Origin of the sequence: Streptomyces sp. NPDC059567 (genome assembly GCF_042735655.1) — a bacterium.
Taxonomy (GTDB): Bacteria; Actinomycetota; Actinomycetes; order Streptomycetales; family Streptomycetaceae; genus Streptomyces.
The window spans coordinates 209,017-251,219 of record NZ_JBHWBS010000002.1 but is presented as its reverse complement, the minus strand read 5'-3'; the positions used below and the strand labels follow the sequence as shown (position 1 = coordinate 251,219).

General features: G+C 73.0%; 27 protein-coding genes. 20 read left to right on the top strand and 7 right to left on the bottom strand.

Annotated elements, in window-relative coordinates; all coding sequences use genetic code 11:
* Positions 1-228: 228 nt before the first annotated feature.
* The 11 genes from ACFVZW_RS02450 (at position 229) to ACFVZW_RS02400 (ending at position 21,318) form a co-directional block, all read left to right on the top strand.
* Positions 229-2,619, top strand: a complete 2,391-nt coding sequence (locus tag ACFVZW_RS02450) for a hypothetical protein (protein WP_384515518.1) — start codon at positions 229-231, stop codon at positions 2,617-2,619.
* Positions 2,616-3,878: a hypothetical protein gene (locus ACFVZW_RS02445; RefSeq protein WP_384515516.1), complete on the top strand. Its 1,263-nt coding sequence runs from the start codon at positions 2,616-2,618 to the stop codon at positions 3,876-3,878. Before ACFVZW_RS02450 ends, ACFVZW_RS02445 begins: the two co-directional genes overlap by 4 nt.
* Positions 3,875-4,450: a Pycsar system effector family protein gene (locus ACFVZW_RS02440; RefSeq protein ID WP_384515513.1), complete on the top strand. Its 576-nt coding sequence runs from the start codon at positions 3,875-3,877 to the stop codon at positions 4,448-4,450. Before ACFVZW_RS02445 ends, ACFVZW_RS02440 begins: the two co-directional genes overlap by 4 nt.
* A gap of 6 nt (positions 4,451-4,456) precedes the next feature.
* Positions 4,457-6,880 (top strand): VWA domain-containing protein, encoded by a 2,424-nt coding sequence (locus ACFVZW_RS02435; RefSeq protein ID WP_384515510.1) that lies wholly within the window; start codon positions 4,457-4,459, stop codon positions 6,878-6,880.
* Between the two features lie 39 nt (positions 6,881-6,919).
* The gene (locus ACFVZW_RS02430) at positions 6,920-10,327 is read left to right on the top strand and encodes a tubulin-like doman-containing protein (protein ID WP_384515507.1); all 3,408 of its coding nucleotides are present in this window, start codon (positions 6,920-6,922) and stop codon (positions 10,325-10,327) included.
* The gene (locus ACFVZW_RS02425; protein WP_384515505.1) at positions 10,324-12,738 is read left to right on the top strand and encodes a hypothetical protein; all 2,415 of its coding nucleotides are present in this window, start codon (positions 10,324-10,326) and stop codon (positions 12,736-12,738) included. The genes ACFVZW_RS02430 and ACFVZW_RS02425 overlap by 4 nt, the downstream gene beginning before the upstream one ends.
* On the top strand, positions 12,735-14,900 hold the full coding sequence (locus ACFVZW_RS02420; protein WP_384515502.1) for a hypothetical protein: 2,166 nt from the start codon (positions 12,735-12,737) through the stop codon (positions 14,898-14,900). The genes ACFVZW_RS02425 and ACFVZW_RS02420 overlap by 4 nt, the downstream gene beginning before the upstream one ends.
* Positions 14,900-17,086, top strand: a complete 2,187-nt coding sequence (locus ACFVZW_RS02415; protein ID WP_384515500.1) for a hypothetical protein — start codon at positions 14,900-14,902, stop codon at positions 17,084-17,086. Before ACFVZW_RS02420 ends, ACFVZW_RS02415 begins: the two co-directional genes overlap by 1 nt.
* A 59-nt stretch (positions 17,087-17,145) precedes the next feature.
* The gene (locus ACFVZW_RS02410) at positions 17,146-18,378 is read left to right on the top strand and encodes an arginine deiminase (RefSeq protein ID WP_384515497.1); all 1,233 of its coding nucleotides are present in this window, start codon (positions 17,146-17,148) and stop codon (positions 18,376-18,378) included.
* 285 nt (positions 18,379-18,663) lie between these two features.
* A complete protein-coding gene (gene argF / locus ACFVZW_RS02405; protein ID WP_384515494.1) occupies positions 18,664-19,674 on the top strand; it encodes an ornithine carbamoyltransferase in 1,011 nt (336 codons plus the stop codon).
* 144 nt (positions 19,675-19,818) lie between these two features.
* Positions 19,819-21,318 (top strand): amino acid permease, encoded by a 1,500-nt coding sequence (locus tag ACFVZW_RS02400; protein ID WP_384515491.1) that lies wholly within the window; start codon positions 19,819-19,821, stop codon positions 21,316-21,318.
* Here the strand turns inward: ACFVZW_RS02400 and ACFVZW_RS02395 are convergent.
* Positions 21,278-21,715, bottom strand: coding sequence for an ATP-binding protein (locus ACFVZW_RS02395; protein ID WP_384515488.1), 438 nt, complete (start codon positions 21,713-21,715; stop codon positions 21,278-21,280). The two genes, ACFVZW_RS02400 and ACFVZW_RS02395, sit on opposite strands and share 41 nt — an antisense overlap.
* Positions 21,716-21,955: 240 nt before the next feature.
* Here ACFVZW_RS02395 and ACFVZW_RS02390 point away from each other — a divergent pair, with 240 nt between their 5' ends.
* A complete protein-coding gene (locus tag ACFVZW_RS02390) occupies positions 21,956-22,783 on the top strand; it encodes an enoyl-CoA hydratase family protein (RefSeq protein WP_384515485.1) in 828 nt (275 codons plus the stop codon).
* A gap of 188 nt (positions 22,784-22,971) precedes the next feature.
* Positions 22,972-25,341: a bifunctional salicylyl-CoA 5-hydroxylase/oxidoreductase gene (locus tag ACFVZW_RS02385; protein WP_384515591.1), complete on the top strand. Its 2,370-nt coding sequence runs from the start codon at positions 22,972-22,974 to the stop codon at positions 25,339-25,341.
* A gap of 42 nt (positions 25,342-25,383) precedes the next feature.
* Here the strand turns inward: ACFVZW_RS02385 and ACFVZW_RS02380 are convergent, their stop codons facing one another.
* Together ACFVZW_RS02380 and ACFVZW_RS02375 are read right to left on the bottom strand one after the other, a co-directional pair.
* Positions 25,384-26,226, bottom strand: coding sequence for a PaaX family transcriptional regulator C-terminal domain-containing protein (locus ACFVZW_RS02380; protein ID WP_384515482.1), 843 nt, complete (start codon positions 26,224-26,226; stop codon positions 25,384-25,386).
* A gap of 9 nt (positions 26,227-26,235) precedes the next feature.
* Positions 26,236-27,879, bottom strand: a complete 1,644-nt coding sequence (locus ACFVZW_RS02375; protein WP_384515479.1) for an AMP-binding protein — start codon at positions 27,877-27,879, stop codon at positions 26,236-26,238.
* Between the two features lie 119 nt (positions 27,880-27,998).
* Between ACFVZW_RS02375 and ACFVZW_RS02370 the strand changes: the two genes are divergently transcribed.
* The 4 genes from ACFVZW_RS02370 (at position 27,999) to ACFVZW_RS02355 (ending at position 32,173) form a co-directional block, all read left to right on the top strand.
* On the top strand, positions 27,999-29,264 hold the full coding sequence (locus ACFVZW_RS02370; RefSeq protein ID WP_384515476.1) for an acyl-CoA dehydrogenase family protein: 1,266 nt from the start codon (positions 27,999-28,001) through the stop codon (positions 29,262-29,264).
* Positions 29,261-29,659 carry a RidA family protein gene (locus tag ACFVZW_RS02365; RefSeq protein ID WP_383558457.1) on the top strand — a complete coding sequence of 133 codons (399 nt, stop codon included), beginning with the start codon at positions 29,261-29,263 and terminating at the stop codon, positions 29,657-29,659. Before ACFVZW_RS02370 ends, ACFVZW_RS02365 begins: the two co-directional genes overlap by 4 nt.
* 20 nt (positions 29,660-29,679) lie before the next feature.
* Positions 29,680-30,525, top strand: a complete 846-nt coding sequence (locus ACFVZW_RS02360) for an alpha/beta fold hydrolase (protein ID WP_384515473.1) — start codon at positions 29,680-29,682, stop codon at positions 30,523-30,525.
* Positions 30,526-30,619: 94 nt separating this feature from the next.
* On the top strand, positions 30,620-32,173 hold the full coding sequence (locus ACFVZW_RS02355; RefSeq protein ID WP_384515470.1) for an MFS transporter: 1,554 nt from the start codon (positions 30,620-30,622) through the stop codon (positions 32,171-32,173).
* Between the two features lie 52 nt (positions 32,174-32,225).
* Here ACFVZW_RS02355 and ACFVZW_RS02350 read toward each other — a convergent pair whose 3' ends face one another.
* The 3 genes from ACFVZW_RS02350 to ACFVZW_RS02340 all read right to left on the bottom strand — a co-directional run bounded on the left by ACFVZW_RS02350 (position 32,226) and on the right by ACFVZW_RS02340 (position 36,112).
* Positions 32,226-33,755: a helix-turn-helix domain-containing protein gene (locus ACFVZW_RS02350; protein WP_383551436.1), complete on the bottom strand. Its 1,530-nt coding sequence runs from the start codon at positions 33,753-33,755 to the stop codon at positions 32,226-32,228.
* 50 nt (positions 33,756-33,805) lie between these two features.
* Positions 33,806-34,162, bottom strand: coding sequence for a VOC family protein (locus ACFVZW_RS02345; RefSeq protein WP_384515467.1), 357 nt, complete (start codon positions 34,160-34,162; stop codon positions 33,806-33,808).
* Positions 34,163-34,234: 72 nt separating this feature from the next.
* On the bottom strand, positions 34,235-36,112 hold the full coding sequence (locus tag ACFVZW_RS02340; protein WP_384515464.1) for an amidohydrolase: 1,878 nt from the start codon (positions 36,110-36,112) through the stop codon (positions 34,235-34,237).
* Positions 36,113-36,205: 93 nt separating this feature from the next.
* On the opposite strand from ACFVZW_RS02340, the gene ACFVZW_RS02335 reads away from it, so the two are divergent.
* Complete coding sequence (locus ACFVZW_RS02335) at positions 36,206-37,204, top strand: LacI family DNA-binding transcriptional regulator (RefSeq protein WP_384515462.1); 999 nt, start codon at positions 36,206-36,208, stop codon at positions 37,202-37,204.
* A 19-nt stretch (positions 37,205-37,223) separates the two neighbouring features.
* Here the strand turns inward: ACFVZW_RS02335 and ACFVZW_RS02330 are convergent, their stop codons facing one another.
* Positions 37,224-38,195 (bottom strand): cupin domain-containing protein, encoded by a 972-nt coding sequence (locus tag ACFVZW_RS02330; protein ID WP_384515459.1) that lies wholly within the window; start codon positions 38,193-38,195, stop codon positions 37,224-37,226.
* Between the two features lie 81 nt (positions 38,196-38,276).
* Here ACFVZW_RS02330 and ACFVZW_RS02325 point away from each other — a divergent pair, with 81 nt between their 5' ends.
* Positions 38,277-39,143, top strand: coding sequence for an NAD(P)H-binding protein (locus tag ACFVZW_RS02325; protein ID WP_384515456.1), 867 nt, complete (start codon positions 38,277-38,279; stop codon positions 39,141-39,143).
* Between the two features lie 219 nt (positions 39,144-39,362).
* Positions 39,363-42,086 (top strand): aconitate hydratase AcnA, encoded by a 2,724-nt coding sequence (gene acnA, locus ACFVZW_RS02320; RefSeq protein WP_384515454.1) that lies wholly within the window; start codon positions 39,363-39,365, stop codon positions 42,084-42,086.
* Positions 42,087-42,203 lie beyond the last annotated feature (117 nt).

The following is a 42,203-nucleotide window of genomic DNA, read 5'->3' as shown; positions in this document are numbered from 1 at the left end:
ACCCCCCCCCACACCCTACCCCCGCCGCCCGCCTTGGGGCGCCCGGGCGGGGGGGGGGGGCGGGGGCCGCGCCCCCCCCCGGGGGGGGGGGCGCGGGGGGGGGCCCCCCCCCCCCCCCACCGACACCCCCACGCGGGGCGACAGCTACCAGGCCGGTCGTGACCTCGTGGTGATCAAGGACAACACGATCCACGGCGGAATCACCGGGATCCGGCACGGGGAGGGCGCATGAGCGACGAGGACGGCGCCGCGGGCCGGGACGAGCCCAGGGACGACGGCCCCTCCGCCGGTGGCGACTCCTCGGGCGCCGGCGGCGACCGGGCGGGAGGCGATCGGCACGGCGGCGACCGACACGGCGGCGACCGAGCGGGCGCCGACCGGCCCGGCGCCGACCGGACCGATGCCGCGGGTGAACAGCAGCCCGAGGCCAACCCCTTCGACCGGGCCGGCCGCAGCCCCGTCGACGGCGTGGGCGGCACCGGCGGCGCCGGCACCGCACGCGCCGCCCTGCGCACGCTCGCACCGCGACCCTCCGGCCGCACCTACGACATCGGCCGCGACGGCCAGATCTACGAGGGCAACCAGTTCATCACCCAGTACTGGTCGAGCCCGGGCACGCGCTCGGACATCGTGCAGGGCCGGGTGCCCGAGGAGACCCTCCAGCGCCTGGACGACATCTACTGCGAGGTCCCCGGCTACGTACGGATGAAGGAACTCCTGCGGGAGAGCCGCCTCCTGGTCCTGTGCGGCGAGACCGGCAGCGGCCGCAAGGCCACCGCCCTCGCCCTCCTCTCCGAACTCACCGACCACAAGGTCGCCCGCCTCGACCCCCGCCACCGCGTCGACGAGATCGAGACCGACGTCCTGGAGCGGGCCTGCGGCCACCTCCTGGAGCTGCCGTCCGACGACGCCCGCCTCGATCACGAGCCGCAGCGCGGCCGGGACGAGCCCCGTGACCGGAGCCGCCGCTCCCGCATCCGCCTCTCCGAACTGCACCTCGACCGGTTCAGCCGGCAACTGCGCGAACAGGACGCGTACGGCGTCGTCCTCGTCGAGAGCGGCGACCTCGCCGACCGGCTGATGCGCGGACGGTACGGGATGTACTGCCCGCCCCCGCCCTCCGACGAGGTCCTCTACCGCCATCTGCGTCAGCTGCTGCGTGGCGAACCCGCGGGCGCCCTGGACTCCGCGCGCGACCTCGCCCGACGGCCCGAGGTGACCAAGGCCCTGGGCCTCGACGCGCTGCGCCCGCGCGAGGCCGCCCGGCTCGCCGACCACCTGGCCCGGCGGCAGAAGGAGGAGCTCACCGACGAGGAACTCCTGGAGGACTGCTCGGCGTTCGTACGGGCCCAGGCACGCGCATGGTTCGCCGGCGCGGACCGCCCCGGTACCCTGCCCGAGGCGCAGCCCGCCCTCGACGCCACCGCGTTCCGTATCGCCGTCGCCGTCTTCAACGGCTCCGCCTACAGCATCGCGGCCGAGGCCGCCGAACTCCTCTCGTGGGAGTTCAGCTCCACCCTCGACCCCGAGCACCCGCCGGGCCGGCGCCTCTTCGGCACCCACGCCGACGGCCGTCCGGTCCTCGCCCGCTCCGTCCTCGAGGACGGCGAGCTCGATCTCGGCCCCGCCAAGGTTCCCGTGCGGGCGATCCGCTTCCAGGGCGACGCGCTGGCCACCGCCGTCCTCGGCGAGATCTGGCACGGCTACCACAATGTGCGCGGCCCGGTCTCCCGCTGGCTCCGCTCGCTGTGCGACGACCCGCGCCCGGAGGTGTGGGTCCGCGCCTCCATCGCCGCCGGGGTGCTCTGCTCCTGGGACTGGATCCACGGGTTCGGCGAACTGATCGCCCCGATGGCGGTCACGGACGGTGCCGTACCGCGGATGGCCGCCGCCACGGCACTCGCCGAGGCCGCCCGGGACCCCCGTGTCCGGCCGGCCGTCGTCGCCGTCCTGAAGGAGTGGGCCGACGACGACGAACTGCGCGACGTGGTCCTGCTCGCCCACGGCTATGTGCTGGCGGCGGGCACCGTGGGCGGTTCGCTCGACGGGCTGGCGCGGGTGGTGCGCGGGCGCGAGGCGACCGACGTGGACGTCCTGTCCGCGGCGGCGTTCAGCGTCGCGAGGCTCCTCGCCTCGGGGGAGCCGGAGACGGTGACCCGGCGGATGACCGAGTGGCTCGCGGACGGGCGCCTCAATCTCGCCAACCTGGTCCTCGTCACCATGGTCGACACCCTGACGTTCCGGACCACCCATCTGTGGGGCCTGCGCGACGTGCCCGAACTCGAACCGCACGCCGCCCGGCCGCTGCTCGTCGCCCTGCTCGCCACCCGCCCCGAACTCACGCCGGAGCTGGGCGCCCTGCTGCGCCACACGCTCAACACCGCGCGCTCCGGCGAGGTGGCCCTCGACGGTCTGGGCAGCCTGCTGCGCCGGGCCGCCAAGGACGAGGAGGCGCTCGGTCACGTCTGCCGGCTCCTGCCGCTGCTCGGTGTGAGCCGCCGGGACCGGGACCGGCTGCGGGGGTTGCTGAAGGAGCTGGTCGGCGACCGGGACCGGCCCATGGACAAAGGCGCGGCGGGCCGGATGTGGGACGCCGTCGCGGAAGGAGCGACGCGATGAACGAGCCGCAGAACCAGGGCGGCCCCTCCGACGAGCGCCGGGGGCAGGAACAGGGACGACAGGAACAGGACCCGCGCGGCAACGGGGCCAGAGGCCCGCTGCTCCGCGAGCGCAAGCCCCCGTACAAGCGCGACAGCGGCCAGATCGCCGCCGTCCTGCTCTACCGCAACGGTGGCCACCGGGTCGCGTGGCCCGACCGCAACGAGGACACCGACAAGCCCCTGCTCGGCTTCCCTTACACCGTCTTCGAGGTCCAACTCGGGCGCAATGTCACCGAGTTCGAACTCACGCTGCCCGCCTCCGGCGACGGGGTCTTCTTCAAGGCCGCCGCCCGGGTCCAGTGGGAGGTCGCCGACCCGCACCTCGTCGTCACCCAACAGGTCTGGGACGTCGCCGAGTTGCTGCGCGACGACCTCCTCGACGGGCTGCGCGCGGTCTCCCGCAGGTTCCGGCTCACCGACGCCCAGCGCGCCGACGAGGCCGTACGGGACGAGCTCGGCTCCGGACGGTTCAGCCTCGGCGCGGACCTCGGGCTGCGGACCCGCGTGCTCGTCTTCATCGACCTGGACGACGCCATCAAGGAGGCGATCGGCAAGCGCGACATGGTCTCCGTGACCATGCAGGTGGACGAGCGCGAGATGGAGCAGCAGCGCCTCAAGGACATGGCCGAGCGGCGGCTGGTAGCCGAGCGCGCCCGCGACCTCGAAGAGCTCTTCCGGCGCGGCGACCTCGCGCAGATCGCCCACCACATGGCGATGAACCCCGACAAGCAGTGGGACATCAGGCGCGAGCTCCAGCACGAGAAGCGGGAGGGCCAGGCCGACTTCCTCGCGGTGTTCAACCGGCTCCTCGACACCGGGGTCCTGGAGCGGCACGACATCGGGGAACCGATGTACCAGGTACTGGAGTTCCTGCGGGAGAGCACCGGAACCGTACTCGGCGGAGTCGCCGGGCACGTCCTCAACCCGCCCGGTTCCGGCCGGGGGCGGGCCGCCCTGGACCGCGGGCGCCCCGAACCGGTCCAGCCGCCGTGGGACGCCGACGCCGACGGGGACACCGACGCCGGTGGGGACGAAGCGCCCTGGGACGAGCGCCGGGAAACGGGCCGGGCGCGGAGCGACGACCGGGACGAGGGGGACAGGCCGGTGTACGAGCCGACCCGCGTCCAGTCCTCCTCCGAGCGCGACCGCGACGACAACCGAGGGCGGCCGTCCCGCTCCCGGCCCAGCTCCGACTTCGACGACTGGGACGCCGAATGACCACGCCCGCGCCCGTCCCGCCCCCGGCGCCCCGCGACCCCACGTCCCCGACGGCGCCGCCCGCAGCCCCCGACCCCGTACCTCCGACGTCCCTTCCGGCTCCCGACCCCGAAGACCTCCGCTTCATGGCCGACCGGCTCCTCGTCACGGTCCGCGAGGACATCGGCCGGGCCGACACCAAGGCGGCGATCCTGCTCTCCGGCGCCCTCGCCTTCCTCGCGGTGGTCTTCTCCCGGGACAACGGCCCGCTGCCCGGCTCCGGCGCGGGTCTCGCCCTGCTCGTCATGGCCGGGACGCTGTGGACGGCCGGGGTCCTGATGCTCGTCTCGGTGGTCCTGCCGCGCACCCGCATAGGGGCCGACCGCACCCTCCTGCGCGAACTGACGGCGGGGGCGCCCCCGGACGCGCTGCGCGACCGGCTCACGGCGTCCGGCGAGGACGCCACCGGCTGGCTCCTCGAACAGGCGAGCGTGCACGGTGTCGTGCTCGCCGCGAAATACCGGTGGCTGCGCCTGGGCGTCTGCTCCCTCGTGCTCGGCGCGCTGCCGGCCCTCTTCAGCGAACTGTGGTGAGAGACAATGCAGTGGAGAAACACCGGGGGCGTCCTGCTCCTCGCCGGGGCGCTGCTCGCGCTCTCCGGCCCGGCGGGCCAGACCGGCGCCGACGCGGCGACCCCGCGGACCCCCGCCTCCCCGACCGCCCCGCCGACGGACGACGGCCCCGACCCGATCGACTTCGCCGTCGTCGTCGACCAGTCCGCGAGCCTCGCCGACAAGGACCTGGCACTCGAGACCGAAGCGGCCGCGCTGCTCAGCCAGGGTGAGATATCCGAGCGTTCGCGGGCCACCGTCATCGGCTTCGGCAGCTCCGAGAAGGCCGGCCAGTCCCCGGTACGGGAGGTCTGCCCGCTCACCGTCGCCGACGCGGCCGGCCGCCAGCACCTCAGCGACTGCGTCCCGCGGCTGACCCGGCGCGACGCGGCGAGCATGGGACCCGGCACCGACTTCCCCGCCGCGATCCGCCAGGCCGTCTCCCGGCTCACCGAGGACGGCAGGAAGGACACGCCCAAGGTCGTCTTCCTGCTCACCGACGGCAAGCTCGACGTGAGCGACAGCCCGGAGTACGGCACCGACAAGGCCAACCGGCAGGCGAACGGCGAGAAGCGGCTCGCCGAGGAACTCGCCCGCGCCCGGGCGGCGTCCGTCCAGATCTGGCCGCTCGGCTTCGGCGGCGAGATCGACCGCGCCGCGCTCACCGCCATGGCCGAGGGCGGCCACCGCGGCAGCTGCGCCGACCTGCCCGAGGCCACTCCGAAGATGCGCGTGGTCGACACCGCCGCGAAGATCGACAAGGCGCTCCAGGAGACCTTCGCGGCCGCCCGCTGCGCGCGGATCGCGCACGGCACCGTCGGCAAGCCGCCCGCCGACCTGTCCGTCACCATCCCGCCCATCGCCACCGACGGCTCGCTCACGGTCGGCAAGCACGACCCCAAGGTACGGGTGACCTACTACGACCCGAGCGGGCGCAAGGTGCCCACCCAGGGCGAGTTCGACGGCTCCACCTTCGAGGTCAGCGGACAGGACGGTCCGGTCGAGGCGCTGCGCGTCAAGAACCCGATGCCCGGCCGCTGGCGCGTCCACATCGAGGCCCCGGAGGGCCACCGGGACCGCGAGGTCGCCGTCCGGGCGATCTGGCAGGGCCGGCTGCGCTCCGAGGTCACGCTCGACCCCGCCTCGCCGCGCGCCGGCCAGGAAGCCGTCGTCGAGGTACGGATGCAAACCCGGCGCGGGGTCGTCATCACCGACCCCAAGCTGCTGGAAGGCGTCAAGGTCTCCGCCGTACTGACCGGCGCCGGCTTCACGCCCGTCACCGTCCGCCTCACCGACGACGGCCGCGCCCCCGATCGCAGGGCCGGCGACGTCCGGTTCTCGGGCCGGATCACCGTCCCCGCCACCGCCACCGGCGACCTGACGCTCGTCACGGACATGGCGGCGCCCGGCGTCACCTCCGACCGCCGCCCGCTCAACACCACTCGGTCGGAGGGCACCCCCGTCGTCACCGCCGGGCTCGCCGTCGACCGGGTGACCGTGCACCCCGGAGACACCGTGCGGGGCACCCTCGACATCACCAACAACGACAGCGGCCCGCACACCCTGCGCCTCGCCCTGAAGGACCAGACGGCCGGCTCCGACCTGAAGGTGTCCCCGGCCACGGTCACCGCCGAAGCGGGCCGGAAGACCCGGTTCGACTTCACCGTCACCGTGGGGAAGAGCACCCCCGTCGGCGAACTCGGCGGCCTGGTCGAGGTCCTTGACACCGGTGACGCCGGGCCGCCCCTCGACACCGCCTTCCTCGACGTAAGCGTCGAGGCGCCCCCCACCTGGTGGGACCGGTGGTGGTGGGCGGTGATCGGCGGGGCGGCGGCCGTCCTGCTCGCCGGCGCCGTCGCGGGCATCCGGCTGGTCGCCCGCAGCCGCCGCAAGGACCTGACCGGGGTCCGGCTCGAACTCCTCCGCGACGGACAGTCCCTCAGCACGCTCACCGTCCGCAACGGCCAGAGCAGCGGCGGCGAGTACCTCTTCACGGTCGAGGAGGCGAGGGGCACGGCCCCCGCGCTGCGCCGCGCCCGTGGCGCGTCCTCGGCCCACCGGCTGCGCCGCACGGGCGCCGGTGAACTGCTGCTGCGCCCGAACGGAGGGCGGGAGTTCTCCGTACGCCCCGGAGTGCCCGCCGGGCTCGACGACTTCGAGCTCGTCGTCGGCGACGGCCGCCGCACCGGCCGTGGCGGACAGGCCGCATCCGGCGGCCGGGCCGACAACGGCAGATCGACGCGCACGGACCGGACACCCGGTGCCGGCGGCTGGCGCGCCCGCGTCCCCCGTCGACGCGCCCCCGCCCCCGGCGACCGCGACACCGGCCGGGACCGGAGCCGTACGCCCGACACCGACGAGGGCCGCCGGGAGCAGCCCACGACCACCAGCACATGGGACCCGAATTTCTGACCGGACCACGCAGCACAGGGTCCCAAGGGGAGACACGACATGAAGATCTACCAGCCCATGCTCTTCGTCGGCCTCGGCGGCACCGGCGCACGCATCGGCAGCGAACTCGAGCGGAGCCTGCGCAGAGAGCTGTGCGGGCCCGACGGCACCGACCTCGTCGACGGGGGCAAGCGGCTCCCCTTCCAGCTGCCCGAATGCCTCCAGTTCGTCTACGCGGACTTCAGCGAGGGCGATCTGAGGCAGCAGCCGCAGTTCCGGGCCAGGGGATCGGAGAGCCAGGCCTACGCCCGTACGTCCAGGGTGATCCGCGATCTGCTGCCGGCCGAGTTCGACGCCTCGCCCGAGGTGACCCGCATGTTGCGGATCGCCCTGCACGAGGAGACCCGGTCCTGGCTGCCGCCGCAGGCCCGCCAGCCCCGGGTCGCCCCCCTGCACGACGGCGCGGGCCAGCTGCCGACCGTGGGCCGCGCCGCGCTGTTCGCGACGATGCGCTCCGGCCTCGAACCGGTCCTGCGCCAGCTGCGCGAGGCCATCAGCGCCATCGGCACCGCGGCCGGCGACCTCCAGCGGGTCGGTGGCGGCCGGATCCGCGGGTGCGACGTCTTCGTCGCCTTCTCGGTGGCCGGCGGCACCGGAGCCGGCATCTTCTACGACTTCCTCCACCTCATCGGGCACGAGTTCCGCCACGCCAAGGTGCGCGGCGTGAAGATCTATCCGCTGGTCGTCATGCCCTCCGCGTTCCCGCCCGAGGCGGGCGGCGGCCGGGAGGCCGAACTGAACGCGGCCCGCGCCCTGGTGGACCTCTCCCGGCTCGTCGACGACCAGAACGTGCCGGACGCCCTCGACGAGGTCGGCGACATCGGACAGCGCAGCCGGATCAGCGTCCACTACCCGGGGGAGGGCGTCGTCGCGCTGCGGCCCTCGACCGTGCAGACCGCCTTCCTCTTCTCCAAGCCCTCGGTGATCCGGCCCGAGGACCTGCGCCGCTCCATCACCGCCATGGTGATGTCCCTCATCGGCACCGAACTCGGCGAGGACACCGGATCGGGCAGCCACGGCGGGGACGACGACTACCAGTCCTTCGCCGCCAGCTTCGTGAACAAGAGCGTGGAGCGGTCCACCCCCGCCCGTACCGGCATCGGCTACCGCGGCATGTCCAGCAGTCTCGCCGCCTCCCTCACCGTGCCGGTCGACGACCTCGCCGAGATCGTCGCCGCCCGCCTCCTCGCCCAGGCCGTCCGCGGCATGACCGAGAAGGCCCGCCGGCCCTCCACCGAGTCCCCCGAACTCGTGCGGGAGCTCTTCAACCGCTCCGGCATCGGCCGGCTGTGGACCCGCGAGGCCCCGGACGTGCCCGATCCCGAGGAACTCCCGCGGGGGAACCGGGCGATCACCAAGGCGCTGCGGGACCGGCTCGGCGACATGGAGGACTCGCTCGCCCGCCTGGAGGGACAGCTCGACCGCGAAGTCCCGCGCCTCACCGAGGAGTTCAAGCCGAGCACCGGAGCCCGTGAACTGCTCGACAAGATCGGGCCCTTCCAGCTGGAGGCCGTCCTGAACGGGCTCCCCGGCCACCCCGACCGGGTCGCCAGGGAAGGGTTCACCGGAATGCTCGACAACCGGCGCAACATTCCCGAACGGCCCTCGCACGTCCAGACCGCGTCCCCCGTGATCCCGCACATCAAGCGCAGCGCCGCCGGTCTCGTACCGGCGCGGTGGACCGATCCCGACGTACAGGACGTGCTCGCCGAACAGCAGGACTGGTACCAGTGGCGGGCGCGGAAGCTGTGGCACAGCGGCTGGGAGGCGGGCGAGCCGCAGTGGCGCGACGCACTGCACCGGATCGTCCACGACCTCGGCGAGCTGACCAAGGCGCTCCGCACCCACGAGCAGGACGAGGGGCGGCTCTTCGCCGACCGCAGGCGCGAGCTGTACCGCGACGACCGCACCGGCATCACCTATCTGCTGCCCCCGCAGAACAGCCTGCGCGCCTTCTACGACGACGTCCTCGACCGGCTCGCGCAGAGCGAACGGCTGCCCGAGAACGTCGACGCCGCCACGCTCCTCGGCCGGCTGGTCCGGCCCGAGGACTGGCGCGCGGCCCTGGACGCCGTCCGCGCCTCGCCCGGCGCCCCGGTCAAGGTGATCAAGCAGGTCGTCGAGCAGCGCGTCAAGCGGCTCTTCGGCGAGGCCAACGAAGACCGCTACACCCGTCCGCTGCTGCCCTCCATGGAGCTGCTGCTGCGGGCCGCGTCCGGCGACGAGGCCGCCGAGTCGAAGATCGACGTCCGCTGGCTGGAGCAGTTCCGCTCCGGTATCGCCGGGCTGCTCCCGCTGGGCTTCAGCCCGGACGGCAGCGGGCCCCTGAAGATCCTCATCGTGCACCCGGCGAGCGAGTCCGACTCCCGCGCCGCCGAGTACCTGGGCGAGGAGCTGAACCTGCCGGCCGGCGCGACCCAGGAGTACCGGGCCGTGGACACCGACTCCCTCACCGTGGTCCTGTTCCGCAGCGGGATGAACCTCACCGACATCTCCGAGGTCCGAGGCGTCCTCAAGGTCTGGGCCGACGCACGGGACTCGGCGGGCGAGGACGACTTCCTGCACTGGCGGCAGCGGCTCGGCTACCAGGACGACTGGCTGGTCTCCACCGAGGAGGACCGGCAGCGGATCCTGCACCGGCTGCTCAACGCGATGTGGAACGGACACATCAGGATCGAGGGTCCCGCCGACTCGCCGGAACTGGTCCGGATCCGGCTCCAGGAGGGCGAGTCCGCGACCATGTCGCTGCGCCTGGAGGGCTTCGACGGGGCGCTCTCCAGCTGGGCGGGCCTGCTGCGCGCCTATGAACGCTGGGCGCTGCTCGACGAGGGCCGCATCATCGAGGAGTTCTGCGAACGGCTGATGCGCGCGCTGCCGAAGGGCCTCGCGACCACGCCCGCGGGCCCCTCGCCGCTCTTCGTCCACTTCGTCGAGAAGGTCGCCCCGCGCCAGCTCGTCCTGATCGAGGAGTTGACCGCGGAGTACGGCGAGGAGGACGCGGAGTGGCTCGTGCCGCTGCGCCACTTCTGGGAGGTGACCTACCCCGGCGCCCTGGACAGGCGCTTCTCCGGGGCGGGCCGCGCCACCCGCCCCACCCTGCGCGCCCTCTTCGAACGCCACGCCCCGAGCGCCCCGGCCCCGGAGCCGCCCCACGTGCCCGAGCCCCGTCCCCCGTACGAGCCCGGGTTCCGCCCGTCGTACGAGTCCGAGCCCCGTTCCCCGTACGAGCCCGGGTTCCGCCCGTCGTACGAGTCCGAGCCCCGTGCCGAGTACGAGCGGGAGCCGCGCCCGTCGTACGAGTCCGAGTCCGCGCGCGAGCCGCGGCCCAGGACGCGGCCGGCACCCGAGCCCACCGAGGCGCCCGAGACCACCCGCTACCCCTGGGACCTGGACGGTGAGGAGGAGTGAACCCCCGCGCGACCCCGGACCACCCGGTGCCCGGCCATGCCGTGTGCCTCGATCTGAGGGCCGGGGTGCACGACCCCGACGGCGCGGTGCGCGCCGCCCTGGACGCCCCGCAGCCCCGCGGCGAACGGCGCTTCCTCGTCCTCGACGACGCCGACCGGCTCGTCGCCCACCAGCTCCTGCACGAGCGCCTGTCGTCCTACGGCCCCGCGCGGGTCGTCTGCCTGGCCGTCGGCGCCCCCGGGCAGCGGAGCCTGAGCCGCTCGCTGACGCTGCGGCCACCGGGGGCGGGAGTGCTCTGGCTGCTCGACGACCCCGACGACGCCGCGCTGCGCCCGCTCGTCGACGTCCTGGCCACCCCGGAGGTCTTCGACGCCGTGCTCCGCGCGCTCGCGGACGTCGTACGGGGCGTGGCGGTCCCCTCCGCCCGCGTCCTGGAGCACGACCTGACCGACGAGGCCCGCGCGCGCTCCTGGCGGCAGGCGGTCGAGGGCCTGGCCGGACCCGACGTGCCGGCCCTCGCGCCGAGCGAGACCGTCCCCGCCGAACTCGCCGTGCTCCTGGACGAGTCCGTGCCGCGCTCCCTCTCCGGTCACGACTGGATTCCCGCCCCGGGACGGGCCGGAATCCTGCTGCGTACCTGCGAGGAGGCCCTGGACGACGCCGTCGAGGGATACACCCGGGTGCGGGGCCCGGCCGGTCTGCTCGGCGGGTCCGGCCGGACGCCCGACCTGCCCGGCGACATCGAGCGGGTGGCGGGCGCCCTGGCCCGCCTCCGTACCGCCGTCGCCGAGGCCTTCGCCGCGGCGGGCGGCACACGGCTCACCGCCGAGCACCGCGGGCAGCTGCGGGACCGGGGCATCGAACTGCCCGAGATGCCACGGGAGATCTCACGCGCGGGGATCGTTCCCGCGCTGCGCGACCACACCCACGATCTGATCGGGCGCGGCCTTCCGCTGCGCTCCGTCGCCGCCCGGCTCGCCGCGCTCTCCTCGCGCACCGCTCCGGCGGGCAGCGCCGCCCGGTTGGCCCGCCTCGACGAGATCTGCGGCCGGGAGGAGAGGAACCGCCTGGCCGCACAGCATCCGTTCACGGCCGGCGGCTCACGGGCCGTCGCCTCTGCGGTCACCGCCGTCCTCGCCCTCGTGGCGGGGCTCTGGCCCGTCGCCGGGTGGGCACTCGGCCCCGCCGTCGGCGTCCTGAGCGCCGGCCTCGCCCATCTGATGCTGCGGCGCAGGCCCAACCGCTCCCCGGACGGACGGCTCGACGGCGGAGGCAGCACGGGCGCCGCGCCCCGGCTCCTCGGCGGCCTCGTGGGCGGCGCCGCCGGAGCGGGCGTGGGCCAGGCCCTCGGCCTCCCCCTCTGGGCGGGGGCCGTGGCCGTGACGGTGGCCGTCGCCGCCGTCGTGGCGCTCGCCCTGCGGGACTGGACACGCGCCGTGGACGACTGGTGGGCCCGGGTGGACCCGGGGAGCGCCGGACGGGCAGTCCGGCAGATCCACACCCTCGTCGTCACGACCGCGGTGCACGACTGGCTCTTCGCCGAGGTGCGCCACCACTGCTCGGACGGCGCCGGCGCCGTCGCCCGGCTGCTGCGAGGACTGGCGGCCACCGCGGACGCGTACGCGTACGAGCCCGGGGTGGAGCCCGGGTCCGAAGGCCGCGGGGTGAAGGAGGAGCGCGTCGACGCCCCGGCGACCGGGGCGAACGCGGCGTGGAGCTGGCAGGACTGGGCGGACAGCGCGGGAGACGACGCCTGGTCCGACGTACCGGACGAGCCGCCGCCGGGACCCGGCCCGGCCCCGGCGCCTCCCCCCGCTGCGCCGCGGTCCGCCGGCGCCGCGCCGCACTGGCTGGAACGCCGGTACGGCGACGGGGGACCCGCCCTCGTGGACACCCTCGTCGCCGACCTCGTCGACGGTACCGTCCGCATCCTCGACAGCTGCTGGGCCGGGATCGAACGGGACCCCGGGAACGCCGGCCGGCTGCCGCTCGACGACCGGCTGACGGAGCTGCTCCACGAAACCCGGGTCCGGCTGGAGCGCGACGTGGCCGCCTCCCCGCCGCCCGGCGCCGCGGACCGGGGCGAGCGCCCCGACGCGGCCCGGCTCACCGGAGTGGCGCCGGACGCGGTCGCCCGGCTGCTCGCGGCCGACGACGACCCCGACCGTACGGTGCCGCTCTGCGGCCCCGAGCATCTGCGGCTGCTGTCCCACGACCCCTCCGCCACCCGCCAGGTCCGCTTCGTGCCCGAGGCGATGCGCCGCGGTGCCACCGGCGACGACATCTGGCGGGGCACGACCGAGGACGTGGTGTGGACGCGCGCGGGACGCCACGCGGGCATCCTGCGTCTCGTTCCGCTGCGCGGCGACGTGGTCCGCATCGTCAGGGAAGAAGGGGCGGGAACGTCATGACCGAGGCGGAAGCGCCACAGCGCCCCGGCCCGCAGGAGGAGCTGGAGTTCCGCACGTATCGGGAGGAGCCGATCAGGTTCGCCGTCCGCTACGGCGAGGACCGCAGGCTCCCCGGCCGCGCCGGCGTCCTGGCCCGGCAGGTCACCCTGAGCACCGGCTGGCCGGCGCTGCAGTTCCGGCTGCCGCTCTCCGCGCAGGGCGACCCGCGGGCGTACGAGATGCTCGAACGGGAGGTCTCCGCCGCCGTCGCCCTCGAACGGCGTTACGGCGCCGAGAAGTTCGGCGAGGTCTTCACCCGGGTGATCGGCTTCGACCTCGAGTGCGCCGAGCCCTTCGTGCTCTACCGGACACCGGGAGGCACGCCGCTCACCGAGTGCCGCGACCGCCTCGGCGGTGACGAGCAGCAGCACATCATCGCCCAACTCGCCCTGGCGGTACGCCTCCTGAGCGAGGTCGGGCTGGTGCACCGGGCGATCGCGCCCGACACCGTCCGCTGGGACGGCACCCATGTGCGGCTCTGCGAGCCGTACGCGGCGCTGCGCACCGGCGAGTCCCGCGAGGTCTTCGGCGCGGCGCCCTGGGCCTCGCCCGAACAGCGCGCGGGACGGGGCGTGGCCGACACCCGCGACGACCTGTGGTCGGTGGCCAGGCTCGGCTACCACCTGCTCTCCGGCCACCCCGATCCGGGCGAGGGCCCGCCCGAGGACCTGGGGGACTACCGGCGCCTCGCGGCGCTCGAACAGAGCGGCCTGTTCGCCACGGAAGCGGCCGCGCGGCCGTCCCCCGTCGAACTGATGCGGCTCCTCCATGTCCCGGACCCGCTCGCCACGGCGGTCGGCACCGCCGATCCGCTCAGCCGGGGCCGCGCCGAGTACGACGCCCAACTCGCCCGCAAGCGCGAGGTGTCGAGGGCGACAGGGCAGAGCCCCTCGCACCCCTCGTACGGGACTCCGGCCGGCTCCTACGACGGTCCGCGCAATCCGTACGACCTGGTGCCGCCGAAGCGCTCCCTGCGCGACCGGTTCTTCGGCGGCGGCGACCCCGACCCCACCCCGCCACCGCCGCCGGCCGCGCCGGCACCCTCCCCGCCGCCGACGCGGGGGCGGATGTGCCCGCATTGCCTGGTCCCCGTCGAGTACGACGAGCGCCTGCTCGTCACCATCGACGCCAAGGGCAACCGGATACCGCTCGACCTCAGCGGCGAGCACCGTCCCGACATCCGGCAGGACGCCCTGCGCAAGGCGTACCACCTGTGCCCGCATGCCGGGCAGGGCGAGGAGGCGCACGAACTCCCCGTCCCCTACCTCACCAACGGCGAGCCGCTGTCCATCGCCCTCGTCGGCAGCTCCTCCGTGGGCAAGACCCATCTGCTCGCAGCCATGCTCGGCGAGGTCGAACTCGGTGGCCTGGAGCCCTACGGTCTGAAGTGCCTGCCGCTCAACCCCGAGGCACACCGCACCTATCTGCGGGAGCGGGTGCAGAGTCTCCAGCAGGGACGACAGCTGGGCCGCACGGGCCAGCAGACCTTCGCCCGGTTCGCCGACGGGCTGCTCGTCTCCGCGCGCGGCACACTGCCCCGGCCCGTCGTCTTCTTCGACCTGGCCGGTGAGGACCTGGCCCAGGACGGGGAGGTCGCCCGCTTCCTGATGGGCGTCGACGCCTTCGTCTTCGTCCTCGACCCCTTGCGCGCGCTGCGGATGCCATCGCTCGACCCGGTGCGCGAACAGAACGGCCTGCCCCGCCGGGACCTCGGGGACGAGGCGTTCACGACGGTCCTCAACCGGATCCCGCGGCAGAACGGCGGCCTGGTGGGCGCGCCGGCGGCCATCGCCGTCAACAAGTCCGACCTGGTGCGCTTCGAACCGGCCGTCGACCGCTGGCTCGGCCGCGCGCTGCCCCGGCGGCTGGACCGGGAGGCGCTGCGCGCCGAGAGCCGGGACGCCTACGCGTTCCTGTCCCATCACGCGAGCCCCGCCTGGCTCAAGCCCTTCGACGACTGTGCGCGCTGCACGCTGCACTTCGTCGCGGCGACCGGCGGGGAGGCCAAGGGGGACCGGTTCCCCCACGGGGCCCGGTCGCGCCGGGTCCTCGCACCGCTGCTGTCCATCTTCGCCATGTGCGGGCTGCTTCCCGAGGCGGAACCGAGCGAGGGGAGAGCCTGATGGCACGGTCGGAGAACGAGGTCGACCAGATCGTCTTCCGCTGGGACAGCGAGAACGTCTCCGGCAGCACCGGGTTCGGCCCCGTGGCCTGGTCGGCGCCGCACGAGGAGGTGGAGACCGTCTTCGGGATCTTCGGCGCGCTGCTGAGGGCGAGCGGCGAGGAGACCCGGCCCGCGCTGCTCCGGCTGCACCAGCGCGCGGGGGTCCTGCTGATACGCCGTACGCCCTGGACGGACCCCGGGGGACGGTCCTCCGTGATCTGCCACGCCCTCGTCGGCTCGGCCGAGCTGCTCGATCCCGCCACCTGCCTGGGCCTGCACGGGTGGAACTGGGAGGGGGCCGCGCTTCCCCTCGCCGAGGTGCGCGGCCCGCTCCCCGTCGTACCGGCACAGGCGCTGGAGCGCGCGGCCGGGCCGATCGCCCTTCAGGGTGTGGAGGCCGAACTCGTCGGAACGACGGCGGAGTTGCTGCGCAACCCGAAGGCGCGGTTCACCCTGCTCGACGAGCGGGGGGACACGGCGTGTCCCGTGCTGTGGGGGCTGCACGGCATGTTCGGAGGGCTCCTCCCCGACCGGCGCTGGACCTTCGCGAGCCACGACACCGTCGAACTGCCCGCGCTGCGCTTCGTGTTCGTCGGCAAGTGGGCGGGCGCGGCGAGCCGGAACACCGACCGTCGCCGCGTCGACCCGCGCGAACGCCTCGGCGACCGCGCGGAGGAGACAGCGGCCCGACTCGTCCACCACCACCTGTGGTCCCTCTCCGAGGCCGCCGAGCACCACCCACCGAACGTCGCCGACGCGCTGGGCGCGGTACCGGGGTCGGGCGACCTCCCCTTGCTGGAGACGGCGGAGCGGGCACTCGCCGTGCTCGACAGGGCGAGGACCCGCGGAGCGGCGGAGACCCGACGCGAGCGGCGCCCGGCGGGCGCCGGGGAGACGCCCCGGGACGACGCGGGCGCCCGCACGGCGTGGCCGGCGGGGGATACGTACGCCGTCGGGGGCTCACGCGGGGCCGGTGGAGACCCCGAGGGCCGGGGCGGCCCGCACTCCGGCCCGCCCGGGACGGGGAACGCGTACGGCGTCGTCGGCGCACCGCGCGGTGGCGAGGCACGGCGCGAGCCCCGTGAGGGGCGGGGGCCGGAGGGCGCCGGGGAGGCGTCCGGGGGTGTCGCACGCTCCCGCGAGGCGTGGCCGGCGGGGGACGCGTATGACGGCGGCGTGGCGCCCCACGATCCGCCGGTGGCTCGGGGGCACCAGGAGTCCGGGGTACGCCGCGAGGAGCCCGGAGCCGGGACGCCGCGCGCGGATCGGCTCCCGTACGGCGGCCACCGCGAGGAGGGGCGCGCGGCGCACGACTTCGGGGTCCGACGGGACGTATCCCCCGCGCCCGCCCACGCGCCGGCGGACGTGCACGTCGTGGATCCCGCCTGGAGCGGGCCCAAACGGGGCGCGCGGAGGCGTTTGCCCCGGCCGCGCGGGCGGGCGAGGGCCGTGGAGACCGGACTCGTACGGCGGCTCGCCGCCTCCGCCGAGGACGCGGAGGCGTCCGTACGGGCCGGGGGCGACGGCGAGCTGCTCGACGCGCTCCGCCGGCCCCAGCCGTACGCCGTCACCACGCTGCTCATGAGGGAGGTCGCCCGACGCCTGCCATCCTGGGGCCATCCGCTTCGGAGGGAGTTCCGCGACCTCGTGATCGAGCAGGAGCTGTTCGCGACGGCGCCCCGCTCCACCCAGCCCGGCGAGCCCGGCGAGGCCGAACGCGCCGCCAACGCCGCCGCGTTGCACCGTTGGGCCGTCCGTCCCCTCCTCGACGAGGGCGACGTCCCGACCGGCGCGCTCGTCGCGCTGCTGTCCGGCCTCCGGTCGAGCCCCGTCCCCGCCGCGCGGTCCGCGTTCCGGCAGATCGTGGACGACGAGAGGCCGGGGCTCCCCGAGGACGTCTGGCGGGCGCTCCTCAGGGAGGCGTACGCCCAGCCCCAGCACCAGCCCCGGGCCACGCGTCCGTCGCCCGCACCCACGCCCGTACCCCCACCACCACCGCGACCCACCGCTCCGCCCCCACCCTCCCGACGGCCCGAACCGCCCCCGGCGGCCTCCTTCGGAGGCGACGGCAAGATCGTCGTCCTCACCCTCGTCGCCTTCATGGTCTCGGCCCTCGCCGTGATCGTCTCGTACTACGCGACGTGACCCGGATCGACCGATCCGAGAACCACGCGCGAGCCGCCTGGCTCCGTCAGGATGGGCGCATGGGATTCCATGTCGACTCCGAGGCCGGGCGGCTCCGCCGCGTCATACTGCACCGGCCCGATCTGGAGCTGAAGCGGCTGACACCCTCCAACAAGGACGCTCTCCTCTTCGACGACGTGCTCTGGGTGCGCCGGGCCCGGCAGGAGCACGACGGATTCGCCGACGTCCTGCGCGACCGGGGCGTCGAGGTCCATCTCTTCGGGGATCTCCTGCGCGAGTCCCTCGAACTGCCCGCCGCCCGCAAGCTCGTCCTCGACCGGGTCTTCGACGAGAAGGAGTACGGCCCGCTGGCCGCCGACCATCTGCGCGCCGCCTTCGACTCCCTCGACGCCTCCGAGCTCGTCGAGGCGCTGGTCGGCGGGATGACGAAGCGGGAGTTCCTGGCCGTGCACCGCGAGCCGACCTCGGTCCGCTTCCACGTCATGGACCTGGACGACTTCGTCCTCAGGCCGCTGCCGAACCACATCTTCACCCGGGACACCTCCGCCTGGATCTACGACGGCGTCTCCATCAACGCGATGCGCTGGCCCGCCCGCCAGCGCGAGACGGTCCACTTCGAGGCGATCTACAAGCACCATCCGCTCTTCACCGGCCCCGAGGCGGGGAACTTCCACCTCTGGTCCGAGGGCCAGGCCGACTACCCGTCCACGATCGAGGGCGGCGACGTCCTCGTGATCGGCAACGGAGCCGTCCTCATCGGGATGAGCGAGCGGACCACCCCGCAGGCGGTGGAGATGCTGGCCCGCGGGATGTTCGCGGCCGGCTCGGCCCGGACGATCATCGCCCTGGACATGCCGAAGCGACGCGCGTTCATGCACCTCGACACGGTGATGACGATGGTCGGCCAGGACACCTTCACGCAGTACGCGGGGCTCGGCATGCTCCGCTCGTACACGATCGAACCGGGCGACGAGGGGCAGTCGCTCCGGGTCACCGACCACCCTCCGGAGCAGATGCACAGCGCGATCGCCGCCGCGCTCGGCCTCCAGGACATCCGCGTCCTCACCGCCACGCAGGACGTCCACGCGGCGGAGCGCGAGCAGTGGGACGACGGCTGCAACGTGCTCGCCGTCGAGCCGGGCGTGGTCGTGGCGTACGAGCGGAACGTCACCACCAACACCCATCTGCGCAAGCAGGGCATCGAGGTGATCGAGATCCCGGGCAGCGAGCTGGGGCGGGGCAGGGGCGGGCCGCGCTGTATGAGCTGCCCGGTGGAGCGTGACGCGGTGTGAGGGACCGGGCGGCGGCGCGGGGGGGGGCCCCGCCCGCCCCCCTGCGCGGCGGGGGGGGGGGGGGGGGGGGGGGGGGGGGGGGGGGGGGGGGGGGTGGGGGGGGGGGGGGGGGGGGGGGGGGGGGGGGGGGGGGGGGGGGGGGGGGCGCCCCCCCCCCCCCCCGCGAAGGTATCGGTTTCGGTGGGGCTACGAGTGGGCCGCATCACTGTATAGACATGCTGATCAGCGTATAGACTTCCAGGCGTTGACTCGTTCGCCGTATCCGACCGTACCCAGGAGCACCCCATGGCCACCGACCTCATCGGCCGCCACTTCCTCAAGGAGCTGGACTTCACCGCCGAGGAGTTCCGCGGTCTGATCGACCTGGCCGCCGAGCTGAAGGCGGCGAAGAAGGCGGGCAACGAGGTCCAGCGGCTGCGCGGCAAGAACATCGCCCTGATCTTCGAGAAGACCTCGACCCGGACGCGCTGCGCCTTCGAGGTCGCCGCGGCCGACCAGGGCGCCTCCACGACCTACCTCGACCCTTCCGGTTCGCAGATCGGGCACAAGGAGTCGGTCAAGGACACCGCCCGCGTCCTCGGCCGGATGTTCGACGGCATCGAGTACCGCGGCGACAGTCAGGCGCACGTCGAGGCGTTCGCCGCCCACGCGGGCGTCCCCGTCTTCAACGGTCTGACGGACGACTGGCACCCCACCCAGATGCTCGCCGACGTCCTGACGATGACCGAGCACACGGACAAGCCGCTGAACGCCGTCACCTTCGCCTACCTCGGCGACGCCCGCTTCAACATGGGCAACAGCTACCTGGTCACCGGCGCCCTCCTCGGCATGGACGTGCGGATCGTCGCCCCGGAGGCGTACTGGCCGGCCGCGGAGGTCGTCGCCTCCGCGCGGAAGCTGGCCGAGACGAGCGGCGCGACGATCACGCTCACCGATGACGTCGCCGCGGGCGTCCACGGCGCCGACTTCGTCGCCACCGACGTCTGGGTCTCCATGGGTGAGCCCAAGGAGATCTGGGACGAGCGGATCGCCCACCTCGCCCCCTACTCCGTGACCATGGACGTCCTGCGCGCCACGGGGAAGGCGGACGTGCGGTTCCTGCACTGCCTGCCGGCCTTCCACGACCTGGGCACGGCCGTCGGCCGTGACATCCACGCCCGGCACGGGCTGACCGAGCTGGAGGTCTCCGACGAGGTCTTCGAGTCGGAGTACTCCGTCGTCTTCGACGAGGCCGAGAACCGGATGCACACGATCAAGGCGGTCCTGGTCGCGACCATGGCGCCCGTCGTCGGATAGCGATACGTCCGATTGGGTGGATATGCGCACCCATGGTTACCATCGGTCGATTGGTGGGGTTCGAGCTCGCACGCTCGGACCCCACGTGTGTGTGACCCACGCGTGCGTGTGCGCGTGTGCTCGACCAGAGATGAGAACCACCGCATGTCCCCGTCCGCGTCGCGGATCAAATCCCCCCAGCAGCTGATCGCCGAATCCGGCGCGGACCTCGAGGGCCACGGCCTCAAGCGCACCATGGGCCTCTTCCAGCTCGTGTGCTTCGGCGTCGGCGCGATCGTCGGCACCGGCATCTTCGTCGGCCTGTCCGACAGCGTCGCCGAGGCCGGCCCCGCCGTCGTGATCTCCTTCGTCCTGGCCGCGATCACCTGTATCTTCACCGCGCTGTCCTTCGCGGAGCTCGGCAGCGCGATCCCCGTCTCCGGCTCCTCCTACTCCTTCGCCTACGCGAGTCTCGGCGAGCGGGTCGCCTTCCTCGTCGGCTGGTGTCTGCTCCTGGAGTACGGGGTCTCGGTGTCGGCGGTCGCGGTCGGCTGGAGCCAGTACCTCAACGAGCTGCTCGACAGCCTCATCGGCCTTCGGCTGCCCGCCGCGCTCTCCTCCGGTCCCGCCGACGGCGGGATGATCAACCTGCCGGCGGTGGTCGTCATCCTTCTCGCCGCCGTGCTGCTGGTGCGCGGGATCCGGGAGAGCGCCCGGGCGACGGCCGCGATGGCCGTCCTCAAGATCGGGGTCCTGATCGTCTTCTGCGCGATCGGGTTCACCGCCTTCCAGGACGGCAACCTCTCGCCGTTCGCCGGACACGGCGCCGCCGGGATCACCGCGGGGGCCTCGCTGGCGTTCTTCTCGTACATCGGCTTCGACGCGATCACCACCGCCGGTGAAGAGGTGAAGAACCCCCGCCGCACCATCCCTCTCGCCATCCTCATCTGCATCGGGGTCGTCACGGTGCTGTACGGCGCGGTCGCGCTCTCCGCGATCGGGGCGCTCGGCGCCGACGCCGTCGGCGACAAGCCGGCCGCGCTCTCGCTCGTGGTCGACCAGGTCACCGGGTCGACGGTCGGCGGCGGGGTCATCGCCTTCGGTGCGGTCGTCGCGATCGCGTCCGTCGTCCTCGCGGTGATGTACGGACAGACCCGCATCCTGATGTCGATGTCCCGCGACGGGCTCGTCCCCCGGGTCTTCGAGCGGGTCTCGCCGAAGAGCGCGACCCCGGTCGCCAACACCTGGATCGTGGCCGCCGTCTTCGCGGTCCCGGCCGCCTTCTCCTCGCTCGACGTCGTGGTCGGTCTGACGACGATCGGCACGCTGGCCGTCATGGCCGTCGTGAACATCGCGGTGATCGTGCTGCGCCGTCGCGATCCGGAGCTGCCGCGCTCCTTCCGGGTGCCGCTCTATCCGGTCAGCCCGCTGGTGGGCGTCGCCTTCTGTCTCTATCTGATCTGGGGCACCGGCTGGGAGACCTGGGTGCAGTTCGCGGTCTTCCTCGCCGTCGGCGCACTGGTGTACGCGTTCTACGGGCGCCGCAACTCGCGCCTGGTCACGGCCGTGCCGTCCGCCGCTGTCGGGGCCGAAGCCCTGCCGCCGGCCGCTGCTCGGGCCGAGGCTACGCCGACCGACGCTGTGCCGGTATCGCGGGAAGGGTGAACCAGACCGCCTTTCCGTGCGCGGTGGGGCGCTGGCCGCAGTCGCTGCTGAGCGCGCGGATGAGCAGCAGGCCGCGGCCGTGCTCCTGCCAGGGGTCGGGCCAGTCGCCCGGCTCCGGGCCGATCAGCTCTCCGGGGCGGGCCGGCCGCCGGTCGTGCACCTCGACCTGACAGCCGCCCGGGAGCAGCTCGACGACCAGCTCGATGGGGTCCTCGTCGTCGGTGTGCTCGACGGCGTTGGCGACCAGCTCGGCGGTCAGCAGCTCCGCCGTGTCGCTGTCGGCGGGCGCGTCGAGGTCGGTGAGCGCCGTGCGGACCAGCGCGCGGGCGATCGGCACGGCCGCGGTGGTGTGCGGAAGGTGGATGCGCCACGTGGTGGGGTCGGTGGCTTCGACCATGGCTGGGTCCGTTCGGCGGGGAGGGCGGGGGAGGACGGCGCGTCCCGGGACGTCCTACTTTCAACCTTACGAACCGTAAGAGTGAAACCCATGGGCACCCCCTCCCTCGCGACGAGGCCCTGAGTCCCCGGTCGGGGGGGCCTTCGGCGGTGCGAGCCGACCTCCGTCGTATCGCGTGCTCGTGACGACAGTCACGGCACGGTGATACGCTCCGAACAGGAGGAAGGGAGGCCGTTCCGTATGAGCCCCTTTATCGGCTCCGCACCCCGTACCGAGCGCTGGCACCATCTGCGGCTGACCGTCGACGACGGCGTCGCCACCGTCACCTTCGCCCGCCCGGAGAAACTCAACGCGCTCACCTTCGGCGCCTACGCCGACCTGCGCGATCTGCTCGCCGAACTCTCCCGGGAACGTGCCGTGCGCGCGCTCGTCCTCGGCGGCGAGGGCCGTGGGTTCTGCTCCGGCGGCGACGTGGACGAGATCATCGGCGCGACGCTCTCCATGGACACGGCGCAGCTGCTCGACTTCAACCGGATGACCGGACAGGTCGTCCGAGCGATCCGGGAGTGCCCCTTCCCGGTGATCGCCGCCGTCCACGGCGTCGCGGCCGGGGCGGGCGCGGTCCTCGCCCTCGCCGCCGACTTCCGGATCGCCGACCCGAGCGCCCGCTTCGCCTTCCTCTTCACCCGCGTCGGGCTCTCCGGAGGCGACATGGGCGCGGCTTATCTGCTGCCCCGGGTCGTCGGCCTCGGCCACGCCACCCGGCTGCTCATGCTCGGCGAACCGGTCCGCGCGCCCGAGGCCGAGCGGATCGGCCTGCTCAGCGAGCTCACCGAGGACGGCGCCGCCGACGCGCGCGCCGCCGAGCTGGCCCGCCGCCTCGCCGACGGACCAGCCCTCGCCCACGCCCAGACGAAGGCCCTGCTCACCGCCGAGCTGGACATGCCGCTCGCGGCCTCCGTCGAGCTGGACGCCAACACCCAGGCGCTGCTGATGAACGGCGAGGACTACGCCGAGTTCCACGCGGCGTTCACCGAGAAGCGCCCCCCGAAGTGGCGGGGCCGGTGACGACGACGCCCGCCCGAGCCACGGGCGGTGCGTCGGGCGGCCTCGGCGCACCGGGCGTCCGCTCCGGGCAGGGCGTCTTCGCCGCGCCCCGGCGGGAGGCGGCCGGTTCGGAGACGGCCGGTTCGGAGACGGCCGGTTCGGAGACGGCCGGTTCGGGGATGCCCCGGCGGGAGGCGGCCGGGCGGGAGATGCCCGGTTCGGAGACGGCCGGGCCGCAGGAGCCCGGGCCGGGCGGCACCGGCGCGCTTCGGCCGGAGGCTGCGCGCCCGGGCGGGACCCGCGTCCCCGCGCCGCTGCGCGTCGCGGTCGTCGGCGGCGGGCCCGGTGGGCTTTACGCCGCCGCGCTGCTCAAGCGGCTCGACCCCGGGCGCGAGGTCACCGTCTGGGAGCGCAACGCCCCCGAGGACACCTTCGGCTTCGGCGTCGTCCTCTCCGACGAGACCCTCGGTGGGATCGAGCACGCCGACCCCACCGTGTACCGCGCCCTCCAGGACGCGTTCGTCCGCTGGGACGACATCCACATCGCCCACCGAGGGCACCTCCTCACCTCCACCGGCCACGGCTTCGCCGCGCTCGGCCGCCGCCGGCTCCTGGAGATCCTGCACGCCCGCTGCGCCGAGCTGGGCGTACGGCTCCGCTTCCGCACCGAGGCCCCACCGGCCGCCGTCCTCGCCTCCACACACGACCTGGTCGTCGCGGCCGACGGCGTCCACAGCCGGACCCGCGACGCCCACGCGGACGTCTTCCGGCCCACGCTCACCACCCACCGCTGCCGGTACATCTGGCTCGCCGCCGACTTCGCCTTCGACGCGTTCCGCTTCGAGATCGCCGAGACCGAGTACGGCGTCATGCAGCTCCACGGCTACCCGTTCTCCGCCGACTCCTCCACCGTCATCGTGGAGATGCGCGAGGAGGTGTGGCGAGCCGCCGGCTTCGACGAGCTCGACGAGGCGGAGTCCACCGCCCGCTGCGCCAAGCTCTTCGCCGAGGCGCTCGGCGGCCGTGCCCTGCGCTCCAACAACTCCTCGTGGACCGCGTTCCGTACCGTCGTCAACGAACGCTGGTCCCACGGCAACACCGTCCTCCTCGGCGACGCCGCCCACACCGCGCACTTCTCCATCGGATCCGGCACCAAGCTCGCCGTCGAGGACGCCCTCGCGCTCGCCGCCTGCGTGGAGGAGCAGCCCACCCTGGCCGAGGCGCTCGCCGCGTACGAGGCGGAACGCCGGCCGGTCGTCGAATCCACCCAGCGGGCGGCGGCGGCCAGCCTGCGCTGGTTCGAGGAGCTCGACGGCTATCTCGACCAGCCGTCCCGGCAGTTCGCCTTCAACCTCCTCACCCGCAGCCGCCGCGTCACCCACGACAACCTGCGGTTGCGCGACCCCGCCTTCACCGGCTCCGTCGAGCGCGACTTCGGCTGTCCGCCCGGCACCCCGCCGATGTTCACCCCGTTCCGGCTGCGCGGACTGACCCTCCGCAACCGGGTCGTCGTCTCGCCGATGGACATGTACGTCGCCGAGGACGGCCTCCCCGGCGACTTCCACCTCGTCCACCTCGGGGCGCGGGCGCTCGGCGGCGCCGGGCTCGTCATGACCGAGATGGTCTGCGTCAGCCCCGAGGGCCGGATCACCCCCGGCTGCACCGGCCTCTGGACCGACGAGCAGGAGGCGGCCTGGAGCAGGATCACCACCTTCGTCCACGGCCGCTCGCCCGGCACCGCGATCGGCGTCCAGCTCGGCCACTCCGGCCGCAAAGGCTCCACCCGCAGGATGTGGGAGGGCATGGACCAGCCGCTCCCCGACGGCAACTGGCCCCTGACCGCTGCCTCACCGCTCCCGTACCGGCCCGGCGTCAACCAGATCCCGCATGCCCTGGACCGGGCCGGGATGACCGCCGTGCGCGAGGAGTTCGCGGCCGCCGCCCGACGGGCCGCCCGCTCCGGCTTCGACCTGCTCGAACTGCACTGCGCGCACGGCTATCTGCTCTCCGGCTTCCTCTCCCCGCTGACCAACCGGCGCGACGACGCCTACGGCGGGGCGCTCGCGAACCGGCTGCGCTTCCCGCTCGAAGTCTTCGACGCCGTCCGCGAGGCATGGCCCGAGGACCGGCCGATGACCGTCCGCATCTCCGCCACCGACTGGGCGGAGGGGGGTACGACGGCCGAGGACGCGGTCGAGATCGCCCGCGCCTTCGCCGCCCACGGCGCCGACGCCCTCGACGTCTCCACCGGCCAGGTGGTCCCCGACGAGCGTCCCGAGTACGGCCGCTCGTACCAGACCCCGTACGCCGACCGGATCCGCAACGCGCTCGCCGTCCCGGTGATCGCGGTCGGCGCGATCTCCTCCTGGGACGACGTCAACTCCCTCCTCCTGGCCGGCCGCGCCGACCTCTGCGCCCTTGCCCGCCCCCACCTCCACGACCCCCACTGGACCCTGCATGCGGCCGCCGACCAGAACTACCAGGGCGCGGCGGCCCCCTGGCCACCCCCGTACCGCGCCGGCAGCCGCAAGCCCCCGACGGGCCGGACGGACGCCCCGAAGCCGAGACTCACGCTCTGACGCCCGTCGGGCGGGGACCCGGCACCGAAACCGACCGTGCGCTCATGCCCCGGTACGGCGGTCGGCGTCCACGTCCGGTTGCACGAACTCCGCCCCGCGGTCCCGAAGCCTCTCGTGCAGCGCCGCGAAGACCGCCGCGGAGCGGGCGCCGGGCCAGTCCTGCGGCAGCAGTTCGGCGGGGAGGACCGGGTCCGCGTACGGGAGGCGGCGCCAGGAGTCGAGGGCGAAGAGGTAGTCCCGGTAGGCGTCCTCCGCCGAGCCCGGGGAGGCCGTCCAGGCGCGCAGGACCGGCTCGTGGGCCGCGAGGAACTCCTCGTGGAGCTTGGCGATCGACGGCAGGTCCCACCAGCGGCCCACCGCCTCCGCCGTCGCCGCGTAGCCCAGGTGCTCGCCCCGGAAGAGGTCCACGTACGCGGAGAGCTCCAGGCGCTCCAGGGTGTGGCGGGTCTCCTCGTACAGCCGCGCCGGGGCGATCCAGACGCCCGGGGCCGCCGACCCGAAGCCCAGCCGCGCCAGCCGCGAGCGCAGCAGATGGCGCTTGTGGCGCTCGGCCTCGGGGACGGTGAAGACGGCGAGGACCCAGCCGTCGGAGAGCTGGGGCTCCGTACGGGTGTAGATCCGGCGGTCGCCGTCGGCCAGGAGCTGGCGCGCGTCGTCCGACAGGGCGTACCCGGCCGCGCCGTCCGCCGTCCGGCGCGGCAGCAGCAGGCCGCGCCGTTTCAGCCGGGACACCGACGACCGCACCGACGGCGCGTCCACGCCGAGCACCGCGAGGAGGCGGATCAGCTCGGCCACGGGCAACGGCTCCTCGCCCGGCGCGAGGCCGCGGCCGTACGCGCCGTACAGCGAGACGATCAGGGAACGGGGGGTGTGCTGCTCGGCCACGTGATCACTCTAGGGGGTGTCCTCGGGCCCCGCGCGCAGCCGGAATCGCTGCAGCTTCCCCGTCGCCGTCCGCGGCAGCGCGTCCAGGAAGACGATCTTGCGCGGACTCTTGTACGGCACCAGCCGGGCCCGTACGAACGCCCGCAGCGCCCCGGCCGTGTCCGCGTCGCGCGGCACCCCGTCCCGTACGACCGCGTACGCGACCACGATCTGGCCGCGCAACTCGTCCGGCTGACCCACCACCGCCGCCTCGACCACGTCCGGGTGGGCGAGCAGCGCCTCCTCGACCTGGGGGCCCGCGATGTTGAAACCGGCCGAGATGATCATGTCGTCGGCGCGGGCCACGTAGCGGAAGTAGCCCTCCGCGTCGCGGACGTACGTGTCGCCCGTGACGTTCCAGCCGTCGTGGACGTACTCGCCCTGCCGCGGGTCCGACAGATACCGGCAGCCGACCGGCCCGCGCACCGCGAGCAGGCCCTCCTGGCCGTCGGGGACCTCCGTGCCGGCGGGGTCGACCACCCGCGCCTGCCAGCCGGGCACCGGCCGTCCGGTCATGCCGGGGCGGATGTCGCCGTCGGCCGCCGAGATGAAGATGTGGAGCAGTTCGGTCGCTCCGATGCCGTTGATGAGCTTCAGCCCGGTCCGCCGGTGCCAGGCGTCCCAGGTCGCGGCCGGCAGGTTCTCGCCCGCCGAGACGCAACGCCGCAGCGAGCGCAGCGGAGCGACGTCGTGCCCGCCGTGCCGGTCGATCTCCTCCAGCATCACCCGGTACGCGGTCGGCGCCGTGAACAGCACGGACACCTGGTGGTCGGCGATCGCCTTCAGCAGCTGCTTGGGTCCCGCCTGTTCGAGCAGCAGCGCGCTGGCCCCGGCCCGCAGGGGGAAGAGGACGAGCCCGCCGAGGCCGAAGGTGAAGCCGAGCGGGGGCGAGCCGGCGAAGACGTCGTCCGGCTCGGGGCGCAGGACGTGCGCCGAGAAGGTGTCGGCGACCGCGAGGACATCGCGGTGGAAGTGCATGCACCCCTTGGGCCGCCCGGTGGTCCCCGAGGTGAACGCGATCAGGGCCACGTCGTCGGCGGCCGTCCCCACCGCCTCGTAGGTGTCCGGTCGGCCCATGGCGAGGGAGAGCAGATCGTCGGGGGAGTCCCCGCCGAAGGCGGTGATCCGCAGTCCCGGCACCTCGGCCTTGACCAGGTCGTCGACGCTCCTGATGTCGCACAGCGCGTGGGTGCAGTGAGCCATCTCGCACATCACGGCCAGTTCCTGGGCGCGCTGCTGGGCCAGGACGGTGACGGCGACCGCGCCCGCCTTCATCACCGCGAGCCAGCATGCGGCAAGCCAGGGCGTCGTGGGGCCGCGCAGCAGCACCCTGTTGCCGGGCAGGACGCCGAGATCGGAGGTCAGGACGTGCGCGATCCGGTTCACCCGCTCGCCCAGCTGTCCATATGTCCAGACATTCCCGCTTCCGTCGCGGAATGCCGGACGCTCCGTGCCGAATCGTTCCACCGTGCGGTCGAGCAGCTCCGCCCCGCAGTTGAGGCGCTCCGGGTAGGCCAGTTCCGGCAGGTCGAAGAGCAGATGGGGCCAGGCGTCGGCGGGCGGCAGATGGTCGCGCGCGAACGTGTCGTGGTGGGCCGAGGGGGTCAGCTCCATGAGTTCGTCCCCTTGTCGTGGTGGGGTCGCCCATCGAGCGTATCGTGATGGTGACGACAGTCAACGGTGCGCGATAGAACTGATGCAGGCGAGCGAGCCAGAGGGAGACAGGGGTCCGAATGTCCGTATTCTCACTCGATCCACGCCAGACCGCCCGGTGTGCGGAGCTCCGCGCCCTCGCGGCCGAGCATCTGCGGCCGCTCGCCGAGAAGGGCGAGCCGGGCCGGGTCAACCGCCCCCTGGTCGCCGCCCTCGGCGAGCTGGGCCTGCTCGCCGGGCTCTTCGACGCGGGCGCCCTCGACCTCTGTCTGCTGCGGGAGTCCCTCGCCCACTCCTGCACGGAGGCCGAGACCGCGCTCGCCCTCCAGGGCCTCGGCGGCCACCCCGTCGCCGCCTTCGGCACACCCGAGCAGCGGGCCCGCTGGCTCCCCGAGATCGTCGCGGGACGCGCCGTCGCGGCCTTCGCGCTCAGCGAGCCCGACGCGGGCTCCGACGCCGCCGCGCTCTCCCTGGAGGCGCGCCCCGACGGCGCGGGCGGCTGGCGTCTCCACGGCGAGAAGCGCTGGATCTCCAACGCCCCCGAGGCCGACTTCGCCACCGTCTTCGCCCGGACGACCCAGGGCGCCGGAGCCCGCGGCGTCACCGCCTTCCTCGTCCCCGCCGACCGGTCCGGCCTCTCCGGCACCCCCCTCGACATGCTCGCCCCGCACGCCATCGGCTCCCTCGTCTTCGACGGCGTCCCGGTCGGCCCCGCGGACGTGCTCGGCGAGACCGACCGGGGCTTCCGGGTCGCCATGACCACCCTCAACCGCTTCCGCCCCAGCGTCGGCGCCTTCGCCGTCGGCATGGCCCAGGCCGCCCTCGACGCGACCCTCGCCCACACCGCCGCCCGGCCCGCCTTCGGCGGCGTCCTCCGGGACCTCCAGGCCGTCTCGCACCAGGTCGCCGAGATGGCCACCCGCACCGAGGCCGCCCGCCTGCTCGTCTACGCGGCGGCAGCGGCGTACGACGCGGGCGCGGCCGACGTGCCCCGGCGCTCGGCGATGGCGAAACTGCTGGCCACCGAGACCGCGCAGTACGTGGTAGACGCCGCCGTCCAACTGCACGGGGCACGGGCGCTGCAACGCGGCCATCTGCTGGAACACCTCTACCGGGAGGTGCGTGCCCCGCGCATCTACGAAGGAGCGACGGAGGTCCAGCGCACGATCATCGCCAAGGAGCTGTACGCCGCGGCCGAGGCGGCCGCCGGGCCGCCACCGCCTCCCGCAACGCCCGGTCCGCACGTGGAGCCTGTCACCCAGAGGCCGCACGTGGAGCCCGCCACCCAGAGGCCGCACGTGGAGCCTGTCGTCGCCGCCGAGTCGCCGAAGGAGCCGTCCCGATGAGCCTGCACCGGCACAACCCCGCCGAACTGTCCCCGCCCACCGGCTTCTCCCACGCCGTGACCGCCACCGGCACCCGGCTGGTCTTCCTCGCCGGACAGACCAGCCTGGACCGCGACGGCAAGGTGGTGGGGGAGACCCTGCCCGAGCAGTTCGAGACCGCGCTCACCAACCTCCTCACCGCCCTCCGTCACGCCGGCGGCACCGCCCGCGATCTCGCCCGCGTCACCGTCTACGCCACGGACGTCGCCGCCTACCGCACCCACGCCCATGAACTCGGCGCGATCTGGCGGAGGTTGGCGGGCCGTGACTATCCCGCGATGGCCGTGATCGGAGTCGTACGGCTGTGGGACGATCAGGCCCAGGTGGAGCTGGACGGCTTCGCGGTACTGGAGTAGGCACGGGGAACAGGGGAGCCATGCCGGAGATCGAGTTGGCCGCCGGAACCGTCGCGTACGAGGACACCGGCGGCCCCGGCCCCGTGCTCGTCCTGCTGCACGGGCTGGTCCACGACGCCAGTGTCTGGCGCAAGGTCGTCACCGAACTCGCCCCGGACCACCGGGTGGTGGCGCCGACCCTCCCGTACGGCTCCCACCGCACCCCGATGAATCCGGACGTGCCGCTCTCGCCCGACAGCGTCGTCGACCTGATCGCCGAACTCCTCGACCGGCTCGGCCTCACCGACGTCACCCTCGTCGAGAGCGACTGTGGACGCGCCCAGACCGTCGCCGTCCGCCACCCCGAACGGATCGCCCGGCTCGTCCTCATCTCCTGCGAGGCCTTCGACAACTACCCGCCCGGCACGCCCGGCAGGATGATCGACCTGGCCTGCCGCGTCCCGGGCGGAGTCCTCCTGATGGCCCGGGTCCTCGGCCTGAAGCCGCTGCGCCGGCTGCCCGTCGGCCTCGGGGCGCTGACCAGGCGGCCCGTGCCCGAGGCGATCGCCGAGAACTGGCTGCGGCCCCTGCGCACCGACCCCGCGATCCGCCACGACTTCCGCCGCTACTGCCTCGCCGTCCGCAAGGACGAACTCCTCCGGGCCGCCGAAGGGCTGCGCACGTTCGACCGCCCCGCGCTCGTCGTCTGGGCCGTCGACGACCTGATGATGCCGCGCGAGCACGGCCGCCGGCTCGCCGAACTCCTGCCCCGGGGGCGGCTCGTCGAGATCGAGGACAGCAGGACGCTCGTCGCCGAGGACCAGCCCGAACGGCTGGCGAAGGAGCTGCGGGCCTTCGTCGCGGAGACCTCCGCGGGCGGGGCTTGATCAACTGGTCAGCCGCCGGACCCGGGCTTAGTGTCGAAAAGGTGGACTGACCGGCCCACGGCTCCCCCACACCAGGCGAGGGGCGCGATGCGCCATGAGTACCCCGAAGCCGACGACTCCAGCAGAGACCGCAGCGCATGGGAAGGGCGGTGACGGAAAGGGCATCGCCCTGTTCGTGATCGCCTCCTGCCAGCTGATGGTCGTTCTCGACATCACGATCGTCAACATCGCGTTGCCGCACATCCAGAGCTCGCTGGACTTCTCCACGACCAGCCTGTCGTGGGTCGTCAACGCCTACACGCTGACCTTCGGCGGACTGCTGCTCCTCGGCGGACGAGCCGGCGACATCCTCGGCCGACGCCGTGTCTTCATGTTCGGCATCCTGCTCTTCGGGTTCGCCTCGCTGCTCTGCGGGCTGGCCCAGAACGACTGGCAACTCCTCGCGGCCCGGGCGCTCCAGGGCGTCGGCGGAGCCATCGCCTCCCCGACCTCGCTCTCCCTGATCACCACGAACTTCGAAGAGGGCCCGGAACGCAACCGGGCGTTCGGCGTGTTCGCGGCCGTCTCCGCGGGCGGCGGCGCGATCGGGCTCGTCGCCGGCGGACTGCTCGTCGAATGGCTCGACTGGCGCTGGATCTTCTTCGTCAACGTGCCCATCGCGCTGCTCATCGCGTTCCTCACACCCCGCCACATCAAGGAGTCCGAGCGGCACCCCGGCCACTTCGACTTCACCGGAGCGTTCACCTCCACCCTCGGCATGGTGGCGCTGGTGTACGGATTCATCCGCGCCTCCCAGGAGGGCTGGCGCGACCCGTGGACGCTCGCCTCGTTCGGCGCGGCCGTCGTCCTGCTGCTCCTGTTCATCCTGGTGGAGCGCCGCTCCCGGCAGCCGATCACACCGCTGCACATGTTCGCCGACCGCAACCGGGCGGGCACGTACGCGATCATGCTCTGTCTGGCCGCGGCGATCTTCGGGATGTTCTTCTTCCTGACGCTCTGGGTGCAAGGCGTCCTGCACTTCAGCCCGTTGAAGACCGGCCTCGCGTTCCTGCCCGTCAGCGCGATCATCGCGGTCGGCGCCGGGTTCGCCTCCCAGTTGCTGCCCAAGTTCGGGCCGAAACCCTTCATGGTCATCGGCTCGCTCCTGTCGGCGGCCGGCCTGTCCTGGCTGACCCTGACCAACGTCGACTCCACCTATCTGGGCAGCATCCTGGGTCCGATCCTCGTCTTCGGCCTGGGCATGGGCCTGATGTTCGTCTCGCTGACCATCATGGCGCTGTCCAACGTCGAGCAGCGGGAGGCGGGCGCAGCGTCCGGACTGCTCAACGCCACCCAGCAGGTGGGAGGTTCGCTCGGCCTCTCGATCCTGGTGACGGTCTTCGGCACGGCCAGCCGCAACGAGGCGCAGGACCAGATACCGATCTTCCTCTCCCAGGCGGGCCCCCTGGAGAAGGCCGAGTTCGCCAAGACCGGGCAGCTGCCCCCGCCTTATGCCGACGAGGTCCTGACGGCCGGTGTCTCGTCCGGCTTCATCACGGCGGCGGCCTTCTCCATCGTGGCGTTCTTCATCGCCCTGTTCGTGATCCAGGTCCGTGCCTCGGACATCGAACGCCTCAAGGGCGGGATGGGCCCCCCCGGGGTCGGCTGATCCGCCGCCCCGAGGGATCCAGCGGTATCCGGCTCACCAGGGCCGGATGCCGCTAGATGTCCCGGAAGATCTCGATCTGCGCGCCCACCGAGTTCAGGCGCTCCGCGAGTTCCTCGTACCCCCGGTTGATGACGTACACGTTCCGCAGGACCGACGTGCCCTCCGCCGCCATCATCGCCAGGAGGACGACCACGGCCGGGCGCAGGGCCGGCGGGCACATCATCTCGGCGGCGCGCCAGCGGGTGGGGCCCTCGACCAGGACGCGGTGGGGGTCCAGGAGCTGGAGGCGGCCGCCCAGGCGGTTGAGGTCCGTGAGGTAGATCGCGCGGTTGTCGTAGACCCAGTCATGGATCAGGGTCTTGCCCTGGGCGGTCGCCGCGATGGCCGCGAAGAACGGCACGTTGTCGATGTTGAGGCCGGGGAACGGCATCGGGTGGATCTTGTCGATCGGCGCCTCCAGCTTGGAGGGGCGGACCGTCAGGTCGACCAGTCGCGTACGGCCGTTGTCCGCCGCGTACTCCGGCGAGCGGTCGTGGTCGAGGCCCATCTCCTCCAGGACCGCGAGCTCGATCTCCATGAACTCGATCGGGACCCGGCGGATCGTCAGCTCCGACTCGGTCACCACGGCCGCGGCCAGCAGGCTCATCGCCTCGACCGGGTCCTCGGAGGGGGAGTAGTCCACGTCGACGTCGATCTGCGGGACGCCGTGCACGGTCAGCGTGGTGGTGCCGATGCCCTCGACCCGTACGCCCAGGGCCTCCAGGAAGAAGCACAGGTCCTGGACCATGTAGTTGGAGGAGGCGTTGCGGATGACGGTCACGCCGTCGTGGCGGGCGGCTGCCAGCAGCGCGTTCTCGGTCACGGTGTCGCCGCGCTCGGTCAGCACGATCGGGCGGTCGGGGGCGACGGACGACTCGACCTGCGCGTGGTAGAGCCCCTCGGTGGCGGTGATGTCCAGACCGAAGCGGCGCAGCGCGATCATGTGCGGCTCGATGGTGCGCGTACCGAGGTCGCAGCCGCCCGCGTAGGGCAGCTTGAAGCGGTCGAGGCGGTGCAGCAGCGGGCCGAGGAACATGATGATGGAGCGCGTGCGGATCGCGGCCTCGGCGTCGATCGAGTCCATGTCCAGCTCGGCCGGCGGCACGATCTCCAGGTCGACGCCGTCGTTGATCCAACGGGTGCGCACCCCGATGGAGTTGAGGACCTCGAGGAGCCGGAAGACCTCCTCGATGCGGGCGACCCGGCGCAGGACCGTGCGGCCCTTGTTGAGGAGCGAGGCGCAGAGCAGCGCGACACAGGCGTTCTTGCTCGTCTTGACGTCGATGGCGCCGGAGAGACGGCGGCGGCCGACGACCCGCAGATGCATGGGACCGGCGTAACCGAGAGACACGATCTCGCTGTCGAGCGCTTCGCCGATGCGTGCGATCATCTCAAGGCTGATGTTCTGGTTGCCGCGTTCGATCCGGTTGACCGCGCTCTGGCTGGTGGCCAGGGCCTCCGCGAGCTGCGTCTGGGTCCAGCCGCGGTGCTGGCGGGCGTCACGGATGAGCTTGCCGATGCGTACGAGGTAGTCGTCTGCCATGCCGTCACGTTATCTCAGATATGAGATGGGGCTCGCGAGGGGGTGGGCCGTCAGGGTGACGGACTGTGCGCGGTGGGGTGACGCGGTTCATAGAGCGGCAGTTCGGCCCCGCTCGGCATCCGTACGGCGGCGAGCAGTCCCCAGCCCTGGTCGCTGATGGGTCGTGAGACCTGCACCCCGCGGTCCTCCAGGGTGGTCAGCATGCCCGTGATGTCCTCGCACATCAGGTAGAACTCGTGCTTCGGCTCGCCCTGCGTGGGGTGGACGGCGAGCTCCGCCGGCGGCAGCCGGAAGATGAGCCAGCCGCCGCCCGCGTCGACATGGTCGAAGCCCAGGACGTCCTTGACGAAGGCCCGGTCGGCCTCCGCGTCCGGGGTGTAGAGAATCACATGCGCGCCGCTGAACATGGTTCGATCCTCGGTCCCCCGTACGGCCCCGGCAATTCCTCCGCGGCCGTACGGGGGGAGAGAGGGGGGCCGTCAGCTCTCGCCGCAGCCGCACGCCCGGTGGCGGCCGCCGTGCACCGCCGCGTACGCCGAAGGCCGCGGCGCCGACACCGCGCGCGCCAGCCCGGCGGAGGCCGTACGGCCCGAGGCCGAGTCCGCGTCGTGGACCACACGGCCCCCGACCAGCGTGAGTCGCACCGTGGTGTCACTGATGTCCGCGACCGGACAATTCGTTACATCACGGTCGAGAAGCACCAGATCGGCGGCCCGCCCCTCCCGGACCGTCCCGGTCTCCCGGTCCATACGCAGCTGCCAGGCGGTGCCGTACGTGTGCATCCGCAGCGCCGAGGTGCGGCTCAGGCCCTCCAGCTCCCGGTGGAGCGGGCCCTCGCCGTGCGCCCCCTGCCGGTCGATCGCCGTCCGGATCTGGTTCCACACCTGGAGCGCGTCCACCGGCCAGTCCGAGCCGCCCGAGAGCAGTGCCCCGTGACGCTCCAGCGAGCGCGCCGGGTACATCCAACGGTGCCGCTCGGGCCCGATGTACGGCAGCAGCGCCTCCATCGTCCAGGTGTCCCGGGCCGCCCACTGCAGCTGCATACAGGCCGCCACGCCCAGTTCGGCGAAGCGCCGCAGGTCGGCCGGGTTCACCAGCTGAAGATGGGCGACCGCGTTGCGCGCGTCGCGCAGTCCGGTGGTGCGGCGCGCTTGCGCGTATCCGTCGAGCGCCGTACGCACGGCGCGGTCGCCGAGGCCGTGGGCATGCAGCTGCCAGCCGGCCCGGTTGAACGTGGCCGTCAGCCGTCCGTAGTCCCGTCCGGAAACATACAGTTCGCCCCGATTGGTGGTCGGTCGTCCTTCGCCGTCCAGATACGGTTCGAGCAGCGCCGCCGTCTGCGCCGGATACTCGATCACCCCGTCCAGGAACACCTTGATCATCCCGAACCGCAGCCCCCGCACACCCCCGAACTCCCGGCGCAGCCCGCGGGCGTACGCGAGAGCGGCCGCCGGGTCCTTCGCCTGCTCCGAGTCGATCCGGATCGCCGGGACGATCCGCTGCGGCAGCTTCCCCGCCGCCGACAGGGCCTGATACGTGCTCAGCTCACCCCGCCCGACCCAGGCGTCCATCATCGTGGTGACCCCGGAGGCCGCCGCCCGGCCGAGCACCCGGGCGCATGCCTCGACCAGCTCGGCCTCGCTCGGCTCCGGGATGTGCCGGGTCACCAGCGGCTGGGCGTCGTCCTTGAGCACCCCGGTCGGCCTGCCGTCCGCCCCCTTCACGATCTTCCCGCCCACCGGGTCCGGGGTGGCGGCCGTGATGCCGGCGATCTCCAGGGCGCGGGCGTTGACCCAGATGTTGTGACCGTCGCCGCCGACCAGCGCGACCGGGCGGCGGGTCGGCAGGGCGTCGAGCAGCGAGTGATGGGGCAGGGTGCCCTGCGGCAGCAGGCCGACCGGATTCCAGTCCTCCACCACCAGCCAGCCGTCCGGCTCCTGGCCCGGGGTGTCCTTCAGGAAGCCGGTCAGGATCGCGAGGAGCTCCTCCTTCGTCGTCTCCGCGCCTTCGAGGGAGGGACGCAGCGAGCGGCTGCCGGCGCCCAGCGGATGGACGTGCCCGTCGTGGATCCCGCTCATCACGGTCGCCCCGCGCGCGTCGACGACCTCGGTGTCGCGGCCGACGAGCCGGCGCAGCTCGTTGCCTCGCCCGGTGGCCAGGATCCGGCCGTCGCGCCCGACGGCCACGGCCTCGACGGGACGGGCGCCGGGCAGGCCGGTGAACACCCGCGCGTTGTGCACGACCAGGGAGGCGGACCGGGGGCGCGAGCCCGCCGCCGCGGGGCCGGCGGCGACCCCGACGAGACCCGCCGCACCGGCGGCGGCGAGAACGGTGCGCCGGCTCAGGGAAGAAGTCATGACCACTCCAAACATTGGCTGTGGCCGGACATTCGCTGATTAACGTCGTAACCAGTACCCTCCCCGGACCGCGAAATCCGTACCATGGCGCGCATGTCAGGGCCCACCCTCACCGACATCGCCCGCGCCGCCGAGGTGTCCACCGCCACGGTGTCGCACGCCCTCAACGGAACGGGCCGGCTCGGTGAGTCCACGCGGCGCAGGGTCCGCGAGGTCGCGGCGGCGCTCGGCTACGGATCGCGCCGGACGCCCCTCACCCGTACCGGAACGCTCGGCCTCGCCGTCACCACCTTCGCGGGCGCGCCCTGGAACTACCTCGAAGTACCTTACTTCTCGCGTCTGTTGACCGCCGCCACCGCCACCGCGCACGCTCATGGCTACGCCCTGACGGTCCTCCCCGCGGCGCGCGGCGGCGAGACCCTGTGGCACACCCTGACCGTCGACGGAATGCTCCTGCTCGACAGCCCCGACGGCGATCCGGTCCTGCGTGCCCTGCGGGCCCGGGGCATCCCGGTGGTCTTCGACGGCCGCCCCGCCGACCCGCACCCCGACGACGTCTGGGTCGACAACGACCACGCCACGACCACCCGCGAGGTCCTCGACCACCTGGCCACCGCGGGCGCGCGCCGGATCGCGCTGCATGCGGGGTTCGGCCGCGAGTACTACACCGGCGCGGTGACCCGGGCCTACGAACAGTGGTGCCGGGAGCAGGGCCGCGCCCCGCTGGTGATCGCCTTCGACCCGGACGACGCGCCGGGCCACGCCTTCGACCGGGCCTTCGCCGACCGCGCCTGCGACGCCGTCCACTCCGTCTACGACCCCGGCGGCCGCCAGGTCCACGCGGCGGCGGCCCGGCACGGTCTGCGGATCCCCGACGACCTGCTCCTCGTCTGCGCCAGCGAGGACCCGGCCTACGCCGAGTGCGACCCGCCCGTGACCACCGTGACGCTGCGGCCGGAGGCGATCGCGGAGACGGCCGTCACGACCCTGGTCGCCCGTCTCGACCCCGCCCTTCCCGACCCCGCACCGGGCGGTCTGACGATCCCGGCCCTGATCCGGCTCCGCGCGTCGTCCCGCCCCAGGAGCCGGTAGGGCCCCAGGGCGTGTCGCCCTACCCCGTCGCCCGGGCGGCCGCGCGGTGCTGGGTGGGGCGGGTTCCGTACACACGGTGGAAGGCCACGCTCAGCCCGAAGGCGCTGCCGTAGCCGACCTGCCGGGCGATCGACTCCACCGTGGCCTCGGTGCGCGCCAGCAGATCGGCGGCGAGGGCGAGCCGCCAGCCGGTCAGATAGGCCATGGGCGGCTCGCCGACCAGATCGCTGAAGCGGCGGGCGAACGTCGCTCGCGACACGCCGGTCTCCTCGGCCAGGGCCGTCACGGTCCACGGGCGGGCGGGACGGTCGTGGATCAGACGTAGCGCCCGGCCGGCGACGGGGTCGCCGAGTGCGCGGTACCACCCGGGCGGATCGGCCTCCGGGCGGGTGAACCACTCCCGAAGCGTCGAGAGCAGCAACAGATCGAGGAGCCGGTCGAGGACGGCCTGCTGCCCCGGCTCGTCCCGGGAGACCTCCGCGGCGGTGAGGTCCAGGATCGGGCCGGGCCGCCCGTCGTTGCGCACCACCAGCACCCGGGGGAGCGCGCTCAGCAGCCGTTCCGAGACCCGGCCGCCGACCTGGTAGCTGCCCGTGAGCAGCACGGTCGGGCCGTCCAGGCTGTTCCCGCAGGTGCGCATCCCCAGCACGATGTCCTCGCTGATCTCCTCGCCGTCGGCGGTGGTGCACCGGTCGGGACCTGCCAGGACGTACAGCGGCGGCGTCTTCGAGTCGGCGGTGTCGGCGAAGGAGAACGGCTCCGAGCCGACGACGATGGCCACATCGCCCTGCTCCAGCGGGACAGGCGCGATGCCGGGCGTGTCGGCGGAGCCGTCGCCGGGAAGGACCCAGCCCGAGCCGCGCAACATGGTGACCAGGGTGATCGGTCTGCGGTCCGCGAACCGGATCGACCACGGCGGCGTCAGGACGTTCCGGCTGAACAGCGCCCCGTCCGACCGCACCTCGTACAGCAGACTCGCCAACGCATCCATGCGGCAAGGTTAGACGCTGAGACATCGAAATGAGCGGACAGGCCATTCCACGCCTCACGGGCGAACGGTTTGACTCCTCCCATGACGATCAACACGACGACGAACACGTCGCAGAACTCCACGAAGCCGATCCTGGTCCTCGGCAGCACCGGCAAGACGGGGAGCCGCGTCGCCTCCCGCCTCCGCGAGCGCGGTCACGAGGTCCGCGCCGTCTCCCGTAAGGGGCCGGTCCGCTTCGACTGGACCGATGAGAGCACCTGGGAGCCGGTCCTCGCCGGCGCCGGCGCGGCCTACCTGGTGGACTCGCAGCGCGCCGACGCCGGGACGTCGATGCGTGCCTTCGCGAAGCTCGCCGCTTCCCTTGGGGTCGAGCGCCTGGTGCTCCTGTCCCACAGCGACTGGGTGGCACCGGAAGGGGAGGAGAAGCTTCCGTGCGAGCGCGCGGTGCGGGAGTCCGGCGCGCGGTGGACGATCCTGAAGCCCGCCTGGTTCTCGCAGAACTTCAGCGAGGACCCCTTCTTCCTCGGCCAGATCCTTTCCGGTGACGTCGTGAGTTCGACCGGCGAGGGCGTCGAGCCGTGGCTCGACGTCGAGGACATCGCCGATGTCGCCGTGGCGGCCCTGACCGAGGACGGCCATGACGAACAGTCGTACGCGCTGTCCGGGCCGCGGCTGCTGAGCATGGCCGAGGCGGTCGACGAGATCGCCCGCGCCACGGGCCGCGACATCACCCACCGCGCCGTCTCGCCGGCCGACTTCGCGGCGTACGGTGCGCGGCAGGGCGTGTCGGAGGAGCACGTGGAGCTGCTGAACATGCTCTACGACTGGATCAGGGAGGGCCGCTTCGCCCGACTCGGCGACGGCGTCCGGCGCGCGCTCGGCCGCGAACCGCGCGACTTCGCCGACTATGTCCGGACAACGGCCGCGACCGGAGTGTGGCTCGGCTGACCGGACGGACATCAGGATGATGCCCGTCACAGTCATGCCGGGCATGACCGGGCCGCGGTGATGCACTAGAGTTATCTCGACATCGAGATAACTGCTTACGGCGCACCGCGGCCGCCCACCCGGTAAGGGTTACCTAACTAAGCCTTACCTTAGCGGATCGGCGAGGAGTCGTGGCGGCAGCATGGCGGTAATACGCGCACATTGATGAAGGAGACTGTCGTGTCGGCGAACAGCTTCGACGCCCGCAGCACGCTGCGCGTGGGCGACGAGTCGTACGAGATCTTCAAGCTGGACAAGGTCGAGGGCTCCGCGCGCCTCCCTTACAGCCTGAAGGTCCTCCTGGAGAACCTGCTCCGCACCGAGGACGGCGCGAACATCACCGCCGACCACATCCGGGCCCTCGGCGGCTGGGACTCGCAGGCCCAGCCGAGCCAGGAGATCCAGTTCACGCCGGCCCGCGTGATCATGCAGGACTTCACCGGCGTCCCGTGTGTGGTGGACCTCGCCACCATGCGTGAGGCCGTGAAGGAGCTCGGCGGCGACCCGGCGAAGGTCAACCCGCTCTCCCCGGCCGAGCTGGTCATCGACCACTCCGTCATCGCCGACAAGTTCGGCACGAAGGACGCCTTCGGCCAGAACGTCGAGCTGGAGTACGGCCGCAACAAGGAGCGCTACCAGTTCCTGCGTTGGGGCCAGACCGCCTTCGACGACTTCAAGGTCGTCCCGCCCGGCACCGGCATCGTCCACCAGGTCAACATCGAGCACCTGGCCCGTACGGTCATGGTCCGGGGCGGCCAGGCGTACCCCGACACCCTCGTCGGCACCGACTCCCACACCACCATGGTCAACGGCCTCGGTGTGCTCGGCTGGGGCGTCGGCGGCATCGAGGCCGAGGCCGCCATGCTCGGCCAGCCGGTCTCCATGCTGATCCCGCGCGTCGTCGGCTTCAAGCTGACCGGCGAGCTCCCGGCCGGCACCACCGCCACCGACCTCGTCCTCACGATCACCGAGATGCTGCGCAAGCACGGCGTCGTCGGCAAGTTCGTCGAGTTCTACGGTGAGGGCGTCGCCGCCACCTCGCTCGCGAACCGCGCCACCATCGGCAACATGTCGCCCGAGTTCGGCTCCACCGCCGCGATCTTCCCGATCGACGGCGAGACCCTGAGCTACCTCAAGCTCACCGGCCGCTCCGCGCAGCAGGTCGCGCTCGTCGAGGCGTACGCCAAGGAGCAGGGCCTCTGGCTGGACCCGTCCGCCGAGCCCGACTTCTCCGAGAAGCTGGAGCTCGACCTCTCCACGGTCGTCCCCTCCATCGCCGGCCCGAAGCGCCCGCAGGACCGCATCATCCTCGCGAACGCCGCCCAGCAGTTCGCGCTGGACGTGCGCAACTACGTGGACGAGGTCGACGAGGCGGGCAAGGAGTCCTTCCCGGCCTCCGACGCCCCGGCGAACCACCCCAACGGTGCCCCGTCGAAGCCGGTCACCGTCACGGCCCCCGACGGCTCGACGTACGAGATCGACCACGGCGCCGTCACCGTCGCCGCGATCACCTCCTGCACCAACACCTCGAACCCGTACGTCATGGTCGCCGCCGCGCTCGTCGCGAAGAAGGCCGTGGAGAAGGGCCTGACCCGCAAGCCGTGGGTCAAGACCACCCTCGCCCCGGGCTCCAAGGTCGTCACCGACTACTTCGACAAGGCGGGCCTGACCCCGTACCTCGACAAGGTCGGCTTCAACCTCGTCGGCTACGGCTGCACCACCTGCATCGGCAACTCCGGCCCGCTGCCGGAGGAGGTCTCCAAGGCCGTCAACGAGCACGACCTCGCCGTCACCTCGGTCCTCTCCGGCAACCGGAACTTCGAGGGCCGTATCAACCCCGACGTCAAGATGAACTACCTGGCCTCCCCGCCGCTGGTCGTCGCGTACGCCATCGCGGGCTCCATGAAGGTGGACATCACCAAGGACGCGCTCGGCATCGACACCGAGGGCAAGCCGGTCTACCTGGCGGACATCTGGCCCTCCGAGGCCGAGGTGAACGACGTCGTCGCCAACGCCATCGGCGAGGACATGTTCAACAAGTCCTACCAGGACGTCTTCGCGGGCGACGCCCAGTGGCAGGCGCTGCCGATCCCGACCGGCAACACCTTCGAGTGGGACACCGAGTCCACCTACGTCCGCAAGCCCCCTTACTTCGAGGGCATGACGATGGAGACCACCCCGGTCACCGACATCGTCGGCGCGCGCGTCCTGGCCAAGCTGGGCGACTCGGTCACCACCGACCACATCTCCCCGGCCGGTGCCATCAAGGCCGACACCCCGGCCGGCAAGTACCTCACCGAGCACGGTGTGGAGCGTCGTGACTTCAACTCCTACGGCTCGCGCCGTGGTAACCACGAGGTCATGATCCGCGGCACGTTCGCCAACATCCGCCTGCGCAACCAGATCGCGCCGGGCACCGAGGGCGGCTACACCCGCGACTTCACCCGGTCCGATGAAGGTGCCCCGGTGTCGTTCATCTACGACGCCTCGCGCAACTACATCGAGCAGGGCACCCCGCTCGCGATCCTGGCGGGCAAGGAGTACGGCTCCGGCTCGTCCCGCGACTGGGCCGCCAAGGGCACCGCGCTGCTCGGCGTCAAGGCCGTCATCGCCGAGTCGTACGAGCGCATCCACCGCTCGAACCTCATCGGCATGGGCGTCCTGCCGCTGCAGTTCCCGGAGGGCGCCTCGGCCGAGACCCTCGGCCTGACCGGCGAGGAGACCTTCTCCTTCACCGGCGTCGAGGAGCTCAACAACGGCGTCACCCCGCGCACGGTCAAGGTCACCACCGACACCGGTGTCGAGTTCGACGCGGTCGTCCGCATCGACACCCCCGGTGAGGCGGACTACTACCGCAACGGCGGCATCATGCAGTACGTGCTGCGCAACCTGATCCGCGGCTGAAGGATCCGGTAGCAGCGAAGGGGGGGGGGCCGCCCGCGGCGGGGGGGCGGGGGGCGCGGGGCGCGGCCCGCCGCCCCCGCCCCCGGCGCGGCCCGTAGACGACACAATGGCCCCCCG

Coding starts and splice junctions, on each gene's coding strand:
- ACFVZW_RS02450 (WP_384515518.1), top strand. CDS start 229: ATGAGCGACGAGGACGGCGCCGCGGGCCGGGACGAGCCCAGGGACGAC.
- ACFVZW_RS02445 (WP_384515516.1), top strand. CDS start 2,616: ATGAACGAGCCGCAGAACCAGGGCGGCCCCTCCGACGAGCGCCGGGGG.
- ACFVZW_RS02440 (WP_384515513.1), top strand. CDS start 3,875: ATGACCACGCCCGCGCCCGTCCCGCCCCCGGCGCCCCGCGACCCCACG.
- ACFVZW_RS02435 (WP_384515510.1), top strand. CDS start 4,457: ATGCAGTGGAGAAACACCGGGGGCGTCCTGCTCCTCGCCGGGGCGCTG.
- ACFVZW_RS02430 (WP_384515507.1), top strand. CDS start 6,920: ATGAAGATCTACCAGCCCATGCTCTTCGTCGGCCTCGGCGGCACCGGC.
- ACFVZW_RS02420 (WP_384515502.1), top strand. CDS start 12,735: ATGACCGAGGCGGAAGCGCCACAGCGCCCCGGCCCGCAGGAGGAGCTG.
- ACFVZW_RS02415 (WP_384515500.1), top strand. CDS start 14,900: ATGGCACGGTCGGAGAACGAGGTCGACCAGATCGTCTTCCGCTGGGAC.
- ACFVZW_RS02410 (WP_384515497.1), top strand. CDS start 17,146: ATGGGATTCCATGTCGACTCCGAGGCCGGGCGGCTCCGCCGCGTCATA.
- argF (WP_384515494.1), top strand. CDS start 18,664: ATGGCCACCGACCTCATCGGCCGCCACTTCCTCAAGGAGCTGGACTTC.
- ACFVZW_RS02400 (WP_384515491.1), top strand. CDS start 19,819: ATGTCCCCGTCCGCGTCGCGGATCAAATCCCCCCAGCAGCTGATCGCC.
- ACFVZW_RS02395 (WP_384515488.1), bottom strand. CDS start 21,715: ATGGTCGAAGCCACCGACCCCACCACGTGGCGCATCCACCTTCCGCAC.
- ACFVZW_RS02390 (WP_384515485.1), top strand. CDS start 21,956: ATGAGCCCCTTTATCGGCTCCGCACCCCGTACCGAGCGCTGGCACCAT.
- ACFVZW_RS02385 (WP_384515591.1), top strand. CDS start 22,972: ATGCCCGGTTCGGAGACGGCCGGGCCGCAGGAGCCCGGGCCGGGCGGC.
- ACFVZW_RS02375 (WP_384515479.1), bottom strand. CDS start 27,879: ATGGAGCTGACCCCCTCGGCCCACCACGACACGTTCGCGCGCGACCAT.
- ACFVZW_RS02370 (WP_384515476.1), top strand. CDS start 27,999: ATGTCCGTATTCTCACTCGATCCACGCCAGACCGCCCGGTGTGCGGAG.
- ACFVZW_RS02365 (WP_383558457.1), top strand. CDS start 29,261: ATGAGCCTGCACCGGCACAACCCCGCCGAACTGTCCCCGCCCACCGGC.
- ACFVZW_RS02360 (WP_384515473.1), top strand. CDS start 29,680: ATGCCGGAGATCGAGTTGGCCGCCGGAACCGTCGCGTACGAGGACACC.
- ACFVZW_RS02355 (WP_384515470.1), top strand. CDS start 30,620: ATGAGTACCCCGAAGCCGACGACTCCAGCAGAGACCGCAGCGCATGGG.
- ACFVZW_RS02350 (WP_383551436.1), bottom strand. CDS start 33,755: ATGGCAGACGACTACCTCGTACGCATCGGCAAGCTCATCCGTGACGCC.
- ACFVZW_RS02345 (WP_384515467.1), bottom strand. CDS start 34,162: ATGTTCAGCGGCGCGCATGTGATTCTCTACACCCCGGACGCGGAGGCC.
- ACFVZW_RS02340 (WP_384515464.1), bottom strand. CDS start 36,112: ATGACTTCTTCCCTGAGCCGGCGCACCGTTCTCGCCGCCGCCGGTGCG.
- ACFVZW_RS02335 (WP_384515462.1), top strand. CDS start 36,206: ATGTCAGGGCCCACCCTCACCGACATCGCCCGCGCCGCCGAGGTGTCC.
- ACFVZW_RS02330 (WP_384515459.1), bottom strand. CDS start 38,195: ATGGATGCGTTGGCGAGTCTGCTGTACGAGGTGCGGTCGGACGGGGCG.
- ACFVZW_RS02325 (WP_384515456.1), top strand. CDS start 38,277: ATGACGATCAACACGACGACGAACACGTCGCAGAACTCCACGAAGCCG.